A 46,048-nucleotide genomic window follows, 5' to 3' on the forward strand; every position below is an offset into this window, starting at 1 on the left:
TGCAGTCGCCACACATCCAATTGCGTCCAGATTCAACCAATGTAAAAGGTAAAGTTGACCACATTTACATTGAGCCGAATCAGCAAGTTAAAGAAGGTCAGCTCATTTATGAACTTGACCCAACGCAATACAACATCGCATTAAATCAAGCGAACGTATCCGCTGATTCTGCTCGCGTTGCATTAGCTACAGCAATAGGCGACATCGAGATTGAAGAAGCTAACCACGAAGCGCTAGTGCAAGATCTAGAAACATCAAAGAGCCAGTTGGAAGCGGCGAAAGTTGACTACAAATTGCAGAAAAAGATGCTAGTTCGCTATGTTGAGCAAAACCGAGTGGTGCAAAACACCATCACGGAAAGCGACATCGACAAACAGTCGAGCACAGTAGACATGGCTCGCCACAATGTGTTGACTCTTGAATCTCAAATCAAGAAGAAACAAGTCGATATTTCACGTGCGAAGCTGGCGATTCATAAAGCGGAGTTAGCGGTTGAAACGAAGCAGGCTGAATTGCGTCAAGCGGAAGAGCAAATTGCAAAAGCACAATGGGATTTGAACAGCACCAAAGTGCATGCACCTAGTGATGGCTTTGTAACTAACTTTATCCTGCGTGAAGGTCAGCGCGTATCAGCGATGCCACGTATTAATATGTACACCAACGAGAAGTACGTACTGATGCGAGTGAACCACCAAGCGATTCGTAACATCAAACCGGGTCAGCCAGCGGAATTCTCTTCGTCCGTTTACCCAGGTAAGATCTTCTCAGCGACCGTCGAAGGCATTGTTGAAGCAACAGGTGAGTCACAAGGTAATCTACTGGGTTTCGATGATTCCGTACGTGTCACCACTGGAAAGAACTTACAGAACAAACACCACTTTGTTCGTCTTAAGATTGATGAGCCAGAAGGCTACGACATCCCTGTTGGCTCTGTTGGCCTCGCATGGGTCAGCGGTGAAAAACCGATAGGCTTCATGGCCTTCTTAGATGTGATTCGCGGGATCATCATCCGAATGAAGTCTCAACTGTACTTCTTCTACTCTATCTAAACTCGCAAACCGCCAGTTACGCTGGCGGTTTTCTTTTCATTTGTATCCAAACATATCCTTTTCCCGTATAACAATTAGTTAGTAAATAGCGGAGAAGATTCATGTCGGCAAAGGAAAGAAGCCTACCTACCCATCGCATCTCAAGATTCAGCAAGTTCGCTTCACTTGCTACCCGTGTCGCAGGCAATGTGATTGCAGAAGGCACGAAGCAGATAGCCAAAGGCAACAAACCAAAAGCGAAAGACCTCTTGCTGACGCCACAGAACATCGCGCGCTTAACTGACCAACTTGCTCACCTGCGTGGCGCTGCAATGAAGCTTGGTCAAATGCTATCAATGGATGCTGGTGATGTTTTAGAACCTGAACTTGCCGATATTCTTTCCCGTCTTCGTTCCAACGCAGACCCAATGCCTGCAAAACAACTCAACGCAGTAATGGAAAGTTCGCTAGGAACGAATTGGAAAGCTGAGTTTCTGTCATTTAACTTCAAACCAATCGCCAGTGCATCAATAGGACAAGTGCACCAAGCCTACAGCGATGCGGGCGATAACCTAGCCGTCAAAGTGCAATATCCGGGCATACGGAAAAGTATCGATAGCGACGTCGATAATGTCGGTACACTGCTCAAGGTCGTTGGGTTGATTCCCGAGTCTGTCGACTACAAAGGATTGCTCGAAGAAGCGAAAAAGCAGCTACATGACGAGGCCGATTACGCACGAGAGGCACAATTTGCCATTCGTTATCATGACGCTTTGAAGGAGCACCCTCATTTTGTGGTGCCCAAGATTCATACTGAAAGTTGCTCAGACTCCGTTCTCGCGATGGAATTCATTGATGGTAGCCCGATTGAGCAAATCGAACATTATGATCAGAGTACGCGAGATTTTGTCATGCACAGCCTACTCGAATTACTGTTCAGGGAGCTGTTCGAATTTAAGATGGTACAAACCGACCCAAATTTCGCCAACTACTTATATATCGAAAACACTCGTCAAATCGGCTTGCTAGATTTCGGGGCCACTCGAGAGTACAGCGAGCGGTTCAGCACTGGTTATCGCCAAGCTTTCGCATCTGTCGTTAACAATGACGAACAAGGCTTGAATAATGCGCTTGAACAAATAGGCTTCTTCAGCCAAACCATCCTTCCAGACCAACGCCAAGCGATTCTCGATCTAGTGAAAATGGCATGTGAACCGATGTTAGTTGATGAGCCTTATGACTTTAAAGCCAGCGGCTTAGCACAAAAGCTTCGCGAGGCTGGCACCATTCTAAGCATGGAGCAAGAATACTGGCATACTCCACCAGCAGATGCCCTATTTTTACACAGAAAAATCGGCGGAATGTACTTGCTGGCAGCCCGTATTGGCGCAAAAGTGAACATTCGCCAATTGGTACAGCCATATCTCACCATCAACAGCGAATAGCCTATTGTTTTTCTGTTACTTTCAAGTACCTTGAGCAAGGTTAAGGTGCATAGTTGTGCATCTCAATAACATGCCATACTTCCATAAAACGAATTAACTATCGGGGTACTCGGTGAGCAAGTTTCAAGATCTCTCCACTCTAATCCAGCAAATTGGCCAAGCCGAAGAAGCGGATCAAGTCGCAACGCTCAATGAATCTATTGAAGCGGGCCTCGAGCCCGGCGCGGTTGCCCTGATTCTAGAAGCCTTTCCAATCGACGATCGTGTTCGCTTATGGCGAGCTTTACCACTAGAGCTACATATCGACGTGTTAACGGAAATGCGTGCGGACGTACGTTTCTCTATCATCAACGCGTTATCTGAAGTCGAGCTAAAACTCACTCTCGCTAAACTCGACAACTTATCGCTCATCGAATGGGCCGATTCGTTACCAGAGTCGATCATAAACGAAGCGCTCTCGTTGATAGAAAAAGATGAGTTGGAACTTTACGATCAAGCAAACGAGTATGCTGATGAAGAACTCGGCCACTGGGCTGAACGTAAGATCATCACCCTTCCCTTCAACATTACGATTGGGACAGCTAAGCAGTTAATGGAGCGCTATAGCTACGACACGCCTCAACAGGTATATCTGATTAATCGTAATAAACAGTATCGTGGAACGGTCAATTACTTCGATATCTTACGTGGTGACCCCGATATTCGCTTAAAAACACTCGTTATTGAGGCAGTGACGGTTCTAGACAGTAAAATGATGCTTCCTGAAGCGGTAGAGGCATTAGAACACAGCACACTGCCCGCTCTCCCTGTAACTGATGCAGACCAAACACTGATCGGTGAAGTCGATTGGCAGTTTGCATTGAGTACACAGCGTGAAATCTACGAAGCACGTTTGATGGCCGGTACAGGTATGGATGAAGGCGATGACTTGTTTGCACCAGTATTAAAAAGCTCGCAAAAGCGCGGTGTTTGGTTAGGCATCAATCTGCTTACTGCGATTTTGGCGTCTGTCACTATCGGACTATTTGAAGATGTAATTGCGCAGGTGGTGGCTTTGGCGGTGCTCATGCCAATTGTTGCATCCATGGGGGGCATTGCTGGCAGCCAAACGCTCACTCTAATGATTCGTGCGATGGCGCTTAATCAGATCACCCCAGGTAACCGCTTCAAGCTTTTGAAAAATGAGTTGGGTATTGGCTCTCTGAACGGCATTGCTTGGGCGTTAATCATCGGCGGGCTCGCCGGATTGTGGTTTCAATCTCCGGTTCTTGGGGGAACCATCGCGCTGGCCATTATCGTCAATATTATTACCGCAGCTTTATTTGGTGTGCTGATTCCCATTATTCTGGATAAGTTTAAATTGGACCCCGCTTTGGCTGGCTCGGTGATTCTAACAACAGTGACAGATGTCGTTGGTTTTTTCGCCTTTTTAGGAACGGCGAGTTTAGTCATGCTTTAAAAGGTTCATTGTTTATTAATCAATCATTAGCATAATAGAGTCAAATTGCATAACGCAGTTGCAAATTGCAAACATTACTCAAACTTTAAGCAACGCATGTCACAGAAACTACGTATTTTAGGGCATATTAAAGTTGGCACAGTAACTGCATTATATAAATCGACCCTTCTTAAGCCGAGGGTCACCTAGCCAACTGACGTTGTTAGTGAACTTGATTTTGTTCACATGTATATAAGCCAATCGCACTCTTTGCGGTTGGCTATTTTTTTATGTGGCTATTGCCCTCTTATCCTCTGACCGAGCTCGGTTGTACTTTTCTTACCCACAACAGATTGTTTACTGTTTATAAAATTCAAATATTCGCCCACTAAGCCATTAGAAATACCAGCTTCAACAAAAATAAATCACCAAAACAAAATAAAACCAAGAAAACACACCCAAAAAAGAACAAATAACGTCCAAACCAAAAACCTCATCATGAAATCGTTTTCTTTTCATAGAAATCGACTGAACAATCTAGAGTTATAGATAAATTTAATCCATAAACATAAATAGCAATTCAAAACATTCATTTCACATAGAAAACCTGTCTATAAATCATATAAAACACGTAAAAACAAACTTTTTACCTTTATAAGAAAAAAATCAAGCCATTGTTATTAAAATAAAAAATAGACATCAAAAACCAAGCAAACGTTTAAACTGCAATTTTATCATTGACTATTAAATTTACATCACGATAATACGCGCCGTTTGCCTGAAAACCAGGTGCTATAATTTAACATTTCAATGTGCGGAGGTAATAATGGCTGGAGACAATAACTACAGTCTTGGACCAGTTCCCGACACGGCCAGAAAAGGCGTGGCATCACTTACAATGGTGATGTTAGGACTCACTTTTTTCTCCGCAAGTATGTGGACTGGGGGTTCTCTCGGTACTGGGCTCTCCTTTAATGATTTTTTCCTCGCTGTTCTCATCGGTAACCTAATCCTCGGTATTTACACTTCTTTCCTCGGTTACATCGGCGCTTCTACTGGTCTCTCTACTCACCTTCTTGCTCGTTTCTCTTTTGGTTCTAAAGGCTCTTGGCTTCCTTCTGCTCTTCTTGGCGGTACTCAAGTTGGGTGGTTTGGAGTTGGTGTCGCGATGTTTGCGATTCCGGTGCATAAAGCAACGGGCATCGATACCAACACGTTGATCCTTGTATCCGGTTTGCTCATGACCGCGACCGTTTACTTTGGCATCTCCGCACTGATGGTGTTGTCAGCAATTGCCGTTCCTGCCATTGCGCTACTTGGCGGCTACTCTGTCATCGAGGCAGTAAATAGCGTTGGTGGTATTGGCGAACTACAACAAGTTCAACCAACCGAGCCACTCGATTTTTCAATAGCTCTCGCGATGGTTGTCGGCTCTTTTGTCAGTGCTGGTACATTAACGGCAGATTTCGTGCGCTTTGGTAAAAAGCCGCGCAGCGCCGTGATGATCACCATGGTGGCATTTTTCATCGGTAACTCGTTAATGTTTATCTTTGGCGCGGCAGGTGCGTCGGTGACGGGTCAATCAGACATCTCTGAAGTGATGATCGCGCAAGGTCTTCTTATTCCAGCTATCATCGTTCTTGGCTTGAACATCTGGACGACCAACGACAACGCGCTCTACGCATCGGGTCTTGGATTTTCCAACATCACAGGCTTACCAAGTAAATACATCTCAATGGCGAACGGTCTTGTTGGCACACTTTGCGCTCTCTGGCTCTACAATAACTTTGTTGGCTGGCTGACCTTCTTATCTTTGGCAATTCCACCGATTGGCGGTGTGATCATCGCTGACTTCTCCACGAACCGTAAACGCTACGCAAACTTTGAAGCCGCCCAATTCCAAAACGTTAACTGGGCTGGCATTATCGCTGTCGTGATTGGCGTTGGTGCGGGACACTTCCTGCCTGGCGTAGTGCCGATTAACGCTGTACTTGGCGGCGCAATTAGCTTCCTGATTCTTAATCCTATTCTTAACAAAAAAGCACTGGCTACACAGCCAGCGTAAGGAACCATCATGACAACACTACTGATCAAAAACGTAACGCTAAAAGGACAAGAAGGTCTGCAGCAAATTTTGATTGAAGATGGTCAATTCAAGCGCATTGAAAGCAACGATGTGGAGCTTAGTCATAACGGTGACATCATCGATGCTGAAGGCGGTATGGCGGTTGCGCCTTTCTGCGAGCCACACATTCACTTAGATACAACTCAAACCGCAGGCGAGCCTAGCTGGAACATCTCTGGCACATTGTTTGAGGGTATTGAACGTTGGGCTGAGCGCAAAGAAATGCTGTCGATTGAAGACGTGAAAGCGCGCGCAAAACAAACCTTAAAATGGCAGATAGCAAACGGCGTACAACACGTTCGTACCCACGTCGATGTTTCAGACCCTACCCTAATTGCCCTAAAAGCGATGGTAGAAGTGCGTGAAGAGATGAAAGAATGGGTAGATATCCAAATCGTCGCCTTCCCGCAGGAAGGAATTCTCTCTTACCCAAATGGCAAAGAGCTGCTAGAAGAAGCCGTCAAATTAGGTGCGGACGTGATTGGCGCGATTCCACACTTTGAATTCACACGCGAATATGGCATTGAATCGCTGCACTACGTATTCGAGTTAGCGCAAAAATACGACCGCCTGATCGACGTGCATTGTGATGAAATCGATGACGAACAATCTCGCTTCGTTGAAACACTGGCAGCATTAGCGCACAAGTTTGATATGGGGAATAAAGTCACGGCCAGTCACACCACAGCGATGGGTTCCTACAACGGTGCATACGCATCTCGCCTGTTCCGTTTATTACGCATGTCCGGTATCAACTTCGTGGCAAATCCATTGGTGAACATTCACCTACAAGGCCGTTTTGATGATTACCCAAAACGTCGCGGCGTAACACGAGTGAAAGAGATGCTGAATGCCAACATCAACGTCTGCTTTGGACACGATGATGTATTTGACCCTTGGTACCCACTAGGCACTGCAAACATGCTGCAAGTGCTGCATATGGGTCTGCACGTGTGTCATGTGATGGGTTACGACCAAATCAACAACTCACTGGATCTGATCAGCACCAATTCAGCACGTACACTGAACATTCAAGACAAGCACGGTATTGAAGAAGGCAAACCAGGTAGTTTACTGATTCTTCCCGCAGAAAATGGTTTTGACGCAGTACGTCGCCAAGTGCCGGTTCGCTACTCTGTTCGTCACGGTAAAGTGATTGCAGAAACACAGCCTGCGACGACTCATATTCATCTTGAACAAGCAGAGCAAGTAACGTTCAAACGCTAAAAAGATCGGCGTGACGAAAAAGGCCTGACGACATCGTCAGGCCTTTTTTCTACTGGTAAACATCACTGCTCGCTCTGTCTATTCTTGTCTCATAAACCACTGAACACATTGAAAGGCCATATAAAACGGCTCAGTACCAAACGTTGCACAAGGTTCTGGTGGCTGAATCTCAATTACACCATCGCACTTGGAAATTATTCTAAGCGTTGGGCATACTTCTGACTTCATTTTAGTTGTAGATATGAACCATGACGTCATTAAGCCAGATAGAACCGCAATTTTTGGAATTTATGCAGCAAGAGATGCAAGTAGATGCAGCTCATGATCTTAAACACGTAAAACGCGTGGTCAAAACAGCGAAACAGCTCTGCAAAGAAGAAAATGCAGACATCGCGATTGTATTACCGGCTGCCTATTTGCATGATTGCTTTACTTACCCGAAAGATCACCCAAATCGCAAAGAGAGCTCAATCATCGCAGCCAAAAAAGCGGTCGCATTTTTAGAGAGTATCGATTATCCGCAGCAATATCATGATGCCATTGCTCATGCGATAGAGGCACACAGCTTTAGCGCAAACATCAGGCCAAATACGTTGGAAGCTAAAATCGTCCAAGATGCCGACCGTCTGGACGCTTTAGGCGCAATTGGCGTGACGCGATGCATTCAAGTCAGCACTCAATTTAACGCGCAACTTTACAACGACAGCGATATATTTGCCGAAGAACGTGAACTTAACGATAAACAATTCACTCTGGATCACTTTCAAACCAAGTTATTCAAAATCGCTGAAACCATGAACACAGAGTCAGCAAGACGCGAAGCGCAAAAACGCAAAACCTTTATGCAAACGTACCTAGAGCAGTTACACGACGAGGTAACAGCGTAAATGTCAGAAAGCTATACGTTAATTAAAGAGCTTAAACGCCAACTAAAGTTAGCTGGGCTGCATTATGCCGATGTTGCACAACACCTTGATTTAAGTGAAGGAAGCGTCAAACGTTTACTCGCTGAAGGTCAACACATTAGTCTTGAACGCTTAGAACGCATTTGCCAATTGATTGGTTTAGAAATGGCGGAACTGTTTAAGATCGCGGCTGCGCACAATAAAGGTCTAGAGTCGCTAACGTTAGAGCAAGAAAAGCAGTTGGTTGATGATAAAGCCCTGCTACTCGTGGCAATCTGTGTTGTAAATGGCTATCAGTTTGAGCAAATCGTTCAGCAATACACCTTCAATGAGTTTGAACTGGTGCAAAAGCTTGCTCATTTGGATCGTCTGAACATCATCGACTTGCAGCCAAATAACAAAATTCGTTTGCGTATATCTCCGACATTTAAGTGGCAGATGGGCGGCCCTATTCAACGGTTCTTCCAACAGCAAGTTCAAGACGCCTTTTTCCAAAGCTACTTTTCTGGTGAAGATGAAAAGTTCTCCATGGCAACAGGATTGATGAGTGTACCAACCAACAAGAAGCTACAACAGAAACTGCAAAAGGTCATCGATGAGTTTTATCAGGCTTGCCAAAATGATAGCTCTCTCGATATGGACGAAAAACACGGCACCTCTCTGATTATTGCGATGCGTCGTTGGACGTTCCCTCTGTTTGAACCATGGGAAAGAAAACCTACTCAGAAGTCTCGGAATTAGTAACTCAATAAACGAATGGAAATGAAAGTAACGAATTTCGTTACTTTTGGTGGCATACAACGTCACTTGAAAGAGAAAGCTGGTTTAATCGTTCATTGAGCATAAAGTGCTCCCATCTCATTCGACTTTGTTTAATCGGGGCCCGTATGTTTTTCTCAAAACGCTTTTTTCCTTACTTTGTGACGCAATGCCTTGGCGCACTCAATGACAACATCTACAAAAACGTTCTGTTATTGATGGTGACATACAGCCAAATTGATAACCTACCAATATCCGTCAATCTATTCGTTAATTTGGCGGCAGGCTTATTCATCCTACCTTTCTTTCTATTCTCAGCGCATGCTGGTGCCGTCGCTGACAGCATGGACAAAGCCAAATTAATCCGACGTCTAAAGCTCATCGAACTAGCTATCATGTCTTGCGCAGCAACCGCTATTGCCACCCAAAGTGCCATGCTGATGCTGGTTCTGCTGTTTATGACAGGCACTCAATCGGCCTATTTTGGTCCCGTGAAATACGCCTTGTTACCACAAGCGCTCAAACCAAATGAGCTTGTTAAAGGAAATGCTTGGGTTGAAATGGGCACGTTTCTTTCGATTCTTATAGGTACGCTTAGCGCAGGCCTGCTGCTAGCCATTCCTAATGGTACCTTGATTGCTTCTTGTACCGTGATTGCCTTGTCTTTGCTTGGGTTCATGAGCAGCGTGAATATTCCAACGATGCCTAGCCAATCGAATGACAAAGCGAAATTTGAACCGATTTCTGGTTTAAAGAACACGTTAAAAGTGGCAAAAAAACAGAGAGGCATCTGGATGTCTATTCTTGCCATCAGTTGGTTCTGGTTCATGGGTGCGACTTACCTAACTCAATTCCCTAACTTCGCACGCGAACATTTGTTCGCAGATAGCACTGTCGTTTCTTTACTGTTGGCATTGTTTTCGATTGGTATCGCGACAGGCTCTTGGTTGTGTGAAAAACTTTCTTTCAACCACGTTGAGCTTGGTATTTTGCCATTCGGTATCCTTGGACTGACAGTGTTTGGCGTCGACTTGCTATGGGCAGTCCCAAGCTATCCATCACTTCCGGTGCACTTTTATGATGTGCAAAGCTTCGTTGCTGAATCCAAACATCTGCGCGTCATGATTGACCTGTTCCTTGTTGGTGTAAGCGGCGGTGTCTTTATTGTTCCTCTTTATGCGTTCATCCAGTCGCGTTCAAACAAAGGGGAGTGTGCACGTGCCATTGCTGCTAACAACATCATGAATGCGTTGTTTATGGTGGTGTCTGCTTTGGTTTCGATCGTTGTACTCAGCGTACTAGAGCTTTCTATTGTGGAACTGTTTACCATGATGGCAATAAGTAACTTTTTCGTGGCGATCTATGTCTATCGCCAAGTACCGGAATTTACACAACGCTTTATCAGTTATTTACTCAGCCATTGTATGTATCGTGTGTCAGTAAAGGGGCGCCAACATATTCCTGAACAAGGTGCTGCGTTAATCGTGGCTAACCATGTTAGCTATGTCGATGCATTGATTTTGATGGGAACCTCTACTCGCCCGGTTCGTTTTGTGATGGACAAGTCCATCAGCGAGCTACCTGTTCTTAAATATGTATTCCGTCATGCCGGTGTTATCCCGATCTGTTCTCCACGTAAGTGTGCCGACACTTACCGACGAGCATTTGAGGAGATTGAACAAGCACTTTACGACGGTGAGGTTGTCTGTATCTTCCCTGAGGGTCGTTTAACGTCTAACGGTCAATTGGGTGAGTTTCGCCCTGGTGTAGAGAAAATCCTTGAACGTAACCCTGTTCCTGTCATCCCTATGGCGTTAAAAGGGCTTTGGGGTTCTTTTTTCAGCCATAAAGGCGGACATGCTCTCACAAAACGACCGACTCGTTTTTGGTCAAAAGTGGATGTTGTTATCGGTGAAGTGTTAAGTCCTGCGTCTTTAAATCGTCATCAATTGCAACAACAAGTACAGGATTTACTGGGCTGAGTCGCTTGCTACAGCAGTCAAACTTTGCAGCAAAACGTAAATAGGCACCACAAAGCACAAGTAGTTTCTTGTCAATTAGAGTAGGATATCTACGACGTCATAAATCTAGGAGGTATTATGAAAATCATCATCTTACATGGTCTTTATATGCATGGGCTGGTCATGCAGCCTCTTAGCCAAAAGCTGAGAAAACTCGGATACGAAACGCAAGTACTCAGCTATAACACTGTTGCTATCGATGAGTCTTCACTGTTTGATTCTATTGATCATTCGCTTAATCCACTGACCACAAACGTGCTCGTGGGACACAGCTTGGGGGGCTTGATGATTAAGCGCTATCTCGCCAACAGAAAACCGAGCACTAACTTAATCTCTCATGTTGTCGCTATCGGTTCGCCTCTTAAAGGCGCGTCCATTGTAGGTCGAATTCAAGATCTCGGATTGGGTGCAATTTTAGGCAATTCGCCACACCACGGATTAAACAAACATGATGACGCCTGGGATTTCCCTCAAAAACTCGGCAGTATCGCAGGAACGATGCCGATTGGCGCTCGCCCATTGTTGATCCGTAATGACAACACCATGTCGGACGGTACCGTTACCGTAGAAGAGACAAGACTGGACGGTATGCAAGATCATATCGAAGTGAAGCAAACGCATACGAGCCTGATTTACAACACCTTCGTGCCGCAGCAGATTGATCACTTTATTCGCACAGATTATTTCCGTCGATAGCACACTTTTCCATCATACAGATGGAATCGACTTTCCAAGCTATTCAGTTCGCAGTACTATCCTAGCTCCACTTCTTCACAACTTGGATGAAGTGGTACATTTTTAATTGTTCTCAGGGCGGGGCGAAATTCCCCACCGGCGGTATACTTTTTCAAGTGAGCCCGCGAGCGCTCGATTCGTCGAGGTCAGCAGATCTGGTGAGATGCCAGAGCCGACGGTTATAGTCCGGATGAAAGAGAATAAGAATACACCAGCATAGCGAGTCAGATCGCTAAGAATGCTGGTGCACTTCTTTTTGATCGTATTTTACGGCGATCTCTCATACCGCCCTGATTCTGGTGAAATTTAGGAGTTAACCATGAATCAGTCATCACTACTTGCCGAATTCGGCGACCCAATTACTCGCGTTGAAAACGCACTTATCGCTTTAAAAGAAGGCCGTGGCGTACTGCTTCTTGATGATGAAGATCGCGAAAACGAAGGCGATATCATTTATTCAGTCGAGCACCTCACTAACGAGCAAATGGCATTGATGATCCGCGAATGTAGCGGCATCGTTTGTTTGTGCTTAACAGATGTTCAAGCAGACAAACTGGAACTGCCTCCAATGGTGGTAAACAACAACAGCGCAAACCAAACCGCATTTACGGTTTCTATTGAAGCGAAAGTTGGTGTAACAACGGGTGTTTCAGCAGCAGACCGCGTAACGACCATTAAAACGGCGGCAAACCCGCACGCAAAACCGGAAGATCTTGCTCGCCCGGGTCACGTATTCCCTCTGCGTGCACGTCCAGGTGGTGTAATGACTCGCCGTGGTCACACAGAAGGTACGATTGATCTGATGCAAATGGCAGGGCTTCAACCCGCTGGCGTACTGTGTGAAGTGACCAATCCAGATGGCACGATGGCAAAGGCACCGGAGATCGTAGCATTCGGTCGCCTGCACAACATGCCGGTACTGACGATTGAAGACATGGTAATGTACCTGAACCAGTTCGAGTTGAAACTGGCATAGTCAGATCTCAGCTCTTGAAAAAAGCCGCGCATTTGTGCGGCTTTTTTGATCGATCCTCTTTGCACTTGAGTAGTTATACTTATTGAAAACAAGGGGAACAACACCATGAAAGGATTACTGAAACTCGCCGCTCTCGTTAGCTTTCTCTCCATGAATTCGCTTGCTCTTGCATCTGAGTGCCCTGATATTCTTCAAGGTAAGCAAAGGTTGTTAAACTCAACGGAAGAAGTCGATCTATGCGAAAGCTTTAAGGGAAAGACACTACTAGTCGTCAATACAGCAAGCCAGTGCGGCTTCACTCCTCAGTTCGAACAGTTAGAAACCCTCTATCAAACTTACAAAGACCAAAACTTCACCGTTATCGGTTTCCCGAGCAATGACTTTCGACAAGATAGAGGAAGCGAAACAAACACTGCGAAAGTCTGTTATCTCGATTACGGGGTAACCTTTCCAATGATGGCTCGCTCTTCAGTATTAGGTGTAGATGCGAACCCAGTCTTCAACCAAATTACTAACCAAGCAGGCATAAAACCAAAATGGAACTTCTACAAGTTTCTGATTAGCTCTGAAGGTAAAGTTATTGCTACTTTTCCAAGCTCCACATCACCGACAAGTACTACGCTTACCAATATGATAGAGCAACAATTGTAAGGTGACGACCATGACAACACGCTCAACCATGCTACAACTCGGTTACTTAAGCCTGGTTCCATTTGTGTTTAGTTTAGGGCTGATTTTCACTGACATCTCACTCTTCAATTTAAGTGGTCAGCAATTTTTCATCGCATATAGCGCCGTTATATTAAGTTTTTTATCTGGCATCCTTTGGGGTAATGGCATTGAGCATTACTACCACCGCCTTAGCCGAAATGTATTAATTCTCAGCAACCTTTTTGTCTTACTGGCTTGGGGCGCATTACTGCAGGGCCACAAACATTACGCGGTCGCTACCCTACTCTTAGCAATTGGGTATCTTGCTGTTTGGTATGCAGAAAAGCTCGTGAGGAAAGTCGAACAAGACGCCGAGCCCAAGGGATATCAAGGAATGAGGAGCAAACTGACCTTCGGCGTAATCGTAATGCACGGATTGGCTTTAGTTTCATAACCTGGTCTGTCCAGTACTAAGATCACAAAAAAACGTCTTTTTATAAAACAATGTTCATTTCGTGAATGCACACATATTTTGAACACTGTTTTGTTTCATTTATGAATCAATCCACATATAAGTAATTCAAAGCATTCACAAAGGATATGAATATGTTTTTTCGCAAACTTTTGTTTAGCACTGCGATGATCAATGCAACGACAGGTTGCGTGTCTTACCAGGCACAACAAGCCGCCGCTCAAACAGTAAATAATACAGGCGCTGTGCTTACCAATGTGATTAAAACCACGATTGCTCAGCCATGTAATGTTGCAATCACTGCTGCTAGCTTGTTTTATCCGCATGCCATATTTATGACTAGTGTTCCGACTCAAGCATGTACAAGCGTTCTTAGATAATACGAAAGTGATAAGCATAAAAAATGGCGACTCTACCGTCGCCATTTTTAAGTATCGATGCTATTTATAGTTACAGCGTCAATAAGTAATTAACTAATTGATTGTACTCGTCGTAAGTACGAATTTCGTTGGCCAAAACAATGTATTTATTGTTCACAACCACACCCGGAACCCCTCTCAACGTGCTAGCAGAGAATTGCTTATCAAAACCTTTCTGCATTGAGTTTACGGCGAAACTATTGTACGCCGCATCAAACTTCTTACCTTCTACGCCATTATCAACGAACAGCTGTTTCAGCTCAGCTTCGTCTTTTGGCGCTTGTCGCTTTTGATGAATTTGGGCAAACATGGCAGGAATCATTGTATCTTCAACTCCTAGCGACACCATCGTCGCGTAGGACTTGGCCATCGGAATCGCCATATCTCCGCCCATGAACCCCACATGTACCTTTTCAAACTTTGCCTCTTTTGGCAGAGCAGGTTTTAAACGCTCAATAAGCGACTCAAACTTGTAGCAATGTGGGCAATAAAAAGAAAAGAATTCCGTCACAACAGGTTTCGATGCTTTCTTAACATCCAGAACTTTGTAGTGCTTCCCTTCTTCAAATTGCGCTGCATGAGTGGTAAAAGTCAGTAAAAGTGCACTACATAAGGCAAGTAGTTTTTTCATTGTTTATTTCCTTGTGGCATTCAAATGCCAAATCATTTCATTTGGTAAAAAGGAGTAAACCCCAAGTAATTTGAGATGAGGAATTAAACAATCGGAGGACGATAAAGCTTGGTGATCACTGTCACTACTTTTTCGACTAGAGGCCTATCAATCAAGGCAAGGCTATAAGGAAGAAGCAGTAAGTCGTTTTGAGATAAGTTGGCGGGAATTTTGACCATGCAGGAAGAGCTACAACTCGTGTGAGATTGTTGTGCCTTATTGATGGCTAACTCATCGTGATGTGATTCTACGCAGTCGTCATTGACGCCAAGTTGTTTGTGCAGAGAAGCCTGTTGAACAATAAGATCGCGTACTTCAATTGTTTTCATCGGAGCGGAAGCCTGCGCCACAGGAGCGACACTACTCAAAAGCATAGCAACTAAGCAAACTATCGCAGTGAACAATGTACGGTTAAACTTCAACATAGCTACATCAAGGAAAATGGTGATTTAAGATAATACATGATAACGGTTTGACTTCAAGATACGGACTCTCGGCTCGCTAACAAACTCTGTTCTTTGACTATTTTAGGCTAGTGAATTTTCTCTCTAACGCTCCCTCAGTACACGAAACCAGCACAACGAGCTATTCACCGTTCGGATACTCCCCTCATCAGATACCAGCAACAATTCGATAAAACTTGAAATCATTATGAAACACGAGTAATAGTTAGAACAGTTTTTGTACGAACAAGGAAAGATCAATGCTTAAAAAGAGATTCTTTAAGACAAAAGATGAAGTCGAAGTCACGTTCGAGCTAGATAAAGATCAGTGGGACTCTGTCCAAATTGCTGGAGACTTCAACAACTGGCAGCCAGAACCGATGAAATTAGTGAAGAAAAGTCGTCAGTTTAAATTTAAAACCCGCTTACCTAAAGCGCAGAATGTTCAGTTCCGTTACTTGCTCGATGATGCGAAGTGGGAAAATGACCCACAAGCTGATGCTTACGTTCCAAATGTTTTTGGCAGCGACAACAGCGTCGTGTGTACCACCGAATAAGCGGTAATTTCGCTTTAAGATTCCATACCTAGGCGCAAACGTTGCGCCTTTTTGCATCTCTCTAAATGTGATAGGTGATTAGATTTAAATTATTAATTGGCAATTTTATCCAATTAACTCATCCGATAACCTTATTCTGAGAAAGCTTTATTTGAAATAATTCGTAAATTTGTTTAAGTTCCATTGATATTAAATATTGTATACATCACTTAAATGAACGCACAACAAATCAAACCATCTCTAATCATTGTGGAAGACGATCCCAAATTACAAACTATGTTGGGTGAGTATTTTGTTGAACAAGGTTTTCAGGTCAAATGTATCGACAATGGGACGGACGCACCCAATGCGATTATTGACACACAACCAGACGTGGTGCTGTTAGATTTGATGCTACCCGGGCAAGATGGTCTGAGTGTATGTCGTCAAATCCGAGAATGCTACAAAGGCAAAGTGTTGATGCTGACAGCAAGTGATGATGACTTCGATCATGTCGCCGCATTAGAAATAGGCGCAGATGACTTTGTTACTAAACCCATCAAACCTCGCGTATTGCTGGCTCGTATTCGCATGCTATTAAGAAGAAAAGAGGCGGCGCCTACCGAGTCCGAAAACGGCCTACAAATTGGTGTTCTGTGTTTAAACCGATTGCGTAAATCGTGCGTAATGAACCAAGAAGAAATTGCGCTGACAGACGGCGAGTTCGATTTGTTGTGGGTTCTTGCTACGCATGCTGAAAAAACACTATCACGTGAGTGGCTGACCAAAACACTACGTGGTATTGAATACGATGGAACAGACCGCACCATTGATAATCGCATAGTGACACTGAGAAAGAAGCTAGGCGATGCTTCTTGCTCACCACAAAAAATCATTACCGTTCGCGGCAAAGGCTACCTATTTATGCCTGATGCATGGAATGAATAATGAGACGGATTTATCTGGAAAGCTTTGTTGGCCTTATCATTCTGTTTATGGCTAGCTTGTGGGGATACGAGTTCTTAGTTTATGAGATCAACACAGATTATGACTACCTATTACAAGAGCATGAGGGTCAAGCTTTTCACGATCTGATCTACCCTATCTATAAAGAACACGGATTAGAATATACTCAACAACAGTTGGAACAATTTGCCACATCAAGCCATCGTTTGTTGGTGCCTCATACGCTTGAAGAGCTTCCAACAGACATCAAAAAGGCGTTTGAAAGTGATACCTCCGTTAACGTCGCTTACGATGAAGAAAGGGATATCTGGTTCCGCCTAGATGCGAGCACGCCTATCTTTAAAATGAGCGATAATCCGAATAGTCCTGTGGTTAAAGCAGCCAACTTTGATGACAATATCGTTTGGTTGTTCTTTTTAGCTGGATTTGCTCTGTATTGCATATTGTTGATCTGGTTCTTAAGCCGTCGGATTCGAGAGCTAGAGAGAGTGACCGTTGAGTTTGCCTCAGGTAACTTCAAGGCTCGAGCTAGTACCTCAAGCGCTAAGTCTGTTGGGACGTTAAACAAAAGCTTTAACACGATGGCCGATAAAGTATCTCGCTTGATCACTAGCAATAAAATGCTAACTAACGCCGTTGCACATGAATTGCGTACCCCAATCTTCCGCTTACAATGGCAAGCAGATTTGTTATCGGATTCAACCTTAACTGAACAACAGAAAAAGTATGTTTACAGTATCGTCGAAGACATTGACGAGATGGAAGAAATGGTTGAAGAATTGCTTTACTACGCAAAGATGGAGCGTCCTGACACAGCATTACAAACTCAAGAAGAAGTCGTCCTATTCAACTTAGTCAAAGAATTACGACAGAGATGGCAAAAAGAGACTACGCTCGCTATCTCGCTTCAAGAAGTAAACTCAGAAAACGTTCTCGCGTTTGCTGACCCAAAATTGTTAAAGCGAGCCTTAGATAACTTGCTGCGCAATGCAATGCGGTACGCGGATAAGCAGATTTTAGTAGAGATAAAACACGATCAGCACCGCTGCTTCATCAATGTTCATGATGATGGCATAGGTATTGAAGAAAAGCATTGGCCTCATCTATTCGAACCATTTTACAGTGCGGATGAATCTCGCAACAAAAAGACGAGCGGGTTTGGGCTCGGCTTGGCGATTGTCAGACAGATAATGGAGCTTCAACGTGGAGAAGTTTCGATTTGCCATAGCCCACTTGGAGGAGCTTGCTTCACACTTAGCCTCAAAAAATCAGACAGTTAACTTAACCTTCCTACCCCGTTTACAGAAGACGACACTTCAATACACTCAAGCGACAGAGCCCAACAATAAAACAGTGTACATTTAATCCATAAGATTCACACACTAAATGGATAGTACTCATGTATAAATCTTTTATCCTGATTATGGCGCTTACTTCTACGCTTACAGCTTGCGCCTACAACCAAAAACCTGTCGTCGACATGACCAATGTCGACCCTAGTACATATGAACAAGACTTTCTTTACTGCCAAGGCTATGCAGAAAATGTCGACAAATCAGAGGCAGCGAAATCTGAAGCCACTAATGGGGCAGTTACAGGCGCATTGATCGGCGCAGCTGCTGGTGCGCTAGAAGACGGATTAGGTGGAGCGGCTGTCGGTGCTGCGGCCGGCGGTGCTGTAGGAGCTGGAGCTGGTGCTTTGAGTGCAACAAATGATTCAACCAAAACTCAATCTCTCGTATTGCGTAAATGCCTCCAGCACAAAGGCTATACCGTCTACGATCTTGATTAAATAAGCACTTTTCTTAAATTATCGCGCGATGGATTCTATTCACAAATGTTTCACGCTGTAACGATTAATCTCGTTACCTCTCTGGGATATGTGTTCCATCCCAATGCTTAAATAGTAAGGTCATATTTTGAAGCCAGGTAAAACAGGTATACGCCGTGTCATGGATGCGACCGGCTATTCATTTCAAGGATTGAAAGCCGCATGGACACACGAAGCCGCTTTTAGACAAGAATTGATTCTCGCCTTGGTGCTTTCCGTCTGTGCTTTTTTCCTTCCTGTCACCACATACGAAAGAGTGCTGATGATCAGTAGCCTGTTCTTGGTATTGATCGTAGAACTCATTAATTCCGCCGTAGAAGCGGTTGTCGACCGTGTTAGCGATGACTGGCACGAGCTCAGTGGTAGAGCCAAAGATATTGGCTCAGCAGCAGTATTTGTTGCGTTAACTCTTGCCCTTTTTATTTGGGCTTCGTTCTTGCTCTAATTTTTATTCAAGACACTCATTATGAAGACACATGATTTACAACAGAGAGGTATCTCTTACGTTACCTTTACTTTCCTGTTGGCGCTGTATTTCGCTCTCGTCGTAAATATCCCTATTTATAAAGAACTGATCGGCATCTTTACACACTTAGATAATGTCAAGATTGGATTTATTATCACAATACCAATTTTCTTTCTTGCCGCGCTCAATTTCCTTTTTAATTTATTTAGTTGGCCTTGGATCGGCAAGCCGTTCTTTATAATTTTAATCATTGTTTCAAGTATGGTGAGCTACGCAAGCTATAACTATGGCACACTTTTCGATTCTGGAATGATTGCCAATATTGTTGAAACCGATTCGAGCGAGGCGAGTTCTTACCTGAGTGCTCACTCTGTAATTTGGACGCTGATTATGGGAGTTATCCCAGCGATAATTGTCTTTAAGGTCAAGCTGCAATCTCAACGTCACCAATTACTGTACTTCTCTGTTACCAAATTAGTATCGATGCTGTCGTCGCTAGCTGTCATCGCCGTCATTGCCAGCGTGTACTATCAAGACTACGCATCTGTAGGGCGCAACAATAGCCACCTAAAAAAAATCATCATACCCACCCAGTTCGTTTACAGCGCGACCGGGTATGTGAAGGAGAAATATTTCACCACGCCAGAGCCATATCGAGAAATCGGCACAGATGCAAAGCAGTCAGATAGCGCCGTACAGCAAGCACAGCGCAAACCAACACTACTGGTTTTTGTCGTAGGAGAAACCGCTCGAACGCAGAACTACCAACTCAATGGCTATACACGAGAGACAAACCCTTATACTAGTAAACTGGATGTTATCTCATTTCAAGACGTCGCGTCTTGTGGCACCGCTACTGCTGTATCTGTGCCTTGTATGTTTTCACAGCTCACGCGAAACGAGTTTGAACGCGCCAAAGCGGATAACCAGGACAATGCTCTCGATATAATGCAGCGCGCCGGGGTTGACCTCATTTGGAAAGAAAATGACGGTGGGGATAAAGAAGTAGCCCACAAGATCAAGAAAATCGAAGTTGATCGAAAGCAAGTAAGCCCTATGTGTAATGGCCAAACTTGTTACGACATGGCGCTATTAGATCATTTTGATCAGGAAGTCGCGGATATGCACGGTAACCGAGTGGTCGCCATACACCTTATAGGAAGCCACGGTCCGACCTACTTTCAGCGTTACCCAAGAGACAACGCCTTCTTTAAACCAGACTGTCCACGTGCAGATATCGAAAACTGTAGCATCGAACAAATAGTGAACACATATGACAATACAATACGCTACACCGATCTTGTATTGGCAGAAACCATCAAAAAACTTAAAGCGTTAGAGTCTGAGTATAATACTGCGCTAATTTACATATCGGATCACGGTGAGTCACTAGGCGAAAACGGATTGTTCTTACATGGTATGCCTTATGGCCTTGCACCAGATTTCCAAAAACGCGTTCCTTTGATTATGTGGCTGTCTTCGGGCTTTAAACAAGCGAAGCAGATCAATACCGACTGTTTGTATAAACAAGCACAGAATGCAGGCCAATACTCACATGATAACGTGTTCCACTCTTTATTAGGCATTATGGATGTACAAACTCAAGCCTACGATAGCAAGTTAGATATATTCAAAGCCTGCCGAGCCGTTTCCTAAACCATTCAATAAAGCCTGGCTCAAAGTGTGAATCAGGCTTTTTCTAACAAGGTATTTAAACTCATCGCCGCGCCAAGCGTTATACTGACAGTCCGCGATCCATACATCGAGATAAGGACTAGGATGAAAATTGGTATTATTGGTCTAGGGGATATCGCTCAGAAAGCATACCTTCCTGTTATCACTCAGCTTCCAAATATCGAACTTGTATTTTGTACCCGCAACCCAAACACACTTGAGAGCCTGGCTAAGCAGTATCGAATCTCAGAGATCTGCCAAGACTACCAGCAACTTCTGCACTTTGGCGTCGATGCCGTCATGATTCATGCGGCAACAAGCGTACACCCTCAAATAGCGGCATTTTTTCTGCAGCATGGAATTCCAACCTTTGTCGACAAACCATTAGCGAATAGTGCTGATGACGTAGAAAAGCTGTACGACATTGCCGAAAAAGAGAGACAGCCACTCTATGTGGGCTTTAACCGTCGTCACATTCCACTTTACAACCAACATATGCCACAAGTGCAGCAAGGCAACATATCTGACTTAAAGTCGCTACGCTGGGAAAAGAACCGTCACCAACTACCGGGGGATGTTCGTACCTTTATATTTGATGATTTTATTCACCCATTAGACAGCGTTAACGTCACAGCCAAAGCCGATCTAAAAGATGCTTATGTAACTCATCAACTTGAAGGTAGTCAGTTGGCGCGTTTAGATATTCAGTGGCAACATGGAGATACTTTGCTCCACGCCTCGATGAATCGCCACTTCGGTATCACTACAGAGCGCGTTCAAGCTTGTTATGCAAACAAGGCAGTTGAGTTCGACTCCTTCGTTGAAGGCAAACTATGGCAAGCTAACCAAGAGCAAAAAATCAATTTGAAAGACTGGACGCCAATGCTAACGAGTAAAGGTTTCCATTCGATGTTGCTCGACTGGTTTGGCGTCGTTGAGTCTGGAAATATTGCTAATGAAGTAGTAAAACGCAACATTGCCAGCCATCGATTGGCAGAGCAAATTTGTCAATATATCGAGAAAGTTGTCTCTAGATAATGCGATTCTTGGCTATATGCTTGATTGAGTATTACGCTCTATACTAAAAAGACTTGCCTTAGGGAAGGCATTCATTCTCTGTTAAGACTACAGCGATTATTCTATCAATCAGGTGAATGAGGGCACAAAAGCACACATCGACAAAACAGACGGTTTAGATTTGTTTTACGCTGCTCTCAGGTATCTGAATCATCACATTCAAGAATAAAGGAAATAGAATGAGAACACTTGGTAACATCATTTGGTTTGTATTTGGTGGCGTATTTATGGGGTTGCTATGGTGGTTTTTTGGTATTTTGGCCTTTATTAGCATCATCGGAATACCTTGGGGGCGTGCGTGTATCGTTATGGGTAATTTTTCCTTTTTCCCATTCGGTAAAGAGGCCATCTCACGCGATGAATTGACCAATGAAATGGACATTGGCACGAGTCCGCTCGGCGTTATTGGTAACGTCCTTTGGTTTGTATTTGCAGGCCTTTGGTTAGCTATCGGTCACGTACTTTCTGCAGCAGCATGCTTTGTCACCATAATCGGCATTCCGTTTGCGCTCCAACACCTCAAGCTAGCGGTTATTTCACTCGCACCAATTGGTAAAACGGTTGTATCGTCAGAAGAAGCTGCAATGGCTCGATACAACATCAATCGTTAGCAAAAAGCTAATGCGCTTTCTATCCTCTGGGCAGTCATGCTCAGAGGGTAACGCCCGTCAAAAGTAAGCCTATAATCGCTATCGCATATTCAATAATGGCTGATTGTATATTCATACCGTCACCTTTACGTTGAAGTTTATCCTAGCTCAGCACTGCTTTACTTTTATAATTAATCAATACACCCAAGTGAGTTCAAGATGCTAGACTCATAGCGTCGTCACTGATTCAAACTCCAAGAACGACGTAACGAAAAAGCGAGCTATCCTATGCTCGAAATATGGGTTCTTTCCCCCTCGAAGTAGAGTTCAACAACAAAAAAGACGAACTATAAGCATAGCCAAAATTAATGCTTTTCGACCTAAAATATCTCACATCAATCAAAGAAAGCTTCTAAGATTTTCTCTTTTTGAGTAAATATAGACAGTTACAGTAGCGAAATTCTTCTCGGTAAAAATCCCCACTCAATCTCATGATCAGTTTTTAAAAAAAACAACAAAAATTCGTTGTTATCTAGAGTAATTATTTTATTTGTCGCAGAGCAATTCCATCAATATCATTTGCGACATCGGAGTGCTAGAGCATTGAAATTTTTAGCATTTATCACAGGTATAGAACGTAAAAAACCTTTTATTACTTATTTTTCTTTTTTACATATGTTCTAACTCAACGTCTATTCAGACAGGAATATACCGTGGATAAATATCAAGCAGCTTATGCTAAACGTCTAGAGAAACTAAATGGGGATCCATCTCCTAAAACGATAGCCCGCCTTTCGGCTTGGGATGCGTTTTTTAACAAGGAGTACGAGCTCCAAGACTTGGAATACCAGCTATCGGACGCTGCGCACCAGCACTATGAACAGTCGCATGCGAAGAGCGACATTAGCTTCAAAGAATTCAAACGAGCGTTCTATAATGAATCCATCAAAATTTACAATTTAACTGATGGCGCTTCTATCCAGAAAGTATTCACCCCATTACTTTTGCTTACAACGCTCTGGATAGTGTTTGTATGCCTATTTAACAAGTGATCATCAAACTATTCCAACAACGATCAGTATGGGACTACAGGTATGGCTCTATGTAAGGGGGCTAATTGGCTCGGTCTCCTTCACTAAATTAGCGACTCAATTACCCGCAATTCCATAGGCTAAAAGTGACAAGGGCATCCGTTGATGCCCTTTTTATTCAAAGGAACGCAACCTAGACCTTTGGCCCACTTGGGTATAAAACCATTATGCGTTAAGCTGCACGCTATTATCCGATTGATAAAGAGTGGAGCGAAGTGATGGAAAAAGTAGGCTCTCGAGCATTGATTGTCGAAGGTGGAGCCATGCGAGGCGTATTTTCATGCGGCATACTCGATCATTTTCTTGCTAGCGAGTTCTCTCCATTTGATAGCTTTTGGGGAGTGTCTGCGGGTGCTAGCAACTTGGCTGCCTACTTAGCTAAAATGCCCGGACGTAACTTAAAAATCTACCTCGATTACAGCTTAAGAAAAGAATTTATCTCTCCATCTCAACTTCTACGTGGTGGTGATATGATGAACTTAGACTGGATGTGGAATGTCACCCTCGAAGAACTTGGCATCGATAAATCTGCGCTCAAAGCTGATTCACGACCTTTCTTTTTAGGCGTGACGCGTCAAGACAATGGGCAAGCGGAGTACCACCTTCCTGATGTCGACGACTTGGCAGAAACAATGAAAGCCAGCAGCGCACTGCCTGTACTTTACCGAAATGGCGTATCACTGAACGGAATTCAATACGTTGATGGTGGCGTCTCAGACGCACTTCCTGTTGCAGAAGCAATAAAGCGAGGAGCCAAAAAAATTATGGTTTTACGCAGCCAACCCGCAAGCTATCAAAAGCCAAGAGGAAGATTCAGCGCCCTAACTAGGAGGATGTTGAAAGAAACGCCCGGATTAATTGAACCGATGTTGACACGTGAAGTTCGCTACAATCAGACCTTAGCGCTGATCAACAACCCACCACCTGGTATCGAAATCATTCAAGTGTGTCCTCCTGAAACATTCAAGTTGAAACGGCTGAGTCGATCGCCAGCACCACTGCGTCATGCTTATGAGTTAGGAATTGAAGCAGGAAAGGAAGCCATCATACGATGGAGTCAGAAGTAGAAAAAAGCCACGTGGATTAAACGTGGCTAACGCAAATTCGATGGCAGTGGATTATCGTATTTGCTTCTGGTCGAGCCCAATATTCAGGCTCAAAACTGTTTTAATTTGCTCGCTAACTGAAAAAGCGAGTAGGCAGTCCAAACTAGTAAGTTTCAAACAACCCAGAGTTGTAATCTTGGATGGCTTGTTCTATCTCTTCCATGCTATTCATGACAAAAGGGCCATAATGCACCACGGGTTCATTAATTGGCTCACCAATAAAGATCAGTGCACCACTCTCTTTTTCGGCCTGCAATTCAACCCATTCACCTTTCGATAAAATGGCCATTTCGCCTTGATTGATCTCACGACCTTTTAATTGAATACGACCTTTATAGACATAGAGCATCATGTTGTTGTCTTGATCCGTGTTCAAATTCAAAGCTTGCCCCCCCATCGCTCTCCAATCGGCTACCGTGGCAGCAACACCTGTCTCTGTTAGCGGCCCCTGAATTCGTTCGTTGTTTATAGTCATATGACCCGCAATCAAACGTACAACCCCCGTATTCGGAGTATCAAACTCAGTGATCGTTTCAGGTTGAAAGTCATGATATTGAGCTGGCTGCATCTTATTTTTCGCAGGCTGGTTAATCCAAATTTGGAAACCATGCAATTCGCCTTCCTTCATAATAGGCATTTCGCTATGGATGACGCCTCTTCCTGCCGCCATCCACTGTGCACCACCGGAACGAAGCTCACCAACATTATCCATATGATCACGATGCTGGAAATGACCTTTCAACATATAAGTAAGCGTCTCAATACCTCGGTGCGGATGCGGAGGGAAACCGCCGATATAGTCAGCGCGGTCTTCTGATTTGAGTTCATCCATCATCAAAAATGGAGAAAAACTAGCATGATTGAAACCCGCTACTCGGCGAATTTTCACTCCATCACCATCAGCAGTAGGTTGCGCAGGAATAAGCTGACGAATTTCTCTGAATGTACTCATACTAGTTCTCCTAGTTTATCTTTGTGACCGCTTGCAAATCGCATGTTTAATCTATGGCTATCTATAAGGTTCTATTTTAGGTTGATGAGCTAAAATTATGAGCCATACTATTCGTTCTACTTATTCAACTTTTTCGAACAATACAATTTATCGAGTTAATAATGAGCACATTTAATTTATCTAAAATAAATGTAGCTATTTTCTAAACAAGGTGTATAGTGTGCCTTGGCTCTTAGAAGAGAGCTGTTAATGCAACATTTAGTTTAAGTTTCCTCTCAGTAAAATCTTGAATCCCCAATTCAGACACCTGCGTACAACTTCCTCTTGATTGAACATTCAATAGCTTAGAAAAGATCCACAAAACAAATCATAATTTTAATGTTTAATTCAAAGGTATTTTTATGTCGAAAGTAACTGGTTCAGTAAAATGGTTTAACGAAACTAAAGGCTTCGGTTTTCTATCTCAAGACAACGGCGGCCAAGATGTATTCGTACACTTTAACGCTATCGTTTCTGACGGTTTCAAAACACTGACTGAAGGTCAGAAAGTAAGCTTCAATGTAGAGCAAGGTAAAAAAGGTCCTCAAGCGACTGAAGTAACTCCTCTATAAGACTGCTTTTCTTGGTGTAGCATGCCCATGCTGCACCAAACCTCTCTCCTTCAAAAATATTCTTTCATCAATCACTCAGCCTAATTTTAGGCATTGCTTTGTGCTATCTAAAATAAACTGAATAGTACTGCTTAATTTATTATTTATAGGAAAAATCATGTCCTCAAAAAGAACTGGCCGTCAAAGGCATTGGTATCAATTACTTAACAAAGAGAAAATCACTAAAAAACAGGAGAATAAATGTTAGAAATTGAATTTAATTTAGAACAACCTCAAACCTCTTGGAACGCTAAAATACATCAATTAAATGGTGATATTTTACGAAGGCACGTATTACCGAAACTTCTTTCTCATAGCTTCATGATCGATTTTGAATATTGTGAGAAAACGCAATCTGGAACTATTCTCTGTGATTCAGGTTCAAAGTTAGGAAGTTTTACTGTTAACTGATTCAGTTTTCATGCATTAATGGATAATGCAACTAATTTGGAAGGTATCCAATGGCTAGAAAAAGTAAGAAGCAGTCAGAAAAAGACAAAAAAGAGTCTGAACAAAACGCGGCGGCGGTAAAGCAGAAAACTCGACGCCGCATAGAAGACATTATGGAACAAAGAGAATTTGATAAGTTATTCGATCTATAAATGCTCTCTAGTGCTTTCTCTGCCTTTATCGTTGTGCAAGGTACCGCCACCTACCTTTGCTCAAACGAATCTCCACTCTTTTAGACTACTCTTCTAATTACACGTGCCTCTCACACACGCAAAAACAACTGGCTCCTCTATACTCAAGTGACTTGCAAATAGTCGTTTCGCTCACAGGAAAACCCGTGACTAATGACAGTTAGGTTATTTGCGTATAGCCAAAGCGATATTTTTGCGTATAATCCCTCTCGTTTGCTTCGTATAACCCCAATGATATGGTTTGGGGGTCTCTACCAGTTCCCGCAAAGTGCTGATTACGAAGAGTTGAGATCATCGTGGGTCTTACTCTTTGTGATAGCGTTCGATTTATTTCTATCTATACCTATTCTTAGAGTAACTGCATCCACAATACACATAAGGTGGAATATGAACGCATTTATTCAAGGTCTTCCAAAAGTAGAGCTGCACTTACATATCGAAGGTTCACTTGAGCCGGAACTCTTATTCAAATTAGCAAAACGAAACGGCATCGAGATCCCTTACTCTTCTCCGAGTGAACTACGCAGCGCATATCAGTTTACAGACTTACAATCATTTCTCGACCTCTATTACCAAGGAGCGGGAGTTCTGCGTACGGAGCAAGATTTTTACGATCTCACTTGGGAATACTTACTGCACTGTAAAGAAGACAACGTTATTCATACCGAAATCTTTTTTGACCCTCAAACACACACAGAACGCGGCATAGACTTTGACACTGTTATCAATGGAATCGCTCGTGCGCTAAAAGATGGTCACGAAAAACTTGGCATTACCTCGCAAATTATTGCGTGTTTTCTCCGTCACCTTTCAGAAGAGAGCGCCATAGAGACCCTACAGGCTATTCTGAAACACCGTGATAAGATCATTGGTGTTGGACTAGATTCTTCAGAACAAGGTCATCCGCCAGCTAAATTCAAGCGCGTATTTAAACAAGCAGTAGAAGAAGGCTTACTTACCGTTGCTCACGCAGGTGAAGAAGGCCCCGCACAAAATATTAGCGATGCAATTGAAATGCTTTACGTGAGCCGCGTGGATCACGGTGTTCGCTGTGTTGATGATGAAGCATTAGTTGAATCCTTAATCGAAAGCCAAATGCCACTGACAGTGTGTCCGTTATCGAATCTTAAGCTATGTGTATTCGACGATATGAAAGATCACAATATTGTGGATTTGCTACGAAAAGGTGTCGCTGTAACGATTAACTCAGACGATCCTGTGTACTTTGGTGGCTACATGACGGATAACTTTCTGGCCGTCAACAACGCACATCCAATGAGTAAGAGTGAACTTGCCCAATTTACAATGAACGCGATTGATGCCAGCTTTATCGATAACGAGTTAAAGGCGAAATATCGTCACCTTGTTAGCCAATACGTAAACCAGCACGAAGCTTTGCAATAAAGGCATCAGTGCCACGCCTTAGGCCAAACGCGTAGGTATTAAAACCCTACAAAAACTCTGTGGTTAACCGCATTTATAAACGCTAGACTGAGAAAGCTAAACTAGCACACAAAAAGGAATAGAATCATGATTCAACAAGGCCAAGCTCTACCAGTTGCAACTCTAAGTGAGTTGACTGCCGATGGTATGGTGAACCACGACGTTACAGAACTGTTTGCGAACAAGAAAGTCGTACTCTTTGCTGTACCTGGCGCATTCACCCCTACCTGTTCAGAAGCCCATCTACCAGGCTATGTGGTATTAGCTGATGAGCTAAAGGCAAAAGGTGTTGATTTAATTGCGTGCGTTTCTGTAAACGATGCATTTGTGATGCAAGCGTGGGGCGAAGCTCAAAACGCTTCTGAGATTTTGATGTTGGGTGATGGCGACGCTAGCTTTACTAAAGCATTAGGTCTTGAAATGGATACAGGCGGCTTTGGTGGTATTCGCTCACAACGTTACGCAATGATCATTGAAAACGGCACAGTGACTAAGCTAAACGTTGAAGAGCCAAAAGAGTTTGAAGCAAGCAAAGCAGAAACGATTTTAGCGGCGCTTTAAGCTTACTCCTAAATACAAAAACGGAAGCCATCGCTTCCGTTTTTTGTTGGTTAACGCATTCTCACAACACTCGTTTGTTGCTTACGCTGCATTTCCGCAAAAGTCAGCACAAACGGGGATGACTGCTTTACACGGCTTGGTAATGAAGAAAGCGCATTGTAGGCATCCTGCTTCGTTTTAAAATCACCAACAGTTACCGTATACCAACGCGTGCCTCGGCTGTTTTTCCAGTTAACCCAAACCGGATGCTTAGGATCGATATAGCGAATATAATCTTTCACATCTTTTTCTTGCTTTAGCGCGAGTACCTGCATCGTGTAATGGTTTGGGTTTAAATAACCATATGCATCCTGAGAGGTCATGACTCCAACACATTGGCCGCTATCGACCTCCTGCTGGTAAGGCATAGCGCAGCCCATGAGCGATAAAATCAATGTCAAAGATAAAATCTTGTGCACGTGTCACTCCATTCTTGTTCTAGTTTCTTTTCTCTCGCACCCAAAAACACAAAACGCTCTTGGTCAGGTAAAAACACACCCTTACAAGAGGGCCTGTGTTTTAACGCAACGAGTATTCCAAAAACGTAAGGCGACCACGTTGGTCGCCTTAGTAAATTGATTTAATAGAACATTAACAAGATAGAGTGATATAGACAGAAGTTCGCTACTGTTTAGAACCAGCTAGCGACCAATTGCTTAAACCAGTCTAAAATTCGCTTGAATAAACTGCCTTCCTCCACGGACTCCAATGCAACGAGCTCGGCTTCATTTACGACCTTACCGTCGACTTTGTAAAGCACTTTACCAACCACTTGTTGCTCAGAAATTGGCGCAACTAAATCACCGTTGTATTCAACTTCCGCTTGCAGATTTTTTACATCTCCTTTTGGCAAAGTGAGATAAACATCGTTAGCTACGCCGACAGTAAGCTCGTCTTTTTCGCCCATCCAAACTCGAGCTTTCGCAAGTTCCGCACCCGCCTCAGTCGGCATTACCGTATCGTAAAAGCGGAAGCCATAACTCAACAGCTGCTTGCTTTCTGATTCACGAACATTCTCACTCTTCGCTCCCATCACTACGGCAATCAAACGCATATCACCTTGTGTTGCAGAAGTCGCTAGACTATAACCCGCGCCGCTTGTATAACCAGTTTTCATGCCATCGACATTCATACTACGATCACGAAGCAAGCCATTACGGTTGTATTGAGTGATGCCATTGTAAGTAAACGAGGTTTCGCTATACAGCGGATAGATATCAGGTAAGTCACGAATAATCGCTTGGCCCAACTTGGCAATATCATAAGGTGTCGAATATAAACCGTCACTGTCTAGGCCGTGAGGGTTGGTGAATGCCGTGTTAGACAATTCAAGCTTGGCGGCCCAACTATTCATCAAACTCACAAACCCTGATTCACTTCCCGCAACATGCTCAGCAATAGCGACACTGGCATCGTTACCAGATTGAACAATCAGACCACGGTATAAGTCAGACAAAGAAACGGAAGTATTGACTTCAATAAACATTTTTGAAGAATCTGGGAAATTTTTTGCCCAAGCATTTCGGCTGATGACAACCTCATCATTCAACGTAATATTGCCTGTATTAATTTCTTGACCAGCTACATAAGCAGTCATCAACTTCGTTAAACTCGCGGGGTTTAAACGTTTGTGGGCATCACGTTCAACCAGTACTTTCCCCGTATGGAAGTCCATCAAAACATAACCACGAGAACTGAGTTCCGGCGCATTTGGCACAACTGAAGGCGCAGCATAAGCCAACGAGGATACAGCAGCGAACCCTGTAATTAACACTGTGTGTAATATAGTACTTTTTCTCATCATGACATCTTATCTTAGTAGCATTTAAGGCTTACAAACGGTACCCGAATGAATTCAAAGCGCGGGATTACCTAGTTAAAAAACGAGTATATTGAAACGGCGCTCAGTTACAGCCACCTTGTTACGATTGGTTACTTTTACTCAATGTTTGTCGAAAATAATGAGAGGTAGGTAGAGCTTTCGTCTTGAAGAATGAAACAGGAGCGAAAATAATTCCGTAACGCTATGTTTTTTTGAGAGGAGAGAAAAAGCGCGCAAGTCAATTCAGGGAGTAAGTTGGTATAGGAAAAGTAGTTGAGCTTTTATCCATATCTAAATAGGAAACAACAAAAACAACCAACAATAAGTCCAGTTAATTACTTACCAAGAGAACATATTGAAAACGCATCATAAAATTGTAATTAATTATCGATAAATTTAAAAACCTAATATTATAATTTATGTAAATTTCATTTATTATTAAATCGGAGAAAAATACAGCTTTCCTTTCTTAAAACTAAGAGACGATTTTTTCGATGTTTTTAGGTTTATCTCATCAGAGAACTTGGTATAACAGTGAGGAATAAGGCATCCGGACTTAGCGCGAAAGGATAACCCACTGTTATTTAAGTTCACACGCTGCTTTTTAATGACTAGAGACTTTAAACTGCGGTTACCTTCGGTTTGTTCGGCTATTCTTTGACGTATCCCAACCCAGTACGACTCAAACGACGACATCATACATATCCTCTTTCATGATATAAGCATTAATAATTAAACATCGCTAAAAGCTAAGCTTGTCTTAAATAAAAGTACTAGAAATTAATTTTATTTCTTCAAAACAAATCAACTCGCATATTCCACATAAATTTAGAGGTTATGTCAAATATTAATTATCATTAATTTTATTTATAATGGATATAAAATCAGTTTATAATTTTTAAATAATTTAATTATTAGAAAGCAGTATGACCAGTCCATATTTAACATGGAAATATGAGCTTTGTTTTGCATCATAATATATAAATACATTAAAGATTCATCTACGAACTAAATGCTCTTCAAGAGGTGATATAAATTAGCATTTCGAGACTAAATGAGAATAAAAATAGCGCACCGTATATGGTGCGCTATAGATTTGATTAAGGTCACTGTATAAGCATAGATAAAACTAAACTCATTTGACGTAGCTAGGCCAAGATTGCTTATGGTTTAAGTTTCAATACTTTATCAATATCTTCTGCGCTGTGGCGCTCAGGTAACTGCTCCCATTCTTCACCCCATGAACGGTTCACAATTCGACCACGTTTTACCGCTTCACGCTCATCAATTACTTTTGCCCAACGCACAACGTTTTTGTAGCTTTCTACGTCTAAGAATTCAGCCGCATCGTAAGCACGACCCAACACAAGGTTGCCGTACCATGGCCATGTTGCGATATCAGCGATGCTGTACTCATCGCCACCTAGGAATTCATTGTTCGCAAGACGCTTGTCTAATACATCTAACTGACGTTTTGCTTCCATTGTAAAGCGGTTGATTGGGTACTCGAACTTCTCTGGTGCGTACGCGTAGAAGTGACCAAAACCACCGCCTAGATATGGCGCAGAACCTTGCAGCCAGAATAACCAGTTCATTACCTCAGCACGCTTAGCGCCTTCTTTTGGTAAGAAATGATCAAACTTCTCTGCTAGATAAAACAAGATGTTGCCAGATTCAAACACGTTCACTGGCTCAGAACCCGAACGGTCAACCAATGCCGGAATTTTAGAGTTTGGGTTAACAGCCACAAAGCCAGAGCCAAACTGGTCGCCATCGCCAATCTTAATCAGGTATGCATCGTATTCTGCTGCCGTTACGCCAGCCGCCAAAAGCTCTTCAAACATGATCGTCACTTTCTGACCATTTGGGGTACCCATTGAGTAAAGTTGGAATGGGTGCTCACCAACTGGAAGCTCTTGCTCATGACGTGCGCCAGAATCCGGACGGTTGATGCTCGCCCACTGACCGCCGTTTTCATTATCGTTTGTCCAAACTTTTGGTGGAATGTATTCGTTAGCCATTGTTTTCCCTTATTGTGTTTGAATGCATCTTCAAACTGACGGGTCTTACGCGCCAGCAAGCATTATTAACATCACCTCTTCGCCAACTGCGATTAGGCATACTCAAGATATTAGGTCGAATTCGCTAAATAAAAGTCCTGCAATCTCTTTTAGTTAGAACCTTTGGTTATGGGATTTTCTTTCACGCTATAAGTAAAAACGTCGCGATAATGTGAACTAGGTTCGAGATGCCAATAACGAAGAACAGATCAGATTCAACGGCCCATCCATCATCTCCGTCTGAATCAAACTCGTATCGTGGCAACAACTGATCGAGAAAGCGAACCCGTGTAGGTAATCTGCCAATAGATCCAAACTGTCTTTCTCCACTTGCGGAGACAGTGCCAAAGGCTGAACAATGATTTGATAGCGCTCGGTAAACACTTGAGCAGGGCCATACGATGTCATGCTCAGCATGGTTTGCAATAACCCGTTGTACTCACGCAGCAGTTCAATGTAGCTAATACACAAATTTTTGAGTTCGCCTTGCCAATCTTCATTCACTTTCGGTTGATAAATTTCCTCCACCAGCGATGTGGTCAACGCTTCAAGCAACGCATTCTTGTTTTTGAAGTAGTAATAGATCGCCATAGGATCCACATTTAATTGCGTCGCTAACGAGCGAATACTTGGTACCTTGCTATCCTTTTTCATCAATGACTTAGCTGTATCTAGGATGCTTTCTGCGCTTAACTGCGACTGCTTAGCGGCTGGTCTCCCGCGTTTCTTTTCGTTGACAGACATTTGATCTTCTCGATAAACTCATACTTATTCTACATTGTAGAATTAATTTTAAACCATACTTTAGCTTGGCTCAAGCATCACCATTTTGATGAGGTACTCATGGCAAATATCGTATTTATTGCAACCAGTCTGGACGGTTACATCGCAGATAAGCAGGGCAAACTCGACTGGCTACATTCAGTACCAAATCCAGACAACATTGATACTGGTTTCTTCTCACTGATGGAGCGTATTGATGGCTTGGTAATGGGGCGCAACACCCTAGATGTCGTACTGAGCTTTGATTGCGATTGGCCATACAGCAAACCTGTGTTTGTACTCAGCAATACCATGACAGAAGTGCCACAAGGCTACGAAGACAAAGTCTTTCTAGTAAAAGGCGAGCAAAAAGATGTGCTTGCGGAGCTAAACGCAAAAGGCTTTAACGATCTTTACATCGACGGCGGAGTGACGATTCAGAACTTCCTGAAAGAAGATCTTATCGATGAAATGGTGATCACGCGCTTCCCTATCCTACTTGGCGGCGGCGCACCTCTATTTGGGGATTTAGAACAACCGCTAAACTTCAAAGTCACCAAGAATGAAGTTGTTCTGGATACCTTAGTTCAAACAACTTACGTGCGTGATAGGCAGTTAAGTTAGATAGTTAGAAAGAAAAACGCCCTTCACTAAATCAATGAAGGGCGTTTTAATGTATTCGAAACCGTTACTTAGCTGATTCAAACAAACCAGTTATACCTTTCAAAGGGAAAAGCCTTGCTTGTTCCAACCCTATCAACGTTACTTTACTAAGGTCATCAATAAAGAAACGACTGGTCATCGTGTGTTTGCCACCATTAATGAAAATCTCGATGACAGAATTGTCGATATATATATCAATCGTCTGCTTAGCGTCCAATCTTGGTGCTTTTCGAATGCTACCAAATTCTTCTGCGTACAAATGAGACATGTGACGACGGTCCAGCATAAACTCGTGCTCTGTCGCACTAAAGACGATGTTGTCACCTTTGAGGTTACTCAGCTCAAGTTCAAAGCCATCGCCCTCAAGGTCTAATTGGATCAAACAACTTGTGCTTTCCAGTGTATGGGATTGTGCAAAGACCACCTCTTCTTTTCTTAAACTCTTCAGCTCAGGGAGCGGAGCTTGAACAAGAAAACCATCTTTCAACGTTAGTTCTCTAGGAAGAGACAACATTCCTGCCCACTGGTGTGTGACCGATGGTGTATCGATTTCTGGCAACCCTATCCATGCAATAAGAATGCGACGCCCATTCTCATCTAAATAGGTTTGTGGGGCGTAGAAATCAAACCCATAATCTGGCTGCAAAATATCTTGGTGGTTTTCTAAAATCATCGACTCTAGGTTCAACTGCTCACCCACGATATACGCAACAGAATAGATGTTTTTGAAATCATAAGGATTATTACTGCTCACGCCCTGTGGAGAAAACAGCATCACCGATTGGCCATTAATCTCAAAGAAATCAGGACACTCCCACATGTACCCAAGGTCAGAAAACTTGGTCTTAATTGGACCTTTATGCAGCCACGTTTTCAAATCTTTACTTTGATAGAGCGCCATTGAACCATGCTCGGTTTTGGTTTGAGCACCCACCACCATCAAATAGTCGTCGCCTTTCTTCCAAACTTTTGGATCACGAAAGTGCTCCGTGTAATGTTCGTTCTCAATGACCACACCGTGCTTTTCAATGTTGCCGTCTGAATCCATGGTGGCAAAACATTGTGTTGGGATTCGATTCCAGTTTTGGTCACGTTTATTACCAGTAAAAAACAGCAAAGCCTTGTTGTTTTCCACCAAAGCACCGCCCGAATAGACACCATGTGAATCGTAGTCTTGGTCGGGATGAAGACCCACATCATGATCAGTAAAATGGATGAAGTCTTTAGTAGAAAGGTGGTACCAATACTTCATTCCATGGACTGGTCCCACAGGCGTCCACTGGTAAAAGATGTGGTGCTCACCATTGAAATAGCACAACCCATTTGGGTCATTTAACAGCCCAAATCTAGGGGCGATATGAAAACTAGGAAAGCCTTTATCTTGCTGACGTGAAAGTGTCATTTCTTCGATATCACACTGAGGGATTTGCTCAAGTCGGCGATATCTTTGCTCTACAGTCCAACGGTTGTTTAAGCTCATAATTTTTCTCAACTGAAATTGGATCTGGAGATCATTGCCCAATAAATTGCAGCAATTCTGTCTGGGTCGGAAGTGCGGTCATTGCGCCTTTTTGCGTCGTCGCTAATGCACCACAGCCATTTGCCCATTGAATCGCAGAGCTAACAACAGGATGATTTTTCCAATCGTCATGCTGAGACAGACATGCCAGTAGCCCTCCGACAAAAGCATCACCCGCACCTGTGGTATCAATCGGACTAACGACTTGACCTGTGATCAGCTCACTCTGACTTTCAAAGACGCGCCAAACACCTTTCGCACCTTGTGTCACCAAGACCAAAGCAATATTCAAAGCGGCTATTTGTTGTAAACCTTGCGCCATCGATGTTGAGTCAGTTAAGAACAAAAGCTCTTCTTCAGAGAACTTAACCACATCGGCCATCGCTACAGCCTTCTTCACGACAGCTTGGATTTCTGATTGATCTTGCCACACTTCATCACGCAAGTTAGGGTCAAAGCTAATGAAACCACCAGCGGCTTTTGCTCTTTTGATCGCCTCAAATGTGCTGCTTCTACTTGGCTCATTTGCCAGTGAAATTGAGCAAACGTGTAGCCAGTCACCTTGCTTAAAGTTTGGGATGTCTTCAACAGACATAAACTGATCAGCGCTCGGTTTTACCATAAACGTAAAGCTGCGCTCACCTTGCTCGTCTAAATCCACCACCACTGTTGATGTTCTTTGCTCAGGATCTTTAACGAGAAACTCCGTGCTCACGCCCTCTTGATCGAGCGTTGATTGCATGAAGCGACCAAATGGGTCATCACCTACACGTCCAAAAAACGCACTCTTACCAGATAGACGAGCAATAGCTACAGCGACATTCGCTGGTGCACCACCGGGACATTTGAGTAAAGAAGTCTCAGATTCCGGTATTAGATCGACAACAGCATCACCAGTTACCCACACTTGATTCATCTTGCTTACCTTGAAATTAAAGCCCTGATAGTCCAACGTGTTGAACACCTTCACTACCAAGTAAAAATTGAAAAAGGCTAGCCAAGCCATTAGTGCTTGGCTAGCACCCCAAACATTTAGGAAAAGAAGTGGATTTTGGGGGACTCCACCCTTAAGGAGTTCAGATTAAGCCGCTGCTTTTCTACCAACTTTAGCGCGGTCACGCATACCAAGAACAATGGTGAGAACAAATGCGGTCAAGAACGCGATCACCATACCCGCGATGTAGTATCCAATCTTCTCTGGCGTAATAGAAATGATGCCTGGAAGACCTGCTGCACCCAATGCCTGAGCTTTCACATTAAACATTGTAATGAACGCGCTCGATAACGCCGCAGCGCAAACTGCCGCAATAAATGGGTAACGTAGTTTTAGATTAACACCAAACATGGCTGGCTCTGTAATACCCAGCAAACCCGTAACACCCGATGGAATCGCAATACCTTTCATCTTCTTATCTTTGCTCATCACGCCCACCGCCAACGCTGCCGCTCCTTGAGAAACGTTAGACATCGCCGCAATAGGAAAGATAAAGGTGCCGCCCGTCGTCGCAATATCCGCAAGAAGTTGAGTTTCAATCGCAATGAAGCTGTGATGCATACCAGTAATAACAAACGGAGCATAAATAAGACCAAATACCGCACCACCAACAAAGCCAGCAGTGTTGTATAGCCAGTTCAGACCATCACCCAATAGGAAACCGATATCACGCGTGAACGGACCGACGACAGTAAACGTCAGCAAACCCGCTATGAAAATCGCCAGTAATGGCGTTAAAAGGTTGTCTAAAACAGAAGGTATGACTTTACGTAAGCCTAGCTCAACCTTCGCAAGAATGAATGCCGATACCAAAACCGGTAACACCGAACCTTGGTAACCCACTTTTTGGATTTCAAAGCCAAGAATATTCCAAACCGGAATGTTGCCAGACACAGATGCGCCGCCGAATCCCCAACCATTCAGCAAGTCAGGGTGAACCATCAACATACCTAGCGCCGCCCCTAAATATGGGTTACCGCCAAACTTCTTACTGGCTGAAAATGCCAGCAGAATAGGCAGGTAAACAAACGGCGCGTTTGCAAACGTGTTGATCATGTTCGCCAAGTCTGTCAGTCCTGGGTTGGCATCAATCAAAGATTTTCCATCAATGAACAAGCCTTGAGCAGTCAATAGGTTATAGATACCCATCAACAAACCGCCAGCGACGATTGCGGGAATGATTGGGACGAAAATATCAGACAGCCCTTTCACCGCGCGCTGAACGATGTTTTGTTTCTCTGCGCCAGCAGACGCAACGTCGTTGGTGGACATTTCACTCATACCCGTCAACTTCGCCATTTCTGCATAAACTTGGTTTACGATGCCTGATCCAAAAATGATTTGGTACTGACCCGCAACTTTGAACTGCCCTTTGACCCCTTCAAGGTTATCAATCGCTTGTTCATCTATTTTTTGCTCATCTGCAACGGCAAGGCGTAAGCGTGTCGCACAATGCGCAAGTGCGGTGATGTTGCTTTTACCACCTAATAGAGTTAACAACTCTTTTGCTACTGCCGGATAATTCATTTCATACCCCATTGGATTATTATCTGAGCTTGCGAAATTTTCGGGAACGTTTGCAAAACAGATTTTTGCCCAATAAAACCAAATGATCAAAGATAAAGCAGAGAGAATGTGAGAATGATCGTCAAATTCTCTCCCTAAGAGCAGTATAGGAGGTTAGAATCGCTACTTATCAAAGAGCTTTTCATCTTCTCTTTGCAAACAATCCCAAAAACGAAAAACAGAATGGATAGGAACAATGGCGAGTCTGCATGATGTCGCCCGTCTGGCTGGCGTATCAAAATCAACAGTGTCACGGGTTATAAACGATGAATATGGCGTAAAAGAAGCGACAAAACTGAAGGTCCGCCAAGCAGTAGCGGAGTGTGGCTATGTGCCAAACCAAGTCGCTAAAGATCTAAAATCTCAAAAGACCAATCTGGTTGGTGTCATTGTTCCTCGGGTTTCCTCTCATGCCACATCCCAAGGTGTCGATGGATTAACAGATGTCCTTGAAAAAGCAGGGAAACATGTCTTACTTGCTAGCACTCACCAAGCCCACGAAAAAGAACTGGAATACATTCAGATCTTTAACCAAAAACGGGTTGAAGGGATCATTCTTTACGCCACCCACCTCGATTCCAAGCTGGTAAAAGCAATTCAAAACTCAGCCGTTCCAGTTGTGCTCGTCGGTCAAGATGGTTCCATGTTTAATATTCCAAGCATCATTCATGATGACGCACGAGTAGGGTTTGAAGCGGGAAATAGACTGGTTGCAAAAGGTTGCCAAACCATGGGTTTTATTGGCGTGCAAGGTGACGATATCGCGGTAGATAAGCAACGCTCTGAAGGATTTGTTCAAGCGCTGCAACACCATGGTTTTGAGATCGCCTTCCATGCTCGTGGTGACTTTACCATCGATTCTGGCTATTCATTGGCAAAACAACACTTAACAAAGAACCCTAAGCTAGATGGCTTGTTCTGTGCGACAGACCGTATTGCTATCGGTGCGATGAGAGCGATTCAAGAGCTCGGGTTAACACCGGGTAAAGACGTTTTAGTGCTAGGAGTTGGTGATGATGAGCTCGCATCAGTGTGTACCCCAACCTTATCAACATTTAACTATGCATTTGATAAAGCGGGTGAAAATGGTGCGAAACTGCTACTAGATAGAATTGCCAACAGAAGTTTTGAAATGAGTAAGATGGTACTAACCTTCAAAACAATTGAGCGTCAGTCCTGTTAATGAAAAAGCGCCAACTGAAATCAGTTGGCGCTTTTCTTATTACTCTTTGTCGGTTAGATCCCTTTAGAACCAAGTTTCCATTTGCAGTGCAAACAGAACTTCACCACCATCACCCATCGTTGCAGCACCCGCATCCTGGCTAATCGAGTAGCCATTCAAGTCTTCGCTCCAATCAACGTAGCTAACTGCAAAACGTAGCTCCGGACGGTCAAAGAAACCTGCAGCGGTAGACATCTTAAGCGTTGGTGCGATTGTCGCTTTGTAAAAACTGCCACTTGCTTTATCAATCGCATTGTCTAGGTCCATGTATTGGTATGAGCCTTCATAAACCATCTCAAAGTTCTGCGTAAACTCTTGCGCTAAGCGGATGTTGAACGATGCCCACGTAAATTCATCATTTTTAGCAAAGCGATCTTGGCTGTGTTCTGCTAGCAACGCAGGTGCTACACGCCAGTTGTCGCCGATGCGTGTTACACCATAGCTGAACAAGCGTACGGCTTTTGCGTCTTCTAACAAATCTCCGTTTGAACCGATGCCTTTAAGTTCCGCACCCAGTCCATCACCCATCAAAATACCGGTTTTAGAGAAGCCTTCACTCATGCCAAAGAAGGTATCGCCATGGTAAGCAAACATCGCATGTAAACCTTTGTCCGCTGCTCCTTCTACGCGATCATTGTTATCAGCTGACGTCATGCCGCTCAGCATCAATTGCCAATTACCGAAGCGGTTGTTCATTGTCGCGATATAGTTTTCAACATCCGTTGACGAGCTATCAATCTCACCAAAATCACGACCATAGATCGAGAAGTTTGCTTTCCATGATTCGCTCATTTGGACGTCATACACACCAGCACCAGTGCCAGATAAGAAAACAATATCCGAGTCAAAGAAGTGAATGTCAAAGTTATCACGATCAAATCGTTTACCAGCCCAAAACGTCGCGTCAGCAAAAGCTCTTGATTCAGAGAACATACTCAACTTGTTTAGCTCAGCATATACCTGACGAACGTTTAATTGACTCTCGCTCGCCGTCCATTCGTTATTGGTTTCCGTACTATCTGCCAACATGATTCGGAACAATGCGCTGGAACCATCATCTGCAAAACGTTTGTGAATAAGGTTTGCTTCCACATAGTGATCATCCTCTACCCCTAATCGCCCAACTGGAGCGCCAATAGCACCAGCTGCCGTCATGTAAGGACCAGTACCCACTGCACCATTCAGATCGTCATTAATCAGTAGCCCGGAACGAGCGTAGCCGTGAAACTCAAAGCTTGAGGCTTTCTCATTTGCTTCTGTGGATGCTTTTTCTGTCTGTTCAAGTCTCTGTTCTAATTCATTAATTCGCTTTTCAAGAGCGTCAACATCTGTTGCTGCGAATACAGGTGCAGTAACCAGTCCAAGCGCTACTGCCATCGTCAAAGTGTGTAGTTTCATTTCCATAGTCTCACGTAAATTTATACTTAGGCATATTGCAAACGTTCCCAAGAAAAATCGCAAACTTATGGTGACTTTAAATGTCCATCTAAAGCTTGAATTTCAGAGCGCTCGTACTCAGAGCGTCTCTACTACTTATATCAATGAGGGCGATAATATATAAACTTTTCGGGAACGTTACCTTTAAGAGGCCATTTTGTTACTTCTATCACGTTCAATTGTGTTACTTACAGAAAAATCATTAACCAGCGCACATTTGAATTAATTGTTAGCGCTAGAGGAAGTAGTTTGAAGGTGACAGGCTACAAAGAAGGAGTTTAATGTTCATTTGAGAGAATACTCCCTCGCTTCCCTATGCTACTTGATGGTAACTCATCTCTATTTATTGATGAAAAGTAGCAGCTAAGGTTGAACGTAACTAAGAGCGAAGCGGATCTCGATACCTCATTTCAAACAACTTGAAAGGCTGTTAAGACGAGATAAACGACCTTCATTTTCTGTGAAGAGCGCTTTGTTGTTCTAATTCAAGCTAACGAAACACTTTTTTGGACAGAAGTGGGTTGGCGACTTTACTCATAGGAGCACACTTCGGATAATTTGAGTTTGGGCAAATGTTCATACCGTGGTTAGAAAAAGGGCTTGTCCAACCAACATGCCCCCTGCTAAGAAATCCTGACAGATCATTCAATGAATTCAGGATTCAAAACCTACATTCATCCCATACGCTTGAAATTCTCCCTTATTGCCTCCGCTTCTGTTTTCCACGCGTGGAACATCTGTTGACTTTCGCGGCTTTGATTAAGCATCTTCTCCACCTCCACGACTTGCTGCCTGAGCTTAATATAGTTCCCAAAAAACATTTCCTTGAACTGGACAGAATTGATCAGTGTAAGCAGTTCCTCCCGCTGCTTCTCGAAATTGCTCACCATTTTGGCGATCGCGTTCTGAAATTCGGTCTGGCGCTTATGTTCTTCCCAGCTATCCCATAGCTCAAACGCCAATCCCACTGCAGCAAGAGCCCCGTTCGCACCTTTGGCAAATTTGGTGGCACCCCAAGGCTTGAATTTAAGATACTTACCAAGATCGAACCCAACGGACTTCGCGACATTCACAATGCCATCCCGGGCGGCCAGGACAGAGTCTTTATTAATGAACTTTCCGTTCAAGACATGGTTGACTCCCTGCTTGCCCAGCGACTTGATTGTGGTATTGAAGTGACTGACCTCGTTGTCAAAGCCAATCTGCATTTTTTCGACTTCCAGCGTAATTGGCTGCACCTGACGACTGAACTCATTCTGTAACCGAGTTGCGATCACAATACCCTCAGAGCCAATTTCCCGCTCGAAGAAATCACCGAAGGTTTCGAGACTACAACCTTTCGCTTTGAGGATCAGGTCGGAAAAATATCGGACGACGAACTTCCGTAGCTCTATCCTCGCGTCTTCAATATCCCGCTCGGTAGTCGCCAGCTCAAGCTTCAAATGGCTATTAAGCTCATCCAGCTTGGTGACTTCCTGCGAGATCTTCTGGTCGTTCTCTATCGCTATCGGCAGTTGTTTGCTCAGAACATCGCGGATAACACTGGCGCGCATCTCTTCTGCAAGGACTGCTGCACCACCGTTGTTATGAATCTTCTGCGCCGTCTCTGCCTGAAGCTCAGTAATATGTGACAGCTCTTTAAACTCATCGGGGTTCTGAAGCCAGTGGTCAACGCCCAGATCAAACGGATTTGCCGCCACAGCAACTACCGATAGTTCGTTTTCTTCTTCATCGTCAAGCTCGATTGCCGCGCGAAGTCTACCAACGACGTTGTCATATTTAACTTTAAGGTTATCCCGGTAGTCATCTTCATCTTCCACATCCGCTACTTCGTCGAAGCGGCTGAGTACGAACACTGTCCTGGGCAAAAGCCCCAAGGTCCGGAACAGCCAGGCCAGATCGTCCTCGTGGCTCTCTTTGATCGGGTTTGTCGGGTTCATGACATACAGAACCAGATGTGCTTCGCTCACGTATTTCTTAGTAATGTCTTTGTATTTTTCGATAGCCTGCTTCTCGGCGTTGTACTTTTCTTTGAAGCCAAACAGACCAGGAGTATCAATAAGTACAAAGTCATCCCCCACCTCGTAGACTTTCACTTCATTAGAAGATTCACTGTGGCTGATTTTCATGCTGGACTTATCGAGCTGCTCCATCCAAGCCGCGGCAATAGACGTTTTACCCTCTGAAAAACCGCCGATGAGTGCAACCTTTAGCCGCTCGCCAGACACGGACTGTATGGCAGTCTGAAGCTTGGAACGCAACTCTTGATCGATCGGAACCCCGGCCTTTTCACCTTGCGTCAAAAACTTCGAAAGCCTATTCAACAGCTCCAGAGATTCGTTCTGCTGGCCTTTGAAAGTATTGAGAGTGTCTTTCATTTTAGTGCTCCTGTAGCTTCAATCATGCCCGACAAGGTCTTGATTTTTGTATTCGACTTTTTAATGAGGTCGGCGTGGGTCCTCGCCTTGTTCACAGGCCTGGCGAGTGCCTGTTCAATATCACTGATTGTTTTTTCCATCTCTGGGAGTCCTTGTTTGAGACTTTCTTGCAGTGAATCGCGCAATTGGCCGGTTATATTTCTGAGGTTTTCATCAGCAGCTTTTCGTTGCTGTGCTTTTTTGTAACTGGAGCTCAGAAATCCACGCACGGCCTTGTATGCACCGATTGCAATACTGGCTGCTCCCATACCAATAACTAACCAGCTCGCTGGGTTCCACCACAACAGTGCCCCACCAACGATGAGTGCCAGAAGGTTCGTCAATCGCAAACCATTGTCGATATCCAGTTTTAGGTCGAAGTCACGATCAATGTCAGCACTGGCAATCGTGGTGTAGATATCCGTCAACTCACGACTTTTATCCTCGAAACGCTTAACTATTTTCTCAGTCTCCTTTCCAAAGCGTTCAATTTCCTTCGCCATCGCCTTCTTCAACCTTTCACTCAATCGCTCCTGATGGATTTCAATTAACTGTTCCAACTTGGTTTTAAAGGCGTCATTGGTAATATCGTCGTCAATTTCTGAATACACTTTGTTCAGAACATCGCTGTTGAAGCGATCAATCAATATCTCGGTGGATGATTCGAGACGTTTCCTGAATGATGAAAAGCCACTTCTGATTTGCTTCTTCGAACTCTGCTCGCCGAGGTGGAGGTTTGACGCCAACTCTGAAATTCCCTCTCCTACCTGGTCGAGGACGATAGCTGTCTTATCAAGAGCATCCTTCACCTTGAAAAGGTTGGCCCGTTGGATCTTTTGCTGACTTCCCTCCAGCAGACTGTCCTGTATAAGGCTGATAAATGCCTCTACACCGGATAATTCGATCAGCTGGCCTGCTTCAAATTCGGATAGAGCTTTCTTGCGGCGTCTCGCGTTCTGTGAATCGGGCGCAAAATGATCTGTTGCAGCCAAGAAAGCGGGTAGTGCGGTCAAGGGACGCACGCCCTGGAAATGCGACCCGAGCTGTTCCTCCATTTTTCCTTCAAGTTCCCGTAGACTGGCGCATTCATCTTCGGAGATCAGGGGACGATCTTTCAGCGCATACTTGGGATTTATTACTTTTTTATTGAAAACACACCAGACCTCCGTCGAAGCCCCCAGGTGCATTTTTATTTTCTCGAGGGTACCTTTCCGTTGCTTCTGATCCCCCGTTTGTGGGGGTGCGGGCTGGTTCGTGACATAGAACACCGCATGGGCTGCCTGGAGGGCTTTTTCAATCTCCTCAGCGATCAGGCGTTCGGTACCTTCTATTCCTGGTACGTCGAGTAGTGCGAATTCTTGGCCAGCGACGCTTAAGTCGAATCGTTGCGTCGTTCGAGTAAAATCCGAACGGCCATCTCCTATAATTCCGCCGTCAGACAGAGCTTCAAGCTCTGGCAGGCGCTCCCTGAACTCCTGCAGTTTGTTCCTGGTTTCAGCCAACTGAATTTCCAGTCCTGTTTTCTGTTCGTTCAGGGCCGACAGCTCGCTCTCACATTCTGTTTCGGTCTTGTGCAACTGTAGTTTTTCACGCGCAATGGCCAGCTCCTCTTCCGTTTTCCGAAACAGGTGCAGAAACTTCTGCCACAAAGACGCCGTTCGTTTTTTCTCCAGTATCAGCTCACGATATTGGGTAATCTTGTTACTGGATTCCACACTTAGCTGTTCATATTTGGCAGATGTTTTTTCATATTTATCGCTGAGATCTTCAAGTTCCCGGCCGAGTAGCTCTGCCTCATGGTGGAGCCCGTCCAGTGCTTCAGCTGTCAACTCGTGTTTGCTCTGGAGTTCCCGGAACGCTTCCTGATCTTTCAGTTTGCTGGCTTCTTTCAGCAATACCCTCAGGGTCTCTATGATGGTGGATTTTCCCGCACCCGTTTCGCCATAAAACGCGATAGTGAATGTATCCCACTCGGCATTTGTCTCAAGTGCCTCCAGTTGATCCTGAAGGTTTGACCGATGTTCCTGGAGCAAAGATTGGGCCTCACGCTGAGCGCCGTTCAATTGCTCATCATCTGACTCGGTGGCCAGCTCACCGATAATGCCATCCAGTTCAGCGTTAACCCCGCGATATAGTTCACGTGGATCATCTATGTTTAATTTCATTTGATCATCTACTTTGTTTATTGCCTTCCAAGCACTACTTTGTGGCTACGATACAGGTTGCGTTCGCATCGATACTTAGAAGTTACAACCTAGCTGCGTCGGGAAATCTACAATTCACTTGATCCCAAAATGGGACAATTAAACATGCCACTTTGGAATTTTTTGCGCTTCAACCCAGCGCTGAGCTTCAGTGTAACCAACTGTTTAAAATGGTATTATCATATCTCACATAATCAAGAACAAGAAAATACGACATGATTGAGTGTTTTGACGTACATCTCATTTGGCATTAGAAAATCTATCGAAAGCTCTTGAGGTAAGACTGATTGGGTTGACTTTCTCTAACACGAAACGGGGCAAAGCCTTCTTAGAACTATTACATCCACAACGTGCCCACTACGAATGTATTCACGGGTAAAAACACCATATGTATCGCTTCAGCTAAACAGCGACCGTACACAAAGACCACAGCCAACACCGACCA

At 43.9% G+C, this 46,048-nt stretch carries 43 protein-coding genes and 2 riboswitches (1 of these 45 only partly in view); of the genes, 30 read left to right on the forward strand and 13 right to left on the reverse strand.

Going from position 1 to position 46,048, the window contains the following annotated elements:
• The 13 genes from R7F67_RS08365 to R7F67_RS08425 all read left to right on the forward strand — a co-directional run.
• Positions 1 to 1,049 carry the 3' portion of an HlyD family secretion protein gene (locus tag R7F67_RS08365; protein ID WP_017635161.1) on the forward strand. The gene continues 175 nt to the left of window position 1, outside the view, so only the last 1,049 of its 1,224 coding nucleotides appear in the window; its start codon lies beyond the left edge, outside the window; the stop codon is at positions 1,047 to 1,049.
• Positions 1,050 to 1,150: 101 nt separating this feature from the next.
• The gene (locus R7F67_RS08370) at positions 1,151 to 2,473 is read left to right on the forward strand and encodes an ABC1 kinase family protein (RefSeq protein ID WP_017635160.1); all 1,323 of its coding nucleotides are present in this window, start codon (positions 1,151 to 1,153) and stop codon (positions 2,471 to 2,473) included.
• 112 nt (positions 2,474 to 2,585) lie between these two features.
• Positions 2,586 to 3,932 (forward strand): magnesium transporter, encoded by a 1,347-nt coding sequence (locus tag R7F67_RS08375; RefSeq protein WP_017635159.1) that lies wholly within the window; start codon positions 2,586 to 2,588, stop codon positions 3,930 to 3,932.
• A gap of 805 nt (positions 3,933 to 4,737) precedes the next feature.
• Positions 4,738 to 5,976, forward strand: a complete 1,239-nt coding sequence (gene codB / locus R7F67_RS08380; RefSeq protein WP_053304540.1) for a cytosine permease — start codon at positions 4,738 to 4,740, stop codon at positions 5,974 to 5,976.
• Between the two features lie 9 nt (positions 5,977 to 5,985).
• Positions 5,986 to 7,263, forward strand: a complete 1,278-nt coding sequence (locus R7F67_RS08385; RefSeq protein WP_053304541.1) for a cytosine deaminase — start codon at positions 5,986 to 5,988, stop codon at positions 7,261 to 7,263.
• A 248-nt stretch (positions 7,264 to 7,511) separates the two neighbouring features.
• Positions 7,512 to 8,150: an HD domain-containing protein gene (locus R7F67_RS08390; RefSeq protein WP_017819864.1), complete on the forward strand. Its 639-nt coding sequence runs from the start codon at positions 7,512 to 7,514 to the stop codon at positions 8,148 to 8,150.
• The gene (locus R7F67_RS08395; RefSeq protein WP_053304542.1) at positions 8,151 to 8,909 is read left to right on the forward strand and encodes a helix-turn-helix domain-containing protein; all 759 of its coding nucleotides are present in this window, start codon (positions 8,151 to 8,153) and stop codon (positions 8,907 to 8,909) included. It begins immediately after the preceding gene.
• 146 nt (positions 8,910 to 9,055) lie between these two features.
• Positions 9,056 to 10,909 carry an MFS transporter gene (locus R7F67_RS08400; RefSeq protein WP_170893120.1) on the forward strand — a complete coding sequence of 618 codons (1,854 nt, stop codon included), beginning with the start codon at positions 9,056 to 9,058 and terminating at the stop codon, positions 10,907 to 10,909.
• Positions 10,910 to 11,026: 117 nt separating this feature from the next.
• On the forward strand, positions 11,027 to 11,644 hold the full coding sequence (locus R7F67_RS08405) for a hypothetical protein (protein WP_005373653.1): 618 nt from the start codon (positions 11,027 to 11,029) through the stop codon (positions 11,642 to 11,644).
• 104 nt (positions 11,645 to 11,748) lie between these two features.
• A riboswitch (FMN riboswitch) is annotated at positions 11,749 to 11,889 on the forward strand.
• A gap of 113 nt (positions 11,890 to 12,002) precedes the next feature.
• Positions 12,003 to 12,659, forward strand: coding sequence for a 3,4-dihydroxy-2-butanone-4-phosphate synthase (gene ribB, locus R7F67_RS08410; protein ID WP_005385579.1), 657 nt, complete (start codon positions 12,003 to 12,005; stop codon positions 12,657 to 12,659).
• Positions 12,660 to 12,764: 105 nt separating this feature from the next.
• Positions 12,765 to 13,310, forward strand: coding sequence for a glutathione peroxidase (locus R7F67_RS08415; protein ID WP_033906358.1), 546 nt, complete (start codon positions 12,765 to 12,767; stop codon positions 13,308 to 13,310).
• A 10-nt stretch (positions 13,311 to 13,320) separates the two neighbouring features.
• Positions 13,321 to 13,764, forward strand: a complete 444-nt coding sequence (locus R7F67_RS08420; RefSeq protein WP_318057149.1) for a DUF3429 domain-containing protein — start codon at positions 13,321 to 13,323, stop codon at positions 13,762 to 13,764.
• 152 nt (positions 13,765 to 13,916) lie between these two features.
• Positions 13,917 to 14,162: a hypothetical protein gene (locus tag R7F67_RS08425; protein WP_005373664.1), complete on the forward strand. Its 246-nt coding sequence runs from the start codon at positions 13,917 to 13,919 to the stop codon at positions 14,160 to 14,162.
• A gap of 70 nt (positions 14,163 to 14,232) precedes the next feature.
• Here R7F67_RS08425 and R7F67_RS08430 read toward each other — a convergent pair whose 3' ends face one another.
• Together R7F67_RS08430 and R7F67_RS08435 are read right to left on the reverse strand one after the other, a co-directional pair.
• The gene (locus R7F67_RS08430; protein ID WP_238855354.1) at positions 14,233 to 14,832 is read right to left on the reverse strand and encodes a thiol:disulfide interchange protein DsbA/DsbL; all 600 of its coding nucleotides are present in this window, start codon (positions 14,830 to 14,832) and stop codon (positions 14,233 to 14,235) included.
• Positions 14,833 to 14,915: 83 nt separating this feature from the next.
• On the reverse strand, positions 14,916 to 15,296 hold the full coding sequence (locus tag R7F67_RS08435) for a hypothetical protein (RefSeq protein WP_017635152.1): 381 nt from the start codon (positions 15,294 to 15,296) through the stop codon (positions 14,916 to 14,918).
• 278 nt (positions 15,297 to 15,574) lie between these two features.
• Here R7F67_RS08435 and R7F67_RS08440 point away from each other — a divergent pair, with 278 nt between their 5' ends.
• The 10 genes from R7F67_RS08440 to R7F67_RS08485 all read left to right on the forward strand — a co-directional run bounded on the left by R7F67_RS08440 (position 15,575) and on the right by R7F67_RS08485 (position 24,612).
• Entirely contained in the window at positions 15,575 to 15,871 is a 297-nt protein-coding gene (locus R7F67_RS08440; RefSeq protein WP_017635151.1) for an isoamylase early set domain-containing protein, read from the forward strand.
• 213 nt (positions 15,872 to 16,084) lie between these two features.
• Positions 16,085 to 16,798 (forward strand): response regulator, encoded by a 714-nt coding sequence (locus R7F67_RS08445; RefSeq protein ID WP_005373673.1) that lies wholly within the window; start codon positions 16,085 to 16,087, stop codon positions 16,796 to 16,798.
• Positions 16,798 to 18,096, forward strand: a complete 1,299-nt coding sequence (locus tag R7F67_RS08450; protein WP_005373675.1) for an ATP-binding protein — start codon at positions 16,798 to 16,800, stop codon at positions 18,094 to 18,096. Before R7F67_RS08445 ends, R7F67_RS08450 begins: the two co-directional genes overlap by 1 nt.
• A gap of 119 nt (positions 18,097 to 18,215) precedes the next feature.
• Complete coding sequence (locus tag R7F67_RS08455) at positions 18,216 to 18,608, forward strand: hypothetical protein (RefSeq protein WP_033906355.1); 393 nt, start codon at positions 18,216 to 18,218, stop codon at positions 18,606 to 18,608.
• A 127-nt stretch (positions 18,609 to 18,735) separates the two neighbouring features.
• A complete protein-coding gene (locus tag R7F67_RS08460) occupies positions 18,736 to 19,092 on the forward strand; it encodes a diacylglycerol kinase (protein WP_017635149.1) in 357 nt (118 codons plus the stop codon).
• 21 nt (positions 19,093 to 19,113) lie between these two features.
• Positions 19,114 to 20,769, forward strand: a complete 1,656-nt coding sequence (locus tag R7F67_RS08465; RefSeq protein WP_258475572.1) for a phosphoethanolamine transferase — start codon at positions 19,114 to 19,116, stop codon at positions 20,767 to 20,769.
• A 123-nt stretch (positions 20,770 to 20,892) separates the two neighbouring features.
• A complete protein-coding gene (locus tag R7F67_RS08470) occupies positions 20,893 to 21,825 on the forward strand; it encodes a Gfo/Idh/MocA family protein (RefSeq protein WP_017635148.1) in 933 nt (310 codons plus the stop codon).
• A gap of 218 nt (positions 21,826 to 22,043) precedes the next feature.
• Positions 22,044 to 22,475 carry a YccF domain-containing protein gene (locus R7F67_RS08475; protein ID WP_005373685.1) on the forward strand — a complete coding sequence of 144 codons (432 nt, stop codon included), beginning with the start codon at positions 22,044 to 22,046 and terminating at the stop codon, positions 22,473 to 22,475.
• A gap of 692 nt (positions 22,476 to 23,167) precedes the next feature.
• On the forward strand, positions 23,168 to 23,506 hold the full coding sequence (locus R7F67_RS08480) for a hypothetical protein (protein ID WP_017635147.1): 339 nt from the start codon (positions 23,168 to 23,170) through the stop codon (positions 23,504 to 23,506).
• Between the two features lie 257 nt (positions 23,507 to 23,763).
• Positions 23,764 to 24,612, forward strand: coding sequence for a patatin family protein (locus R7F67_RS08485; protein ID WP_005373688.1), 849 nt, complete (start codon positions 23,764 to 23,766; stop codon positions 24,610 to 24,612).
• A 142-nt stretch (positions 24,613 to 24,754) separates the two neighbouring features.
• Here R7F67_RS08485 and R7F67_RS08490 read toward each other — a convergent pair whose 3' ends face one another.
• Positions 24,755 to 25,603, reverse strand: a complete 849-nt coding sequence (locus R7F67_RS08490) for a pirin family protein (RefSeq protein WP_017635146.1) — start codon at positions 25,601 to 25,603, stop codon at positions 24,755 to 24,757.
• 401 nt (positions 25,604 to 26,004) lie between these two features.
• Between R7F67_RS08490 and R7F67_RS08495 the strand changes: the two genes are divergently transcribed.
• The 5 genes from R7F67_RS08495 to R7F67_RS08515 all read left to right on the forward strand — a co-directional run bounded on the left by R7F67_RS08495 (position 26,005) and on the right by R7F67_RS08515 (position 28,898).
• Positions 26,005 to 26,214: a cold-shock protein gene (locus tag R7F67_RS08495; protein WP_005373691.1), complete on the forward strand. Its 210-nt coding sequence runs from the start codon at positions 26,005 to 26,007 to the stop codon at positions 26,212 to 26,214.
• A gap of 240 nt (positions 26,215 to 26,454) precedes the next feature.
• Complete coding sequence (locus R7F67_RS08500) at positions 26,455 to 26,664, forward strand: hypothetical protein (protein ID WP_005373692.1); 210 nt, start codon at positions 26,455 to 26,457, stop codon at positions 26,662 to 26,664.
• Between the two features lie 50 nt (positions 26,665 to 26,714).
• Entirely contained in the window at positions 26,715 to 26,855 is a 141-nt protein-coding gene (locus tag R7F67_RS08505) for a PA3496 family putative envelope integrity protein (RefSeq protein WP_017633782.1), read from the forward strand.
• 237 nt (positions 26,856 to 27,092) lie between these two features.
• Positions 27,093 to 27,192, forward strand: a riboswitch (purine riboswitch).
• 89 nt (positions 27,193 to 27,281) lie between these two features.
• A complete protein-coding gene (locus R7F67_RS08510) occupies positions 27,282 to 28,298 on the forward strand; it encodes an adenosine deaminase (RefSeq protein WP_017819853.1) in 1,017 nt (338 codons plus the stop codon).
• Between the two features lie 126 nt (positions 28,299 to 28,424).
• Entirely contained in the window at positions 28,425 to 28,898 is a 474-nt protein-coding gene (locus R7F67_RS08515; protein ID WP_005373699.1) for a peroxiredoxin, read from the forward strand.
• A gap of 50 nt (positions 28,899 to 28,948) precedes the next feature.
• Here R7F67_RS08515 and R7F67_RS08520 read toward each other — a convergent pair whose 3' ends face one another.
• From R7F67_RS08520 to R7F67_RS08535, 4 genes are all read right to left on the reverse strand, one after another.
• The gene (locus tag R7F67_RS08520; protein ID WP_005373701.1) at positions 28,949 to 29,356 is read right to left on the reverse strand and encodes an SPOR domain-containing protein; all 408 of its coding nucleotides are present in this window, start codon (positions 29,354 to 29,356) and stop codon (positions 28,949 to 28,951) included.
• 212 nt (positions 29,357 to 29,568) lie between these two features.
• Entirely contained in the window at positions 29,569 to 30,738 is a 1,170-nt protein-coding gene (locus R7F67_RS08525; protein ID WP_017819852.1) for a D-alanyl-D-alanine carboxypeptidase family protein, read from the reverse strand.
• Between the two features lie 1,184 nt (positions 30,739 to 31,922).
• A complete protein-coding gene (gene yghU, locus R7F67_RS08530) occupies positions 31,923 to 32,780 on the reverse strand; it encodes a glutathione-dependent disulfide-bond oxidoreductase (protein ID WP_005373705.1) in 858 nt (285 codons plus the stop codon).
• Between the two features lie 216 nt (positions 32,781 to 32,996).
• Positions 32,997 to 33,563, reverse strand: a complete 567-nt coding sequence (locus tag R7F67_RS08535) for a TetR/AcrR family transcriptional regulator (RefSeq protein ID WP_054576133.1) — start codon at positions 33,561 to 33,563, stop codon at positions 32,997 to 32,999.
• A 99-nt stretch (positions 33,564 to 33,662) separates the two neighbouring features.
• On the opposite strand from R7F67_RS08535, the gene R7F67_RS08540 reads away from it, so the two are divergent.
• Entirely contained in the window at positions 33,663 to 34,205 is a 543-nt protein-coding gene (locus tag R7F67_RS08540) for a dihydrofolate reductase family protein (RefSeq protein ID WP_054576134.1), read from the forward strand.
• Between the two features lie 64 nt (positions 34,206 to 34,269).
• Here the strand turns inward: R7F67_RS08540 and R7F67_RS08545 are convergent, their stop codons facing one another.
• The 3 genes from R7F67_RS08545 to R7F67_RS08555 form a co-directional block, all read right to left on the reverse strand.
• Positions 34,270 to 35,724 (reverse strand): sucrose-6-phosphate hydrolase, encoded by a 1,455-nt coding sequence (locus R7F67_RS08545; RefSeq protein ID WP_318057150.1) that lies wholly within the window; start codon positions 35,722 to 35,724, stop codon positions 34,270 to 34,272.
• Positions 35,725 to 35,755: 31 nt separating this feature from the next.
• Positions 35,756 to 36,679, reverse strand: coding sequence for an aminoimidazole riboside kinase (locus R7F67_RS08550; protein WP_158155800.1), 924 nt, complete (start codon positions 36,677 to 36,679; stop codon positions 35,756 to 35,758).
• A gap of 165 nt (positions 36,680 to 36,844) precedes the next feature.
• On the reverse strand, positions 36,845 to 38,284 hold the full coding sequence (locus R7F67_RS08555; RefSeq protein ID WP_017819848.1) for a sucrose-specific PTS transporter subunit IIBC: 1,440 nt from the start codon (positions 38,282 to 38,284) through the stop codon (positions 36,845 to 36,847).
• A 235-nt stretch (positions 38,285 to 38,519) separates the two neighbouring features.
• Here R7F67_RS08555 and R7F67_RS08560 point away from each other — a divergent pair, with 235 nt between their 5' ends.
• On the forward strand, positions 38,520 to 39,506 hold the full coding sequence (locus tag R7F67_RS08560) for a LacI family DNA-binding transcriptional regulator (protein ID WP_005373712.1): 987 nt from the start codon (positions 38,520 to 38,522) through the stop codon (positions 39,504 to 39,506).
• 63 nt (positions 39,507 to 39,569) lie between these two features.
• Here R7F67_RS08560 and R7F67_RS08565 read toward each other — a convergent pair whose 3' ends face one another.
• From R7F67_RS08565 to R7F67_RS08575, 3 genes are all read right to left on the reverse strand, one after another.
• Positions 39,570 to 40,943, reverse strand: coding sequence for a carbohydrate porin (locus tag R7F67_RS08565; protein WP_042523226.1), 1,374 nt, complete (start codon positions 40,941 to 40,943; stop codon positions 39,570 to 39,572).
• A 713-nt stretch (positions 40,944 to 41,656) separates the two neighbouring features.
• Positions 41,657 to 43,360 (reverse strand): LeoA/HP0731 family dynamin-like GTPase, encoded by a 1,704-nt coding sequence (locus R7F67_RS08570; protein ID WP_258475575.1) that lies wholly within the window; start codon positions 43,358 to 43,360, stop codon positions 41,657 to 41,659.
• On the reverse strand, positions 43,357 to 45,564 hold the full coding sequence (locus R7F67_RS08575; protein ID WP_017633792.1) for an AAA family ATPase: 2,208 nt from the start codon (positions 45,562 to 45,564) through the stop codon (positions 43,357 to 43,359). Before R7F67_RS08575 ends, R7F67_RS08570 begins: the two co-directional genes overlap by 4 nt.
• Positions 45,565 to 46,048: the final 484 nt, after the last annotated feature.

The organism is Vibrio sp. YT-17 (genome assembly GCF_033337375.1).
In the GTDB taxonomy this organism is placed as follows: Bacteria; Pseudomonadota; Gammaproteobacteria; order Enterobacterales; family Vibrionaceae; genus Vibrio; species Vibrio alginolyticus.

What these genes read in the sequence shown, in the direction of transcription:
- R7F67_RS08370 (WP_017635160.1), top strand. Translation starts at nt 1,151, where the DNA reads ATGTCGGCAAAGGAAAGAAGCCTACCTACCCATCGCATCTCAAGATTC.
- codB (WP_053304540.1), top strand. Translation starts at nt 4,738, where the DNA reads ATGGCTGGAGACAATAACTACAGTCTTGGACCAGTTCCCGACACGGCC.
- R7F67_RS08385 (WP_053304541.1), top strand. Translation starts at nt 5,986, where the DNA reads ATGACAACACTACTGATCAAAAACGTAACGCTAAAAGGACAAGAAGGT.
- R7F67_RS08390 (WP_017819864.1), top strand. Translation starts at nt 7,512, where the DNA reads ATGACGTCATTAAGCCAGATAGAACCGCAATTTTTGGAATTTATGCAG.
- R7F67_RS08395 (WP_053304542.1), top strand. Translation starts at nt 8,151, where the DNA reads ATGTCAGAAAGCTATACGTTAATTAAAGAGCTTAAACGCCAACTAAAG.
- R7F67_RS08400 (WP_170893120.1), top strand. Translation starts at nt 9,056, where the DNA reads ATGTTTTTCTCAAAACGCTTTTTTCCTTACTTTGTGACGCAATGCCTT.
- R7F67_RS08405 (WP_005373653.1), top strand. Translation starts at nt 11,027, where the DNA reads ATGAAAATCATCATCTTACATGGTCTTTATATGCATGGGCTGGTCATG.
- ribB (WP_005385579.1), top strand. Translation starts at nt 12,003, where the DNA reads ATGAATCAGTCATCACTACTTGCCGAATTCGGCGACCCAATTACTCGC.
- R7F67_RS08415 (WP_033906358.1), top strand. Translation starts at nt 12,765, where the DNA reads ATGAAAGGATTACTGAAACTCGCCGCTCTCGTTAGCTTTCTCTCCATG.
- R7F67_RS08420 (WP_318057149.1), top strand. Translation starts at nt 13,321, where the DNA reads ATGACAACACGCTCAACCATGCTACAACTCGGTTACTTAAGCCTGGTT.
- R7F67_RS08425 (WP_005373664.1), top strand. Translation starts at nt 13,917, where the DNA reads ATGTTTTTTCGCAAACTTTTGTTTAGCACTGCGATGATCAATGCAACG.
- R7F67_RS08430 (WP_238855354.1), bottom strand. Translation starts at nt 14,832, where the DNA reads ATGAAAAAACTACTTGCCTTATGTAGTGCACTTTTACTGACTTTTACC.
- R7F67_RS08435 (WP_017635152.1), bottom strand. Translation starts at nt 15,296, where the DNA reads ATGTTGAAGTTTAACCGTACATTGTTCACTGCGATAGTTTGCTTAGTT.
- R7F67_RS08440 (WP_017635151.1), top strand. Translation starts at nt 15,575, where the DNA reads ATGCTTAAAAAGAGATTCTTTAAGACAAAAGATGAAGTCGAAGTCACG.
- R7F67_RS08445 (WP_005373673.1), top strand. Translation starts at nt 16,085, where the DNA reads ATGAACGCACAACAAATCAAACCATCTCTAATCATTGTGGAAGACGAT.
- R7F67_RS08450 (WP_005373675.1), top strand. Translation starts at nt 16,798, where the DNA reads ATGAGACGGATTTATCTGGAAAGCTTTGTTGGCCTTATCATTCTGTTT.
- R7F67_RS08455 (WP_033906355.1), top strand. Translation starts at nt 18,216, where the DNA reads ATGTATAAATCTTTTATCCTGATTATGGCGCTTACTTCTACGCTTACA.
- R7F67_RS08465 (WP_258475572.1), top strand. Translation starts at nt 19,114, where the DNA reads ATGAAGACACATGATTTACAACAGAGAGGTATCTCTTACGTTACCTTT.
- R7F67_RS08470 (WP_017635148.1), top strand. Translation starts at nt 20,893, where the DNA reads ATGAAAATTGGTATTATTGGTCTAGGGGATATCGCTCAGAAAGCATAC.
- R7F67_RS08475 (WP_005373685.1), top strand. Translation starts at nt 22,044, where the DNA reads ATGAGAACACTTGGTAACATCATTTGGTTTGTATTTGGTGGCGTATTT.
- R7F67_RS08485 (WP_005373688.1), top strand. Translation starts at nt 23,764, where the DNA reads ATGGAAAAAGTAGGCTCTCGAGCATTGATTGTCGAAGGTGGAGCCATG.
- R7F67_RS08490 (WP_017635146.1), bottom strand. Translation starts at nt 25,603, where the DNA reads ATGAGTACATTCAGAGAAATTCGTCAGCTTATTCCTGCGCAACCTACT.
- R7F67_RS08495 (WP_005373691.1), top strand. Translation starts at nt 26,005, where the DNA reads ATGTCGAAAGTAACTGGTTCAGTAAAATGGTTTAACGAAACTAAAGGC.
- R7F67_RS08500 (WP_005373692.1), top strand. Translation starts at nt 26,455, where the DNA reads ATGTTAGAAATTGAATTTAATTTAGAACAACCTCAAACCTCTTGGAAC.
- R7F67_RS08505 (WP_017633782.1), top strand. Translation starts at nt 26,715, where the DNA reads ATGGCTAGAAAAAGTAAGAAGCAGTCAGAAAAAGACAAAAAAGAGTCT.
- R7F67_RS08510 (WP_017819853.1), top strand. Translation starts at nt 27,282, where the DNA reads ATGAACGCATTTATTCAAGGTCTTCCAAAAGTAGAGCTGCACTTACAT.
- R7F67_RS08515 (WP_005373699.1), top strand. Translation starts at nt 28,425, where the DNA reads ATGATTCAACAAGGCCAAGCTCTACCAGTTGCAACTCTAAGTGAGTTG.
- R7F67_RS08525 (WP_017819852.1), bottom strand. Translation starts at nt 30,738, where the DNA reads ATGAGAAAAAGTACTATATTACACACAGTGTTAATTACAGGGTTCGCT.
- yghU (WP_005373705.1), bottom strand. Translation starts at nt 32,780, where the DNA reads ATGGCTAACGAATACATTCCACCAAAAGTTTGGACAAACGATAATGAA.
- R7F67_RS08535 (WP_054576133.1), bottom strand. Translation starts at nt 33,563, where the DNA reads ATGTCTGTCAACGAAAAGAAACGCGGGAGACCAGCCGCTAAGCAGTCG.
- R7F67_RS08540 (WP_054576134.1), top strand. Translation starts at nt 33,663, where the DNA reads ATGGCAAATATCGTATTTATTGCAACCAGTCTGGACGGTTACATCGCA.
- R7F67_RS08545 (WP_318057150.1), bottom strand. Translation starts at nt 35,724, where the DNA reads ATGAGCTTAAACAACCGTTGGACTGTAGAGCAAAGATATCGCCGACTT.
- R7F67_RS08550 (WP_158155800.1), bottom strand. Translation starts at nt 36,679, where the DNA reads ATGAATCAAGTGTGGGTAACTGGTGATGCTGTTGTCGATCTAATACCG.
- R7F67_RS08555 (WP_017819848.1), bottom strand. Translation starts at nt 38,284, where the DNA reads ATGAATTATCCGGCAGTAGCAAAAGAGTTGTTAACTCTATTAGGTGGT.
- R7F67_RS08560 (WP_005373712.1), top strand. Translation starts at nt 38,520, where the DNA reads ATGGCGAGTCTGCATGATGTCGCCCGTCTGGCTGGCGTATCAAAATCA.
- R7F67_RS08565 (WP_042523226.1), bottom strand. Translation starts at nt 40,943, where the DNA reads ATGAAACTACACACTTTGACGATGGCAGTAGCGCTTGGACTGGTTACT.
- R7F67_RS08570 (WP_258475575.1), bottom strand. Translation starts at nt 43,360, where the DNA reads ATGAAAGACACTCTCAATACTTTCAAAGGCCAGCAGAACGAATCTCTG.
- R7F67_RS08575 (WP_017633792.1), bottom strand. Translation starts at nt 45,564, where the DNA reads ATGAAATTAAACATAGATGATCCACGTGAACTATATCGCGGGGTTAAC.